52 protein-coding genes, 4 tRNA genes and 1 pseudogene (1 of these 57 only partly in view) are annotated in these 55,971 nt (G+C 73.1%); 33 read left to right on the forward strand and 24 right to left on the reverse strand.

The genetic code is table 11. The features are described 5' to 3' along the window. Positions 1-211: 211 nt before the first annotated feature. Together AB0Q99_RS22530 and AB0Q99_RS22535 are read left to right on the forward strand one after the other, a co-directional pair. Positions 212-658: a DUF1772 domain-containing protein gene (locus AB0Q99_RS22530; RefSeq protein WP_363574468.1), complete on the forward strand. Its 447-nt coding sequence runs from the start codon at positions 212-214 to the stop codon at positions 656-658. Between the two features lie 149 nt (positions 659-807). Further along, positions 808-1,212 carry a VOC family protein gene (locus tag AB0Q99_RS22535; RefSeq protein WP_363574470.1) on the forward strand — a complete coding sequence of 135 codons (405 nt, stop codon included), beginning with the start codon at positions 808-810 and terminating at the stop codon, positions 1,210-1,212. A 7-nt stretch (positions 1,213-1,219) separates the two neighbouring features. On the opposite strand, the gene AB0Q99_RS22540 is transcribed toward AB0Q99_RS22535, so the two are convergent. The 3 genes from AB0Q99_RS22540 to AB0Q99_RS22550 form a co-directional block, all read right to left on the reverse strand. Further along, complete coding sequence (locus tag AB0Q99_RS22540) at positions 1,220-1,930, reverse strand: helix-turn-helix transcriptional regulator (protein WP_363574472.1); 711 nt, start codon at positions 1,928-1,930, stop codon at positions 1,220-1,222. A gap of 113 nt (positions 1,931-2,043) precedes the next feature. Further along, the gene (locus AB0Q99_RS22545; protein ID WP_363574474.1) at positions 2,044-2,868 is read right to left on the reverse strand and encodes an isocitrate lyase/phosphoenolpyruvate mutase family protein; all 825 of its coding nucleotides are present in this window, start codon (positions 2,866-2,868) and stop codon (positions 2,044-2,046) included. 56 nt (positions 2,869-2,924) lie between these two features. Next, positions 2,925-4,310: a hypothetical protein gene (locus tag AB0Q99_RS22550; protein WP_363574476.1), complete on the reverse strand. Its 1,386-nt coding sequence runs from the start codon at positions 4,308-4,310 to the stop codon at positions 2,925-2,927. A gap of 64 nt (positions 4,311-4,374) precedes the next feature. On the opposite strand from AB0Q99_RS22550, the gene AB0Q99_RS22555 reads away from it, so the two are divergent. After that, the gene (locus tag AB0Q99_RS22555) at positions 4,375-5,184 is read left to right on the forward strand and encodes a winged helix-turn-helix domain-containing protein (RefSeq protein WP_363574478.1); all 810 of its coding nucleotides are present in this window, start codon (positions 4,375-4,377) and stop codon (positions 5,182-5,184) included. 77 nt (positions 5,185-5,261) lie between these two features. Here AB0Q99_RS22555 and AB0Q99_RS22560 read toward each other — a convergent pair whose 3' ends face one another. The 4 genes from AB0Q99_RS22560 to AB0Q99_RS22575 form a co-directional block, all read right to left on the reverse strand. Further along, the gene (locus tag AB0Q99_RS22560; protein WP_363574480.1) at positions 5,262-5,774 is read right to left on the reverse strand and encodes a DinB family protein; all 513 of its coding nucleotides are present in this window, start codon (positions 5,772-5,774) and stop codon (positions 5,262-5,264) included. 91 nt (positions 5,775-5,865) lie between these two features. Next, positions 5,866-6,663, reverse strand: a complete 798-nt coding sequence (locus AB0Q99_RS22565) for a VOC family protein (protein WP_363574482.1) — start codon at positions 6,661-6,663, stop codon at positions 5,866-5,868. Positions 6,664-6,841: 178 nt separating this feature from the next. Further along, complete coding sequence (locus AB0Q99_RS22570; RefSeq protein ID WP_363574484.1) at positions 6,842-9,310, reverse strand: terpene synthase family protein; 2,469 nt, start codon at positions 9,308-9,310, stop codon at positions 6,842-6,844. 377 nt (positions 9,311-9,687) lie between these two features. Then, complete coding sequence (locus AB0Q99_RS22575; RefSeq protein ID WP_363574486.1) at positions 9,688-9,855, reverse strand: hypothetical protein; 168 nt, start codon at positions 9,853-9,855, stop codon at positions 9,688-9,690. Between the two features lie 262 nt (positions 9,856-10,117). Between AB0Q99_RS22575 and AB0Q99_RS22580 the strand changes: the two genes are divergently transcribed. After that, on the forward strand, positions 10,118-10,762 hold the full coding sequence (locus AB0Q99_RS22580; protein WP_363574488.1) for an HhH-GPD-type base excision DNA repair protein: 645 nt from the start codon (positions 10,118-10,120) through the stop codon (positions 10,760-10,762). A 92-nt stretch (positions 10,763-10,854) separates the two neighbouring features. Here the strand turns inward: AB0Q99_RS22580 and AB0Q99_RS22585 are convergent, their stop codons facing one another. After that, positions 10,855-12,309, reverse strand: a complete 1,455-nt coding sequence (locus AB0Q99_RS22585; RefSeq protein WP_363574685.1) for an MFS transporter — start codon at positions 12,307-12,309, stop codon at positions 10,855-10,857. 199 nt (positions 12,310-12,508) lie between these two features. Here AB0Q99_RS22585 and AB0Q99_RS22590 point away from each other — a divergent pair, with 199 nt between their 5' ends. After that, positions 12,509-13,501: a YafY family protein gene (locus AB0Q99_RS22590; protein WP_363574490.1), complete on the forward strand. Its 993-nt coding sequence runs from the start codon at positions 12,509-12,511 to the stop codon at positions 13,499-13,501. 41 nt (positions 13,502-13,542) lie between these two features. On the opposite strand, the gene AB0Q99_RS22595 is transcribed toward AB0Q99_RS22590, so the two are convergent. Then, a complete protein-coding gene (locus AB0Q99_RS22595; RefSeq protein WP_363574492.1) occupies positions 13,543-14,457 on the reverse strand; it encodes a hypothetical protein in 915 nt (304 codons plus the stop codon). A gap of 6 nt (positions 14,458-14,463) precedes the next feature. Beyond that, entirely contained in the window at positions 14,464-14,982 is a 519-nt protein-coding gene (locus AB0Q99_RS22600; RefSeq protein ID WP_363574494.1) for a YbhB/YbcL family Raf kinase inhibitor-like protein, read from the reverse strand. 85 nt (positions 14,983-15,067) lie between these two features. Here AB0Q99_RS22600 and AB0Q99_RS22605 point away from each other — a divergent pair, with 85 nt between their 5' ends. Both AB0Q99_RS22605 and AB0Q99_RS22610 read left to right on the forward strand, forming a co-directional pair. Continuing rightward, a complete protein-coding gene (locus AB0Q99_RS22605) occupies positions 15,068-15,850 on the forward strand; it encodes a rhomboid family intramembrane serine protease (RefSeq protein ID WP_363574496.1) in 783 nt (260 codons plus the stop codon). A 99-nt stretch (positions 15,851-15,949) separates the two neighbouring features. Beyond that, positions 15,950-17,116 carry a hypothetical protein gene (locus AB0Q99_RS22610; RefSeq protein WP_363574498.1) on the forward strand — a complete coding sequence of 389 codons (1,167 nt, stop codon included), beginning with the start codon at positions 15,950-15,952 and terminating at the stop codon, positions 17,114-17,116. Between the two features lie 3 nt (positions 17,117-17,119). On the opposite strand, the gene AB0Q99_RS22615 is transcribed toward AB0Q99_RS22610, so the two are convergent. Continuing rightward, a complete protein-coding gene (locus tag AB0Q99_RS22615) occupies positions 17,120-18,769 on the reverse strand; it encodes a helicase HerA-like domain-containing protein (RefSeq protein ID WP_363574500.1) in 1,650 nt (549 codons plus the stop codon). A 225-nt stretch (positions 18,770-18,994) separates the two neighbouring features. Here AB0Q99_RS22615 and AB0Q99_RS22620 point away from each other — a divergent pair, with 225 nt between their 5' ends. Next, positions 18,995-19,291 (forward strand): type II toxin-antitoxin system VapB family antitoxin, encoded by a 297-nt coding sequence (locus AB0Q99_RS22620; RefSeq protein WP_030061387.1) that lies wholly within the window; start codon positions 18,995-18,997, stop codon positions 19,289-19,291. A gap of 269 nt (positions 19,292-19,560) precedes the next feature. Then, entirely contained in the window at positions 19,561-20,241 is a 681-nt protein-coding gene (locus tag AB0Q99_RS22625) for a LytR C-terminal domain-containing protein (RefSeq protein WP_363574502.1), read from the forward strand. Positions 20,242-20,299: 58 nt separating this feature from the next. On the opposite strand, the gene upp is transcribed toward AB0Q99_RS22625, so the two are convergent. Further along, positions 20,300-20,935, reverse strand: a complete 636-nt coding sequence (gene upp / locus AB0Q99_RS22630) for a uracil phosphoribosyltransferase (protein ID WP_363574504.1) — start codon at positions 20,933-20,935, stop codon at positions 20,300-20,302. A gap of 163 nt (positions 20,936-21,098) precedes the next feature. On the opposite strand from upp, the gene AB0Q99_RS22635 reads away from it, so the two are divergent. The 8 genes from AB0Q99_RS22635 to AB0Q99_RS22670 all read left to right on the forward strand — a co-directional run bounded on the left by AB0Q99_RS22635 (position 21,099) and on the right by AB0Q99_RS22670 (position 26,169). Next, positions 21,099-21,335 (forward strand): hypothetical protein, encoded by a 237-nt coding sequence (locus tag AB0Q99_RS22635; protein WP_363574506.1) that lies wholly within the window; start codon positions 21,099-21,101, stop codon positions 21,333-21,335. A gap of 280 nt (positions 21,336-21,615) precedes the next feature. Then, positions 21,616-22,173: a tRNA adenosine deaminase-associated protein gene (locus AB0Q99_RS22640; protein WP_363574508.1), complete on the forward strand. Its 558-nt coding sequence runs from the start codon at positions 21,616-21,618 to the stop codon at positions 22,171-22,173. Positions 22,174-22,295: 122 nt separating this feature from the next. After that, positions 22,296-22,727, forward strand: a complete 432-nt coding sequence (tadA, locus tag AB0Q99_RS22645; protein WP_363574687.1) for a tRNA adenosine(34) deaminase TadA — start codon at positions 22,296-22,298, stop codon at positions 22,725-22,727. A gap of 115 nt (positions 22,728-22,842) precedes the next feature. Further along, a tRNA-Ser gene (locus AB0Q99_RS22650) sits at positions 22,843-22,932 on the forward strand. Positions 22,933-23,381: 449 nt separating this feature from the next. Next, the gene (locus AB0Q99_RS22655; RefSeq protein ID WP_363574510.1) at positions 23,382-23,546 is read left to right on the forward strand and encodes a hypothetical protein; all 165 of its coding nucleotides are present in this window, start codon (positions 23,382-23,384) and stop codon (positions 23,544-23,546) included. A gap of 112 nt (positions 23,547-23,658) precedes the next feature. Continuing rightward, complete coding sequence (locus tag AB0Q99_RS22660; protein ID WP_363574512.1) at positions 23,659-23,952, forward strand: Dabb family protein; 294 nt, start codon at positions 23,659-23,661, stop codon at positions 23,950-23,952. A 354-nt stretch (positions 23,953-24,306) separates the two neighbouring features. Further along, positions 24,307-25,089, forward strand: coding sequence for an RNA polymerase sigma factor SigF (locus tag AB0Q99_RS22665; RefSeq protein WP_363574689.1), 783 nt, complete (start codon positions 24,307-24,309; stop codon positions 25,087-25,089). A 144-nt stretch (positions 25,090-25,233) separates the two neighbouring features. After that, positions 25,234-26,169 carry an RNA polymerase sigma factor SigF gene (locus tag AB0Q99_RS22670; RefSeq protein WP_363574514.1) on the forward strand — a complete coding sequence of 312 codons (936 nt, stop codon included), beginning with the start codon at positions 25,234-25,236 and terminating at the stop codon, positions 26,167-26,169. A gap of 64 nt (positions 26,170-26,233) precedes the next feature. Here the strand turns inward: AB0Q99_RS22670 and AB0Q99_RS22675 are convergent, their stop codons facing one another. After that, positions 26,234-27,121: a tyrosine-protein phosphatase gene (locus tag AB0Q99_RS22675; protein WP_363574516.1), complete on the reverse strand. Its 888-nt coding sequence runs from the start codon at positions 27,119-27,121 to the stop codon at positions 26,234-26,236. Positions 27,122-27,536: 415 nt separating this feature from the next. Here AB0Q99_RS22675 and AB0Q99_RS22680 point away from each other — a divergent pair, with 415 nt between their 5' ends. The 8 genes and pseudogenes from AB0Q99_RS22680 (at position 27,537) to AB0Q99_RS22715 (ending at position 37,880) form a co-directional block, all read left to right on the forward strand. Continuing rightward, on the forward strand, positions 27,537-29,870 hold the full coding sequence (locus AB0Q99_RS22680; RefSeq protein ID WP_363574518.1) for a hypothetical protein: 2,334 nt from the start codon (positions 27,537-27,539) through the stop codon (positions 29,868-29,870). A 112-nt stretch (positions 29,871-29,982) separates the two neighbouring features. Then, positions 29,983-31,497, forward strand: a complete 1,515-nt coding sequence (gene pelF, locus AB0Q99_RS22685; protein ID WP_363574520.1) for a GT4 family glycosyltransferase PelF — start codon at positions 29,983-29,985, stop codon at positions 31,495-31,497. 147 nt (positions 31,498-31,644) lie between these two features. Then, positions 31,645-33,171: a hypothetical protein gene (locus AB0Q99_RS22690; RefSeq protein WP_363574522.1), complete on the forward strand. Its 1,527-nt coding sequence runs from the start codon at positions 31,645-31,647 to the stop codon at positions 33,169-33,171. 164 nt (positions 33,172-33,335) lie between these two features. Beyond that, the gene (locus tag AB0Q99_RS22695) at positions 33,336-34,328 is read left to right on the forward strand and encodes an SDR family NAD(P)-dependent oxidoreductase (RefSeq protein ID WP_363574524.1); all 993 of its coding nucleotides are present in this window, start codon (positions 33,336-33,338) and stop codon (positions 34,326-34,328) included. Positions 34,329-34,401: 73 nt separating this feature from the next. Continuing rightward, positions 34,402-35,103, forward strand: a pseudogene (locus tag AB0Q99_RS22700) (sugar phosphate nucleotidyltransferase); the annotation flags it as partial. A 125-nt stretch (positions 35,104-35,228) separates the two neighbouring features. After that, positions 35,229-36,146 carry an NAD(P)-dependent oxidoreductase gene (locus AB0Q99_RS22705; protein ID WP_363574526.1) on the forward strand — a complete coding sequence of 306 codons (918 nt, stop codon included), beginning with the start codon at positions 35,229-35,231 and terminating at the stop codon, positions 36,144-36,146. Then, positions 36,143-36,838 carry a spherulation-specific family 4 protein gene (locus tag AB0Q99_RS22710; protein ID WP_363574528.1) on the forward strand — a complete coding sequence of 232 codons (696 nt, stop codon included), beginning with the start codon at positions 36,143-36,145 and terminating at the stop codon, positions 36,836-36,838. Before AB0Q99_RS22705 ends, AB0Q99_RS22710 begins: the two co-directional genes overlap by 4 nt. 22 nt (positions 36,839-36,860) lie before the next feature. Beyond that, entirely contained in the window at positions 36,861-37,880 is a 1,020-nt protein-coding gene (locus AB0Q99_RS22715; protein ID WP_363574530.1) for an endo alpha-1,4 polygalactosaminidase, read from the forward strand. 54 nt (positions 37,881-37,934) lie between these two features. On the opposite strand, the gene AB0Q99_RS22720 is transcribed toward AB0Q99_RS22715, so the two are convergent. After that, positions 37,935-38,141 carry a hypothetical protein gene (locus AB0Q99_RS22720; RefSeq protein WP_363574532.1) on the reverse strand — a complete coding sequence of 69 codons (207 nt, stop codon included), beginning with the start codon at positions 38,139-38,141 and terminating at the stop codon, positions 37,935-37,937. Between the two features lie 155 nt (positions 38,142-38,296). Here AB0Q99_RS22720 and AB0Q99_RS22725 point away from each other — a divergent pair, with 155 nt between their 5' ends. After that, complete coding sequence (locus AB0Q99_RS22725; RefSeq protein WP_363574534.1) at positions 38,297-39,253, forward strand: aldo/keto reductase; 957 nt, start codon at positions 38,297-38,299, stop codon at positions 39,251-39,253. Between the two features lie 69 nt (positions 39,254-39,322). Here AB0Q99_RS22725 and AB0Q99_RS22730 read toward each other — a convergent pair whose 3' ends face one another. From AB0Q99_RS22730 to AB0Q99_RS22755, 6 genes are all read right to left on the reverse strand, one after another. Further along, positions 39,323-40,297, reverse strand: a complete 975-nt coding sequence (locus tag AB0Q99_RS22730) for a C40 family peptidase (protein ID WP_363574536.1) — start codon at positions 40,295-40,297, stop codon at positions 39,323-39,325. Next, the gene (locus AB0Q99_RS22735) at positions 40,294-41,577 is read right to left on the reverse strand and encodes an SPFH domain-containing protein (RefSeq protein WP_363574538.1); all 1,284 of its coding nucleotides are present in this window, start codon (positions 41,575-41,577) and stop codon (positions 40,294-40,296) included. Before AB0Q99_RS22735 ends, AB0Q99_RS22730 begins: the two co-directional genes overlap by 4 nt. A gap of 194 nt (positions 41,578-41,771) precedes the next feature. Further along, positions 41,772-44,213, reverse strand: coding sequence for an Ig-like domain-containing protein (locus AB0Q99_RS22740; protein ID WP_363574540.1), 2,442 nt, complete (start codon positions 44,211-44,213; stop codon positions 41,772-41,774). 858 nt (positions 44,214-45,071) lie between these two features. Further along, a tRNA-Arg gene (locus AB0Q99_RS22745) sits at positions 45,072-45,147 on the reverse strand. A 31-nt stretch (positions 45,148-45,178) separates the two neighbouring features. Beyond that, positions 45,179-45,254 (reverse strand) — tRNA-Arg (locus tag AB0Q99_RS22750). A 246-nt stretch (positions 45,255-45,500) separates the two neighbouring features. After that, a tRNA-Ser gene (locus AB0Q99_RS22755) sits at positions 45,501-45,594 on the reverse strand. Between the two features lie 177 nt (positions 45,595-45,771). On the opposite strand from AB0Q99_RS22755, the gene AB0Q99_RS22760 reads away from it, so the two are divergent. After that, a complete protein-coding gene (locus AB0Q99_RS22760; protein WP_363574542.1) occupies positions 45,772-49,443 on the forward strand; it encodes a PAS domain-containing protein in 3,672 nt (1,223 codons plus the stop codon). 118 nt (positions 49,444-49,561) lie between these two features. Here AB0Q99_RS22760 and AB0Q99_RS22765 read toward each other — a convergent pair whose 3' ends face one another. The 4 genes from AB0Q99_RS22765 to AB0Q99_RS22780 form a co-directional block, all read right to left on the reverse strand. Next, positions 49,562-51,223, reverse strand: coding sequence for a long-chain fatty acid--CoA ligase (locus AB0Q99_RS22765; protein WP_363574544.1), 1,662 nt, complete (start codon positions 51,221-51,223; stop codon positions 49,562-49,564). A 136-nt stretch (positions 51,224-51,359) separates the two neighbouring features. Further along, on the reverse strand, positions 51,360-51,602 hold the full coding sequence (locus AB0Q99_RS22770; RefSeq protein WP_363574546.1) for a hypothetical protein: 243 nt from the start codon (positions 51,600-51,602) through the stop codon (positions 51,360-51,362). Then, positions 51,602-51,829 carry a hypothetical protein gene (locus AB0Q99_RS22775; protein ID WP_363574547.1) on the reverse strand — a complete coding sequence of 76 codons (228 nt, stop codon included), beginning with the start codon at positions 51,827-51,829 and terminating at the stop codon, positions 51,602-51,604. The genes AB0Q99_RS22770 and AB0Q99_RS22775 overlap by 1 nt, the downstream gene beginning before the upstream one ends. Before the next feature lie 85 nt (positions 51,830-51,914). Beyond that, positions 51,915-52,334, reverse strand: coding sequence for an ATP-binding protein (locus tag AB0Q99_RS22780; RefSeq protein ID WP_363574549.1), 420 nt, complete (start codon positions 52,332-52,334; stop codon positions 51,915-51,917). Between the two features lie 293 nt (positions 52,335-52,627). Between AB0Q99_RS22780 and AB0Q99_RS22785 the strand changes: the two genes are divergently transcribed. From AB0Q99_RS22785 to AB0Q99_RS22810, 6 genes are all read left to right on the forward strand, one after another. Continuing rightward, positions 52,628-53,521 (forward strand): helix-turn-helix transcriptional regulator, encoded by an 894-nt coding sequence (locus AB0Q99_RS22785; protein WP_363574551.1) that lies wholly within the window; start codon positions 52,628-52,630, stop codon positions 53,519-53,521. Between the two features lie 3 nt (positions 53,522-53,524). After that, the gene (locus tag AB0Q99_RS22790) at positions 53,525-53,722 is read left to right on the forward strand and encodes a DUF397 domain-containing protein (RefSeq protein ID WP_363574553.1); all 198 of its coding nucleotides are present in this window, start codon (positions 53,525-53,527) and stop codon (positions 53,720-53,722) included. A 174-nt stretch (positions 53,723-53,896) separates the two neighbouring features. Further along, positions 53,897-54,295: a hypothetical protein gene (locus AB0Q99_RS22795; protein ID WP_363574555.1), complete on the forward strand. Its 399-nt coding sequence runs from the start codon at positions 53,897-53,899 to the stop codon at positions 54,293-54,295. A 127-nt stretch (positions 54,296-54,422) separates the two neighbouring features. Further along, complete coding sequence (locus AB0Q99_RS22800; RefSeq protein ID WP_363574557.1) at positions 54,423-54,752, forward strand: hypothetical protein; 330 nt, start codon at positions 54,423-54,425, stop codon at positions 54,750-54,752. Continuing rightward, the gene (gene tgmB, locus AB0Q99_RS22805; protein ID WP_363574559.1) at positions 54,753-55,724 is read left to right on the forward strand and encodes an ATP-grasp ribosomal peptide maturase; all 972 of its coding nucleotides are present in this window, start codon (positions 54,753-54,755) and stop codon (positions 55,722-55,724) included. It abuts the gene before it with no gap. Next, positions 55,721-55,971, forward strand: the start of a protein-coding gene (locus AB0Q99_RS22810; RefSeq protein WP_363574561.1) for a methyltransferase domain-containing protein. 925 nt of this gene lie beyond the right edge of the window; only the first 251 of its 1,176 coding nucleotides appear in the window; it begins with the start codon at positions 55,721-55,723; its stop codon lies off the right edge, out of view. The genes tgmB and AB0Q99_RS22810 overlap by 4 nt, the downstream gene beginning before the upstream one ends.

A 55,971-nucleotide genomic window follows, 5' to 3' on the forward strand; every position in this document is an offset into this window, starting at 1 on the left:
CCCGCCGCGCCCGCGACCTCGGCACCCTGCTGCGCAAGGTCCGCGAACTGCTGGCCGGCGGCTGCACCGCCGAGGAGGCGCTCTGGGCCAACGCACCGGTGCGGGCGCTTCCTGGCCTAGCAACGCTAGACATTCGAGCATCGACAGATCTAGCATTGCGCCAGAATCTAGCGGCGCTAGAAGGCACCGCACCGGATCCTCGGGAGGGAACATGCAGAACGCACTCGCCGTCGTCACGGTCGTCGTCGTCGGCCTGCTGGTGGGCGTGGAGTTCGCGGTGGCGGTCTTCGTCAACCCGATCGTCGACGGCCTGCCGCACAACGGCGGCCTCGCGGCCCGCAGCGCGGGAGCCCGGCTGCTCGGGCGGGTGATGCCCTTCTGGTACATCGGGTCGGTGGTCCTCGGTGTCGCCTGGTCCGCGGCGACCTGGGGCGACGCCGGGGCGGGGCTGGTCGCCGCGGCCGCCGGGCTGCTCGTCCTCAGCGTGGTGATGTCCGTCGCCCTACTCGTGCCGATCAACTCCCGGGCGGCGCACTGGACTCCGGAGAACGCCCCGGCGGACTGGCGGGAGCAGCTCGGCCGCTGGGACCGCCTCCACTACCTGCGGGTGGCCGTCATCGTCAGCGCGTTCGTCCTGCTCGTCGTCGCCCTCGCGTGAGGACCGCCGGAGGCCCCGAGCCGCGCCCCGAGCCCCGAGCCGGACCCCACACCAGGCACCAGGCACCAGGAAGCCTCGGGAGACCTCCGGGGGCGACGACGTCCGATTCGTTCAAGACCCGACGGGCACGCCCTGCCTAGCGTGGGGGCATGACCAGCACACCCGCACCACAGTTCGCCTTCATCGGCCTCGCCGTCTCCGACGTGGCAGCCTCGGTCGCCTTCTACCGGCGGCTCGGGATCGAGTTCCCCGAGGGCGTCGAGCAGGAGCCGCACGTCGAGGCCGAGTTGCCCGGTGGGCTGCTCCTGGTGCTCGACGCCGAGTCCACCATCCGCTCGTTCCACCCGGCCTGGCAGCCGCCGACCGGCGGCGGGCGTACCGCGCTGGCGTTCCGCTGCCAGAGCCCCGCGCACGTGGACGCGCTGTACGAGGAGCTGACCGGCGCCGGATATTACGGGGAGCTGAAGCCGTGGGACGCCTTCTGGGGCCAGCGGTACGCCGTGGTGCACGACCCGGACGGCAACGGGGTCGACCTGCTCGCCCCCCTTTCCTGATCGACCGTCAATTCGTCAGTAGCGCGGTCACCGTCATGCCAGCCAACTCCCGCACGTCGCGCGCCAGATGGGCCTGGTCGGCATAGCCGGCCCGAACCGCCGTCTCGGCGAGCGGGACGCCGGAGCGGGCCAGGGCGAGGGCGCGCTGCATGCGCAGGATCCGGGCGAGCGTCTTGGGGGCGTAACCGAAGGCGGTCAGCGAGCGGCGGTGCAGTTGGCGCGCGCCGAGGCCGACCGCCTCGGCCGTCTCCGCGACCGGACGACCGGCGGCGAGCGCGGCGGCCACGGCCCGGATCCGCGGGTCCTCGGGCTGCGCCTCGGCCGCCAGGCGCAGCGCCAGGGCCTCCAGTGCGGCGGCCGGGTCGGGGTCCGCGTCGATCCGTTCGGTGAGGCGCCGCACCTCGGCGCCGGGCCGCAGGTCGGACAGGTCGACCCGGCGGTCGCGCAGCTCGTGCGCGGGGACACCGAGCAGGGCGGGCGCGGAACCGGGGCGGAAGCGCACGCCGGTCCACGGGCCCGACAGGCCCGGTCCGGGGCGGAAGGCCCGGGTGTCCGGGCCGGCGACGAGCAGCCGCCCCGGCGTCCAGAGCAGGTCCATGCAGCCGTCGGGCAGCACGGGCCCGTCCGGGTCGCCGCCCGGACGCCGGACGGCGGCCCGCTTCGTCCAGACGATCGCACCGGGCACCCGGGACGCGCGCTCCACGTACTCGGAGGACATGGGGCGAAGGCTACGCGCCCGCGCCGGGGAGCGCCCGGGCTGCCGGAGCCGCCGGGGCCGCCGGGGCCTCCGGGGCCGCCGGGCTGCCGGGCTGCCGGGGCTGCCCCGCCGGATCAGCGCTCGTTGAGCGCCTGCACCTCCGCGTACCCCGGCACCGGCCCGACCGGCTCGCCCGCGGCCACGGCGGCGGCCGTCGCCACCGCCGCCGCGAGCGCGGAGCGGTACAGCAGCGACCCGAGACTGACCCGGGCCACCCCGAGCGAGGCCAGCTCGGCGAGGTCCGGGCCGGCCGGCGTCCAGAGGATGTTCAGCGGGACGGCGACAGCGCCGACCACCCGGGCGATCGCCGCCGGATCGGCCAGCCCGGGGACGAACACACCGTCCGCGCCTGCCCGTCGGTACGCCTCCAGGCGCCGGAGGGTCTCCGTCTCGGTCTCGTTCTCCGTCTCGGCCTCCGGCTCGGGGGCGCCCTGCGCGCACCAGTAGGTGTCTGTACGAGCGTTCACGAACAGCTCCGGCACAGCCGCCTTCACCGCCGCGACCTTCGCCGCGTGGACGGCGACCGGTGCCAGCGTGCCGTCCGCCCGGCCGTCCTCCAGATTGATCCCGACCGCCCCGGCCTTCGCCAACTCGACGGCCAGCGCGGCGACTTCGTCCGGATCGTCACTGAAGCCGGACTCCGCGTCGACGCTGAGCAGGAAGCCGCCGGGCCCGAGCCGCCGGGCCAGCCGTACGGTCTCCGCGCGGGTGGCGGCCGCGCCGTCGGGCAGTCCCGCCGCGGCCGCGACGCCCAGGCTGGTGGTGCCGATCGCGGCGTGGCCCGCCTCGGCGAGGGCGACGGCCGAGGCGTGGTCCCAGGCGTTGGGGAGCAGCAGCGGCCGGCCGGGGCGGTGGTGCAGGGCGGCGAAGGGGGTCATGGTGGGGTCTCCGTGGTTCATCTGTCCTCCGTGGTTCGTCTCGTACCGGCCGCACGGGCTCATCCGCGGTCCCGCGCTCATGCGCCACCGGCTCCGGCTCCGGCTCCGGCTCCGGCTCCGGCTCCGGCTCCGGCTCCAGAAGCGGAACACCGCAGGTCCCCCACCGAGTCCGCGTAGTACCCGGAGCCCGCGACGTGGTGGACGATCCGCCGGAAGCTCCAGCCCGTACCCGGCGAGTCGTCCAGGTGCGCGTCCGGCAGCGCGGCCACCCGGCGGGACCAGATCCCGGCCAGCCGGGTGAGGCGGCTGCGCGCCTCGTCCACGTCGGCCGCGGTGAACGGGGCGAGGTCGGCCGGGGTGGTGACGCCGGAGGCGTGCCAGTGGTCGGGCTCGGTGGGCTCGCCGGACAGTCGGGCCTCCCACTCGGCCAAGTGGTCGAGGAGATGGTCGGTGACGCGGCGGACCGCCTTGTGCGGCGTGTAGGTCCGCCCGTCGGCGTTGGCGATCGGACGGCCGTCCCAGGCGGTCCAGGTGGCCGCCAGCGTGAGCACGTGGTCGACCATCTCCGGTACCAGCACGGCGAGTTCAGCCGTTCCGGCGCCGCTCCCGACCGGCGCGCCGGAGTCCACCGACCCCGCGCTGACTGACTCCGGGTCCACCGGATCCGAGTCCAGGTCCGCGGGATCGGAGGCCCCGTACAGGATGCCCTCCGCGATGACCAGCGCGTGCGAGCGCCCCGGGCAGATCCGGGGCGGCGCGCCGAAGCTGAGCGCCACACCCTCGGGCGCCTGCGCCTGCGCGGCCCCGACGTCCAGCACCACGTGCGTGCCCACCGGTACGGCCACCCCGCCGACCTCGGTCGCCCGGACGGCGAGGCGGCGCATCACCCGCAGCGGCGGGTCCTCGCGCAGCGCGCCGGCCGGTCCGTCCCCGTTCCGTCGGGCGTGCTCGACCAGTGCGGCGGTGGCGTCGCAGGCCTGGACGAGCAGGCCGATCCGGTTGGCGGCCGTCTCCTCGTCCGGGTCACCCATCGCGGGCAGCAGCCGGGCCACCGCCGCGTCCGCCTCCGGGTCGTCCGGCGCGTCCGCGAAGTACGGCCGGGCGACCGTCGCGACATCCCGCGCCACGGCCTCCGGGTCCGCCAGGCCGAGCGCCGCCGCCAGCACCCGGACCACCCGCAGCCGTGTGTCGGGGTCGAAGCCGCCTGCGGCGGCGACCCGCAGCGCGGCCGGGTCCAGCCGCTCCAGGTCGGCCAGCACCAGCGCCCGACGCCGGGCGTGCGACCCACCCGAGCTGAAACGGGCGACGGTGGCCCGCAGCCAGGCCACTCCGGCGGGCCCGCCGGGGGCGACGGGCGCCGCGGGCAGCGGGACCAGCGCCGGGTCGGCCAGGGCCGCCGTGACGTCGCCGTAGCGGGAGAAGGTCATGGGTGCGGGGCCGGAGATCACCGTCGGTTCGCTCATGCCGCCATCGTGGCCCCGGGTCGTTTCGGCCCCGCCCGAACTGTGCCGGAGCGACCATGGAGCCATGCCCCCGCAACCGCCTCCCACCCCTCCCCCGACTCCCGGCACGACCGGCCCGACCCGTCCGACCGGCCCGCCCCGCCCGACCCGCCCGGCGCGGCACACCGATCACGGCGGCGCGGCGCTCGCCGCCCTCGCCGCCCTGTTCGCCGACCCCACCCGCGCCGCCTTCTGCTCCGCGCTGCTCGACGGCCGCGCCTGGACCTCCGGCGAACTGGCCCGGCACGCACGCGTCGCGCCGTCCACGGCCAGCGAGCAGCTGTCCCGGCTGATCGCGGGCGGCCTGCTGGCCGAGGAGCGACAGGGCCGGCACCGCTACGTCCGGCTGGCCACGCCCGCCGTGGCCACCCTGATCGAGGACCTGACCTCCTTCGCCGAGACCGGCGGCAACGGCCCGTCCACGCCCCGCACCCTGGGCGAGGCGACCCGGTTGAGCGCCGAGGCCCGCGCCCGGACCTGCTACGACCACCTGGCCGGGCGCCTCGGCGTGGCCGTCGCCGACGCCCTGCTCGCCCGCGGCCTGGTCGCCGACGAGGCCGGGCTCGCCGTCACCGAGCGCGGCCGGGACTGGCTGGCCGCGCAGGCGATCGAGCTGCCGCCGCGCGCGGGCCGACGCGGCGGACGCCCGGTGGTGCGGAGCTGCCTGGACTGGACGGAACGCCGCAGCCACCTCGGCGGGGCACTGGGCGCGGCGCTCTGCCGGACCGCCCTGGACCGCGCCTGGGTGGACCGGATCGGCTCCGGCCGGGCCCTGCGGGTCACCCCGGACGGCGGGCGGGCGCTGCGCGAGCTGCTCGGCGTGGAGATCCCCTGACGGCCCCCTGACGGCCCTCAGCAGCCCCGAGCCCTCCATGCTTGCGGCCGCCCGCCCCTCACCCCTCCGACCTGCCCTCACCCCATCGACTTCGCCCCGTCCAGCGACTCCCGGATGATGTCCGCGTGCCCGGCGTGCTGCGAGGTCTCGGCGATCAGGTGCAGCAGCACCCGCCGGGCCGACCAGGTCGCACCCGGCTCGAACCACGGCGCCGGGGGCAGCGGGTGGGCCAGATCGAGGTCGGGCAGGGTCCGGACCAGCTCGTCCGTCCCGCGCGCCACCCGCTCGTACTCGGCGAGCAGCCCGGCCAGCGTCTCGCCCTCGGCCATCCGGAACTGGGCCGCCCACGCCTCGGCGGCGCCGGCCCCGCCCGGGTCCCCGTCCCCGGCCCGCATCGCCTCCGCGCCGCCGGTCATGAACCGCGCCCAGCGCGCCTCGACCGCCGCCACGTGCTTGATCAGGCCGCCGAGGCAGAGCGCGCTGACCGTGGTCCGCTCGGCCGCCTGCGCGTCGGTGAGGTCACGGACGGTGCGCCGCAGCAGGTCGCGGTGCTTGTCCAGCGTCTCGACGAGCTCCTCGCGCTCGCTCATCGGACGCACCCCGACAACAGGACACCGCGCGGGCCCTCCTCCGCCGACGGCGCACCGCCCCGCACGCGCTCCCCCGACGGCCGCGCCCCCATCAGACCTCCACCGTGTTCGGCTGCTCGCCGACCGTCCGTCCGAGGTCGATCAGCCCGAAGGCCGCGCCCTGCGGGTCGCCGACCGCCGCGAACCGGCCGAACGGGCTGTCCATCGGCCCGAAGTACACCGTGCCGCCGCGCGCCGTCAGCCGCGCGATCGCGGCGTCGGTGTCGTCCACGGCGAAGTAGACGCTGATGTACGAGGGGGCCTCGGGCGGCAGGAAGTCGCCCTCCGCTCCCATCCGGCCCAGCACCGGCCGGTCGCCGACCTGGAACATCCGGTAGTCGAACTGCTCGGAGTCCATCTTCCGCACGCCGTACGGGAAGACCGCCGGGAAGAAGACGTCCGCCTTCCCGGGTTCGCGGGTCACCAGTTCGGCCCAGCTGTACGCGCCGGGCTCGCCCTGCTTCTCGAAGCCCTCGTGGCGCCCGGCCTGCCAGACACCGAACACCACGCCGCCCGGGTCCTTGGCGATCACCATCGTGCCGAAGTCTCCGACCTGCATCGGCCCCATGACCACCTCGCCGCCGTTGGCCCGGATCCGCGCGGCGGTGGCGCCCGCGTCCGGCGAGGCGAGGTACAGGCACCAGGCGGACCGCACCTGCTCACCGGACATCGGCGGGACGACCGCGGCGACCGCCTTGCCGTCCGAGTACGCCTGCGTGTAGTTCCCGAACTCCGACGAGCTCTCGCCGAAGGTCCAGCCCAGCACATCGCCGTAGAAGGCCTTCGCGCCCTCCACGTCGGTGAACATCGCGTCGGCCCAACAGGGTGTGCCCTCAGGTAGCGCAGCCATCTCTCTGCCCTCGTGTCCGGCGAAGTGCGCGCGCCGGAAGGCGCACGCCGACCCCCGATTCGCCAGCCTAGCCACGACGCGGCGCACCCGCGCGGGATGGCCCGCACGGGTGCGCCGGATGCTCACCTGCCGTCGCGACCACCCCGGCTGGTCCGGGCGCCCCGGCCGCTGTGCCCGCTCAGTGCTCCGGCACCGCCGCGCTCAGCGGCGGCCGCAGCGAGGCCGTGCCGAGCCCGGTCGGACCGAGCGGCACGGCCGGCACGGAGGACACCGACGGGGCGGAGGACACCGACGGCACCGACGGCACGACGGGCGTCGACGCCGCGGCAGCCCGCCGGGCCTCCGCCGCAGCCGCCAGGTCCCGCTCCGCCCCGAAGTGCCGCCGCAGGTCCTCCTCGCCGTACCGGCGGCAGCCCTCGTGCCAGTTCAGGATGCCCGCGAGCCAGTTCTCCAGCTCCACCACGTAGCCGTCGAGCACCTCGCGCACCTCCCCGTCCAGCCCGAAGTCCTGGTACATGACCGGGAGTTCCTTCTGCGCGACGTGCTGGAACTGGCCCAGGCGCGAGTGCATCAGGTCGTCGACGATCCGGACCGCCGCCGGGTAGTCGCAGTCGAAGAAGTTCTGCACCACCAGGACGATGTTGTGCAGCTCGCCCTCGTACTCGATCTCCTTCTGGTACGAGAAGACGTCGTTCATCATGGCCGCGTAGTCCATGGCGGAGTTCTCCAGCGCGCGCATCGAGCCGTGCCGGTACACCTCCGGCGGCACCACCTGGCCGTGGCCGAGCCGGCACAGGCTCGCGGTGAGGTCGGCACCGAAGGTGTCGCGGCGCATCTCCAGGTAGTCCACCGGGTCGGGGATCCGGTTCTGGATCAGGTTGGCGAGCTCCCAGACCCAGCTCGCCGTCATGGACTCGACGGACGTGCGGAACCGGCTCCTGGCGTCGACGGTCATCGGTCCGGCGGTGCGCTCCCAGAGATCGGCGAGGCCGCGTTCCAGCGCGTTGGCCGGCTCGGGCGCGGGGCTGCCGTCCACCGGCATGAACAGCCCGAGCCGCTCGGTGGCGCGCTTCGCGCCGGCCAGGTCGCGGGTGCGCCCGAAGACCGCCGGATAGTAGTCGTCGGCCCAGGTGCCCCACGCCAACCAGGCGGAGCTGACGTCGAGTTGGTCGGCGGTGGCGTCCGGGTGGATGCCGGCCGCGCAGAGCGCGAGGTCGTAGTCGCGCATCGACTCGGCGTCCCAGACGCCGGAGCCGGGGATCGCCGGGTCCGCCGCCAACAGACCCATCCGCCCGGCCCACTCGACCACGCGCTCCCGGGCGCCGTCCAGGTACGGGCTCAACGTGAGGGTGAACGGCAGCTCGAACTCCGGGAGCCGGGACGGACCGACGGCCTGGAACGGCACGTGCCCGTGCGAGCGCGCCCGCCGCTCGGCCGGGCCGGCCGCGCCCTTCGCCGCGCCCTCGGCCGCACCGACACCGGCCCCGACGCCCCCGGCCCCCATGGCCCCGCTGCGCAGGATGTCCAGCGCCGAGGTACCGATCCCGCCGATCGCGTACTGGTCCCACCGGTTACCGGCGCCCGGCACCCCCGACAGCCCCGGCAGCGCACCGCCCGACCCCGGCGCCACCTCCCCGCCCGAACCGGCCGACGCCCCGCCGCCGTTCATGTAGCGGCTGGAACGCATGTGCCACTCGTGCCCACCGGACTGCCAGTCCTGCAGGCCCTTGACGTACGCCATGACCTTCGCGCGGCCCACCGGGTCGAGCCCGGTCTCCGCGAACAGCACCGGCAGTTCGGTGAACACGGTGTTCTCGAACTGCTGGAGCCGCGAGGTGAGCAGGTCGTTGACCGCCTCGGCGGCCTCCTGGGTGCTGCACTCCAGGAAGCGCTCCAGCACCAGGACGCCGTTGCTCAGCTCACCCTCGTCCTCCACCTCGCGCTGGTACGAGAAGATGTCGTTGCGCAGGTGCACGCCGTCGGAGAAGGCGTCCATCAGCACCCGCAGCGCGCGCGAGCCCGAGACCTCCTTCGGCACCTCGGCGTCGGCGGCGTACTCGACCAGTTGCGCGGACCACGGCGCGCCGCCGACCTTGCGGCGCATCTCGATGTACTCGACCGGGTTGGCCACCCGGCCCGCGTCGATGTTGGAGAGCTCCCAGAGCGACTCGTCGAGCAGGTTGCGGGTGCTCTCGGCGAACCGGGCCCGCCAGTCCTCGCCCATCGCCGGCACGGTGCGCCGCCAGAGGTCGGCCAGGCCCGCCTCGACCGGGTTCTCCGGTTCGGGCACCGGGGCACTCGGGTCGGCCGGCATGAACAGCGGCAGCCGGTCCAGGTGCGCCTTGCCCGCCTCCCGGTCGTTGGTGCGCTTGTACATGTCGAGGAAGTGGTCGTCGAAGAAGAAGACCCAGACGTACCAGTCGGTGACCAGCGACAGCACCTCGGCGGCGGCGTCCGGGTGGGTGTAGGCGCAGAGCAGTCCGTAGTCGTGGGCGTCCAGGTCGGCCTGTTCCCAGATGCCGGAACCCTCCAGCATGCCCATCTCCCGGGCCCAGCCGGTGGAATGGGCCCGCGCCTCGTCCAGGTGGGGGTTGAGACGTGCCGGGTGCGGCACGTAGAAGGACGGCAGTTCGAACGGCTGGGTCACGGCGGGCGAGCCTTTCTGGACGCGTCGATTGGACCAAGAATGACCCGCGACCCGGAGGCCGCACCGGCACAACAGAAACAGTCATATGAAATGACCAGGCCACTCGAACCTCAGCTCGAACTCCCGCCCGGACGACCACCCGGACGACCACCCGGACGACCACCCGGACGACCACCCGGCCCCGGATCGTACGGACGGCCCGAGCCCCACCGCCCCTCCCGCCCCACCAGAACCACCCACCCGGCCGAGCGCACTCCATCCCCGCACGCGCCCCGATCCACCCCATCCCCCCCGCACCGCCCCCGGGCGCCAACTCCGCGCCGACGGAAGACGATCGACCAACGCCCACCCGACACCCCTGACGCGCCCGCCACCGCTCAGGCCGCCACCCCCAGGGCCGGCGACGCCGCCGCCGGAGCGAGGTAGACGAGCGGGAAGGCGACGTGGGCCCAGGCCCAGGCCCAGGCCCGGGCCCGGGCGCGGGCGACGGTGACGACGGCGCCGAGGACGGTACCGACGGTGTGGGCGGTGCGGGCGACGGACATCGAAGTGCTCCCCATTCGAGGGCTGTTCGGTTCGACACCCCTCCGACCCGGCACCCCCGACGGATGTGACGGGCACGGGCAAAAAATATTCCGCGCCGCGCCCCGGAAGCCCCAACAACCGCTCCGCCAACGAACAAAGCAGGTGCGGCAAGGCCTGGAACACCAAGACTTCCCCCGGTACGGGCGTGTTGACCGCCTCCCCCCTGGTTGCGTCCACCAGACTGGGCGCCGACCCGACGTCAACTCCGAGGAGGGCAAGCCCATGAACGTCACCGTGCGGCTCGCACAGCAGCCCGAGGCCGACGAACTGCTCGGACGGAGTGCGCTCGCCGCGCTCGTCGGCATGCTGCTGGACCAACAGGTGCCGATGGAGTGGGCGTTCACCGGCCCGCTGACCATCGCGCAGCGCCTCGACCGGGACGACCTGGACGCCCACGAGATCGCCACCTACAACCCGGAGGAGTTCGTCGCGCTCCTCTCCGCGAAACCCGCCGTCCACCGCTATCCGGCGGCGATGGCCAAACGGGTGCAGCAGCTCTGCCAGTTCCTCGTGGCGCAGTACGACGGCGACGCCGCCGCGCTGTGGAAGAACGTCCGCACCGGCAAGGAACTGCTCAGCCGGCTCAACGCCCTGCCCGGCTTCGGCAAGCAGAAGTCGCAGATCTTCCTCGCCCTGCTCGGGAAGCAGTACGGCGTCCGGCCCGAGGGCTGGCGCGAGGCCGCCGGCGCGTACGGCGAGGAGGGGGCGCACCGCTCGGTCGCCGACATCACCGGGCCCGAATCCCTCACCCTGGTGCGGGAGTTCAAGCAGGAGGTGAAGCGCGCCGCGAAGGAGGCCAAGGCCGCCGCCAAGCCCCGCACCACCACCCGGACGACGGCCGCGCCCGCCCCGACCGGCGTGCGCTGAGAACCGCTCGTCCCGCCCCGCCCCGTCGCCCACCGGTGTGCGACGGGGGCCCCGGCCGCGCCGCGCGACCGGGGCCCCACCTGGTGCTTCCGTCAGACCAGGACGGAGTCCCGCTGCCGCTCCCGCGCCCCACCGTCCTCGGCGCCATCCGCACCGGCACCGGCACCGGCGCCCGCCCCGCGCCGCCGCGGCAGCGCGAACATCAGCAGGAACACCACCAGCAGCACCCCCGCGACCCACCACAGCGCGTGCACGAAGGCCCCGCCGAAGGCCGTCCCGACCGCCTCCGGAGCGACCACGTCGTCCATCGCCCCGAAGAAGGCCACCGAGACCAGCCCGAGCCCGAGCGCGTTCCCCACCTGCTGCACGGTGTTGATCAGCCCCGAGGCCGAACCCGCGTGCCGGCGCGGCACCTCCGCCAGCACCGCGTCCGTGATCGGCGCGACGATCAGCCCCATCCCGAGGCCCATCACCACCAGCGGCAGCGCCATCTGCCAGGGCGAGATCGAGGTCCCGAACCGGTCGGCCTCCCAGATGTAGGTGAGCACGCCCGCCGCCATCACCAGCGCGCCCGCCTGCAACACCTTGCGCCCGAACCGCGGCACCAGCTTCTGCACCGAGAGCCCGGCCGCCGTGGAGACCGCGATCGAGAACGGGATGCCGGTCGTGCCGGCCTTGAGCGGGCTCCAGCCCAGGCCCACCTGCATGTAGAGCGTCCAGACCAGGAAGAAGATGCCGAGCGCCACGCCGAAGGCCAGCTGCACGCAGATCCCGGCCGCGAAGGACTTCACCCGGAACAGCGCCAGCTCCACCAGCGGCGAGCCGTCCCGCCGCGTCTTGACCTTCTCGTACGCCACGAACAGGGCGAACACCGGCAGGCTGCCGGCCATCGACAGGTACCCCCAGAGCGGCCAGCCGGCCTCCCGCCCGTGCGTCAGGGGGTAGATCAGCATCAGCAGGCCCAGGCTGGCCAGGAGCACGCCCACCAGGTCGAGCTTCAGCGCCTGGTCGGCCTTCGACTCGTCGATGAAGCGGCGGCCGAGCAGCAGCCCGGCGACGCCGACCGGCAGGTTGATCAGGAAGATCGGCCGCCAGGCCAGGCCGAACGCGTCCCACTCGGTCAGCAGCGCACCGATCATCGGACCGGAGACGGCGCCCAGTCCGACCACCGCGCCGAACATGCCGAACACCTTGCCGCGCTCCTCCGCCGGGAAGGTCGCGTGGATGATCGACAGCACCTGCGGCACCATCAGGGCCGCCGTCCCGCCCTGCAGCAGCCGGGTCGCGACCAGCATCTCCGGCCCGGAGGCCAGCCCGCAGAGCGCGGACGCCACGGTGAAGCCGCCGATCCCGATCAGGAACAGCCGCTTGCGGCCGTGGATGTCGCCCAGCCGCCCGCCGGTGATCAGCCCGATCGCGAAGGCCAGCGCGTACCCGCCGGTGACCCACTGCACGGCGCTGAAGGACGCGCCGGTGTCCGCCTGGATGCTGGGGATGGCGATGTTGACGATGGTGACGTCCACCAGGTCCATGAAGGAGGCCACCATCACGATCGCCAGCGCGATCCACCTCCGCCGGTCCGCTGTCCCCGGGTCCGTTGTCCCCAGACCGGCTGTCCCCCGGTCGGCTCCCGCCGCGTTCATTCCGTACTCCTCGACGTCTCGCTCTGACCGCTTCTCGACGTCCGCGACGGTAACGGCCATGTAGGTCAGCTCCTGTCCCAGTTCCTCCGGCATGCTGGACGGCATGACCGACACCCCCGCCCGGCTGCTGAACCTGCTGTCCCTGCTCCAGACCCCGCGCGAGTGGCCCGGCAGCGAACTCGCCGAGCGGCTCGGCGTCAGCCCCCGGACGATCCGGCGCGACATCGACCGGCTGCGCGACCTCGGCTACCCGGTGCAGGCCACCATGGGCGCGGTCGGCGGCTACCGGCTGGTCGCGGGCACGGCGATGCCGCCGCTGCTGCTGGACGACGAGGAGGCGGTGGCCATCGCGGTCGGGCTGCGGGCGGGCGCCGGACACGCGGTGGTCGGCATCGAGGAGGCCTCGGTCCGGGCCCTCGGCAAACTGCTCCAGGTGCTGCCGGGCCGGCTCCGGCAACGGGTCGGCACGCTCAACGCCGCGACCGTGCCGCTGCTCACCGGGGACGGCCCGACCGTCGACCCGGAGGACCTCACCCTGCTCGCCGGCGCCGTCACCAACCACGAACGCCTGCGCTTCGCGTACCGCGCCTACGACGGCACCGGCACCCGGCGACTCGTCGAACCCGAGCGGCTGGTCTCGGTCGGCCGCCGCTGGTACCTGGTCGGCTACGACCTGGACCGCACGGACTGGCGGCTGTTCCGGGTCGACCGGCTGAGCGAGCCCTTCGCCACCGGCGCCCGCTTCACCCCGCGCCCGCTCCCCGCCGAGGACGCCGCCGCGTACGTCGCGAGCAAGCTGCGCCGCCCGTCACCGGGCGGCACCGCCGTCGTCACCGTGGTCGCCACCGTGCACGCCCCCGCCGAACTGGTCCGGCAGCGCTTCCACCCGGGCGACTCCGAGATCGAGCCGGTCGGCGAGCACAGCTGCCGGCTGCGCTCCCGCTCCGACTCCCTGGACTGGACGGCGATGCGGCTGCTGTCGCTGGACCGCGCCTTCGAGGTGCACGAGCCGCCGCAGCTGCGCGAGCACCTCCGGCGGCTCGCCGAACGCGCCGCCCGCGCGGCGGGCCCGGTGGAGCCGGCGGATCGGGCCTGACCTCGGACTCCGCCCTCGGAGCCCGCCCTCGGAGCCCGCCCTCAGACCTCGACCCGGTACCAGCCGTCGCCCGACCGGAACCACAGCACGCCGTCCCGGCCGTAAGCCCGCTCCCGGTCGAGGTCCCCGAGGCCGTCCACCCGCTCCCGGCGGACCTCCCGCCAGCCCTTGCGGCTCTCCCGCTCGCACCGGACCAACTCGCCGCCCCGCTCCAGGAACACGGCCCGGTCCCCGGCGATCGCGAAGCCCATCGGCTGCCGGGCCGGCAGCCGCATGGCGACCGCTCTGCCGTCGCCCCTGCCGTCACCCCTGGCCCCGCCGGGGTCGATCCCGGTGAGGCGGCCGCTGTCCCCGTACCAGGCCAGCCAGGCCCGCCGCCCCTCGGTGGCGGCGGCGAGGCCCTCCGGCGGGGAGTCGCCCAGCGCGTTGAGGTCCGGCCGCCAGACGATCCGCCCGGCGGCGTCCAGCCCGAGCAGGCCACACCGGCCGAGCGGGTTCTCGCCGTAGTTGCCCTCGTCGCCGAAGGCCAGCCAGATCCGGCCGTCCCGGTCGGTGGTCAACGCCTGGATGTCGTCACCGAGTTGCAGTTCCCGGGCGGGCCAGCCGTCCGGCCCGAGAACCAGTCCGTTGCGCTCCCACCCGTCCGCCGACTCCTCGGCCCGGCGGCCGGCCAGCAGCACCCGCCCGCCCGGCAGCAGGCCGAGGAGGTCCGGCGAGACCCCGACCCCGGTCAGCGGCACCCGCCACTCGCCCTGCCGGCCGTGCACCACCACCTCACCGTCGAAGGGCAGTTCGGCGTACGGCCAGGAGCCGGTCGGCGCCACGTACCGCTCCGGCACCACCAGGACGGCCAGCTGCCCGTCCGGCCCGACCGTCCAGGTCAGGGCCCTACGGCCGGCCCGCCACTCCTCCTCGGGCAGCCGCCAGACCTCGACCGGGCGGTCGGACGCCGGCATCAGGCCTCAGACCCCGTACTCGGCGGTCAGCAGCGCGCGGCCGAGGGTGTGGAAGGTGAGGTGGAAGCCGATCTGCGCCGCCGGGGTGTCGGCGGTGACGTCCAGTTTCTCCACGTCCAGGGCGTGCACGGCGAAGACGTAGCGGTGCGGGGCGCCGGGCGGCGGGGCGGCACCGTCGTACTTGGTGCCCGGGAAGTCGTTGCGGCCGTGGAAGGAGGCCGCGCCCGGCAGGCTGTCGTCCGAGGAGCCGGCGCCGCGCGGCAGTTCGGCGGTGTCGGCGGGCAGGCCGAGGGCCAGCCAGTGCCACCAGCCGGAGCCGGTGGGCGCGTCCGGGTCATAGCAGGTGACGGCGATGCTCCGGGTGCCCTCCGGCAGTCCGGACCAGGCCAGCTGCGGCGAGAGGTTGCCGCCGGCGTGGATGAACTCCCTTGCCAGCGTGCCGCCTTCGGTGATGTCACGACTGCTCAGTTCGAAGGACGGCACCTGCGGCAGGAACTCGTACGGCAGCGGCGGACGCTTGCTCATGGGCTGGTCACCTCTCGCGATCGGAACGACACCGGTCACTGTAATGGGGTGCACGTCCGATCCGGCGCCCCCTAGAGTCGGAGTCATGGCCTCGAACGACCGCAGCCGCGCGGCGACCGCGCTCGACCCCGTCCGGATGATCGCCGACGCCCGCCGGGCGCTCTTCACCATGGTCGGCGTCCTGGCGGCGATCTGGCTGATCCAGCTGGTGAACTGGATGGACGACTACGACCTCGGCCGGCGGTTCGGGGTCGTCCCGCAGGACCCGAGCCGGCTGCCGAACATCGTCACCGCGCCGTTCCTGCACTGGAACTGGGCCCATCTGGAGGCCAACTCCGGCCCGCTGTTCGTCTTCGGCTTCCTGGCGGCCTACCGCGGCGTGAAGAAGTTCCTCGGCCTCACCCTGCTGGTCGCGCTGACCAGCGAGCTGACCGCCTGGGTCTTCGACGACCCGCACTCGGTCGGTGCCGGAGCCAGCGGCGTGGTGTTCGGCTACTTCGGCTACGTGGTGCTGCGCGGGGTCTTCGACCGGAACCTGGTCGACACCCTGATCGGCGTCGTCCTCGGCGCCTCGTTCGCCTACATGGTCACCAGCGCGCTGCCGGGCGTCGCCCCGGGGATCAGCTGGTCCGCGCACCTCGGCGGTCTGCTCGGTGGCCTGGCCGGCGCCTGGATCTTCCGCAGCCGCGCCCCGCGCCCGGCCGCCGACCCCGGAGCCGTCGCCAAGGCCGTCGCCGAACCGGCCGCCGTCGCCAAGACCACCGTTGCCGAGACCGCCGTCGCCAGGCCCACCACCGAACCGACCGGCACCGCCCCGAACAGCCCCAACGCCGCCCTGCTCAAGGAACTGGACGACCTCGGCCTCTGACCCGCCCGCCCCCACCCGACCGGCCCCTCCGGTATAGACCAATCCCACCCCGGCGGCTAGCGTGAACGGCGCACCAGCCCCCAGCCCCGGAGCCGCACCGTGGAGTCGTCCGTCCTCGCCTTCGCCACCGACCTGCTCGACGAGGGCGCCGACACCTTCTTCGGCAACCTCACCGACCGCGCCGGGGTCGGCGGCGTCACCCTCGCCTCGGTCTACCACGAGGCCCGCGACGTCTTCCCGCACAACCCCCGCCGGGTGATCCGCTACCTGGAGCCCGGCGCGGCGTACTTCCGCCCCGACCCGGCCGCCTGGCGGGGCCGCCGCCTGGCGCCCACGCCGTCCACCGCCATCGGCGACCGCGACCCCTTCGCCGAGGCCGCCGACGAAGCCCGCCGCCGAGGACTGAAGCTGCACGCCTGGACGGTGTTCTGCCACAACGACCGGCTCGGCTTCACCCACCCCGACTGCGCCCCGGCCAACGCCTTCGGCGACCGCCACCTCACCGAGCTCTGCCCGGCGAACCCGGAGGTCCGCGAGTACGCGCTGACCCTGGTCGCCGAGCTGGCCCGGTACGGCGTGGACGCCGTCCGCGCCGAGTCGCTGCACTTCCACGGGCTGCGCCACGGCTACCACCACGAGCGCTACTTCGAGGAGCTGGGCCCGACCGCCGAGGCCCTGCTCGGGGTCTGCTTCTGCCCGCACTGCCGCGCCGCCGCCGAAGCCGCCGGGGTCCCCGCCGAGGAGGCGGCCGAGGCCGTCCGCACCGAGCTGCGCCGCCGGCTGGCCGACGAGTCCGCCGCCACCGAGCCCGCCGACCTGAGCGCCCTCGCCGACGGCGCCTTCGCCGCGTACGTGGACGCCTCCGCCGCCACCGTCACCTCGCTGGCCGCCGACCTGTCCGAACAGGCCCGCCGCCACGGCATGCGGCTGAGCTTCATGGACGGCGGCGGCCCCGGCAAGGGCTGGCTGTCCGGGATCGACCTGCCCGCCCTCGCGAAGGCCGCCGACCAGATCGAGACGCTCGGCTACGCGCGGACCCCGGAGGCCGTCCGGGAGAAGATCGCCGCCTTCGCCCTGCACGGCGTCCACCCGCAGGACATGGCGGTGATCCTGCGCCCGATGTCCTCCGACTGCGACGGCCCGGCGAACCTCGCCGCCAAGATCGCCACCCTGCGCGAACTCGGCGTCCCCGAGGTCGAGTTCTACCATTACGGCCTGATGCGCCTGTCCTCCCTGGACCGGATCGGCGCCGCCCTCTCCGGCTGAGCCTCAGCGCCGCCGCTTGGACGTCCCGAACAGGCTGCGGGAGATCTCCTGGCCGAGCTGCCGCCCGGCCGAGCGCGCGAAGGACTTCACCGTCGGGTTGCTCAGCAGCGCCCCGAGCAGTCCGGCCGCGCCCTCCTCCCGCGCCGCCCGGGACCCCCGCCGCGCCGGGGCCGGCTCCGTTCCCGGCCCCGGTTCCGACGGACCCGCGTCCGACGACCCCTCCGACCGCGCGGCATCCGTCGGCACCGCCGCCGGCCGGGCGGCCCGCGCCGCCAGCTTCTCGTACGCCGACTCCCGGTCGACCGCGTCCCGGTAGCGCGCCGTCAGCGGCGAGGCATCCACGGCCGCCCGCAGCGCCCCCGCCTCGATCGGCCCCATCAGCGACTGCGGCGCCCGCAGCCTGGTCGCCGCGACCGGCGTCGGCGCGCCCTTCTCGGACAGGACGGTCACCACCGCCTCGCCGGTGCCGAGCGAGGTCAGCACCTCGCCGAGGTCGTACGAGGATCGCGGGAAGGTCGAGACGGTGGCCTTGAGCGCCTTGGCGTCGTCCGGGGTGAAGGCGCGCAGCGCGTGCTGCACCCGGTTGCCCAACTGCGCCAGCACGTCGGACGGCACGTCCCGCGGCGTCTGGGTCACGAAGAAGATACCGACGCCCTTGGACCGGATCAGCCGCACGGTCTGGGTGATCGCCTCCAGGAAGGCCTTGGAGGCGCCCTTGAACAGCAGGTGCGCCTCGTCGAAGAAGAACACCAGCTTGGGCTTGTCGAGGTCGCCGACCTCGGGCAGCTCCTGGTAGAGGTCGGCCAGCAGCCACATCAGGAAGGTGGAGAACAGTCGCGGCCGGTCCTGCACCGCGGGCAGCTCCAGCACCGAAACCACGCCCCGGCCTCCCCCGCCGCCTCCTCCCTCCTCCGGGCCGGCGGTGTCCCCGGGCGTGGTCCGCAGCAGTTCGGCGGTGTCGAACTCGGGCTCGCCGAAGAACGCCCCGGCGCCCTCGTTCTCCAGGACGGTGAGCGCGCGCAGGATCACCCCGGCGGTGGCCGCCGAGAGCCCGCCGATGGTCCTCAGCTCCTCCTTGCCCTCGGGCGAGGCGAGGAAGGCGATCACCGCGGTCAGGTCCTTGAGGTCGTAGAGCTCCAGGCCCTTGCCGTCGGCGTAGTGGAACACCAGGCTGAGCGAGGACTCCTGGGTCTCGTTCAGGTCGAGGACCTTGGACAGCAGCAGCGGCCCGAAGCTGGTGACGGTGGCCCGGATCGGGATGCCCTCGCCCTGCCCGCCGAGCGCGTAGAACTCGGCGGGGCAGCCCCGTGCCGTCCACCGCTGCCCGACCTCGGCGGCCCGGGCGGCGGTGCGCTCGCTCGGCGTGCCGGGCGCGGCGACGCCGGAGACGTCCCCCTTGATGTCGGCCAGGAACACCGGCACGCCCTGTCCGGAGAGCTGTTCGGCGATCAGCTGGAGGGTCTTGGTCTTGCCGGTGCCGGTGGCCCCGGCGACCAGCCCGTGCCGGTTGAGCACGCCCAGCGGGATGCGCACCGGGGCGTCCGGGTACGCGGTGCCGTCCAGCAGCACCGCGCCGAGGTCGAGGGCGGGCCCGGTGAAGGCGTACCCGTCGGCGATCTCCCGGACGGCCTGCGGGGTGGGGGCGGAGGACATCGGTGCACACTCCTGGGCGGATCGGAACGCTTCGGAACGCTCGGGAACGCTTGGGAACGCATCGGAACGGATCGGGCACCGGAACCGGAACCACATCGGTCGCCGGGCGATGTTCGCGACATTTCCCATCAAACAACCGCATTCGTCCACGCGCAGTTCACACCGACGCGCGTGGCGGCGTCGCGGCTGCTGCGCCATTCGCCGCCCAAACGGTAGGCTTTCCGTGTGATCTTCAAGCGCATCGGCAATGGGCGGCCGTACCCGGATCACGGCCGGACGAGCACCCGACAGTGGGCTGACGTCGCCCCACGTCCGGTGCGGCTCGACCAGCTGGTGACCACCAAGGGCCAACTCGACCTCGAAACCCTGCTGGCCGAGGACTCGACCTTCTACGGGGACCTCTTCGCCCACGTGGTGAAGTGGCACGGCGACCTCTACCTGGAGGACGGGCTGCACCGGGCCGTACGGGCCGCGCTGCAGCAGCGCCAGGTGCTGCACGCCCGCGTCCTCGAAATGGAGTGACGGACCGCCCGCACCGGGCGCGTCGCACCCACCGCGGACTTCCGGACCGCCCCCTCGCCACCCCGGCGGCGGGCGGTCCACGCGTACCCCGGTACCCCCTTTCGGGTGCCGGGGTACTCCAGATGATGATCGTTTAGTACCTTCGCAGCTGTACGGCACTACGCTGCTGACTACGGCCGCGACCAGGGGATCCGCCCGCACCGGGGGTTCTCCCCTGCCCGGCCGACCCGTCCTTCCGAACCCGCCCCGGTACGAGGGGGAGACAAACCATGAGCATGTTGACTCCCCAAGGCCTCAAGGGGAAGCAGTACCGCATCACCGGCAACTCCTACCCCCGGCTGGGCCGGCCCCCGAAGAAGAGCCGCAAGGTGATCGCCGCGCTCGCCGGCCTGCTCACCCTGGCCCTGATCGCCCTCGGCGGCGTGCAGCTCTACGACATCTTCACGGGGAAGAACAAGAACTCCTCCGCCCAGGCCTGCGCGACCCCGTCCGGCAAGCCGCTGGCCGCGCCGACCGCGGGCGCCACCCCGGGCGCCACCGGCGCGCCCGCCGCGGCCCAGGGCGACCCGCACACCATCCCGCAGGCCACCGCGGTCACGGTGAACATCTACAACGCCACCACCAAGGCCGGCCTGGCCGGGCGGACCGCCGAGGAGTTCAAGAAGCGCGGCTTCCTGATCGGCAAGGTCGGCAACGCCCCCGCCGAGCTGGACAAGAAGGTGCCCGGCACCGCCCAGGTGATCGCCGGCCCGACCGGCGCCGGGGCCGGCACCCTGGTCGGCTCGCAGATCGCCGGGGCCACCGTCACCGCGGACGCCCGCACCGACGCCACCGTGGACTTCGTGATCGGCGACAGCTACAACGCCCTGCTGGACGAGACCCAGGCGGCCGCCGCCCTCGCCCTGGCCACCAAGCCCTCCCCCACCCCGACCGCTAGCGGCAGCTGCTGAAACGGAAGGGCCCTCCGGCAGTGCGCCGGAGGGCCCTCGGTCGTTCGCTGTCGGGGTCTCAGCCCGCGGTGCCGTACAGCCGGTCGCCCGCGTCGCCGAGGCCGGGGACGATGTAGCCGTTCTCGTTCAGCCGCTCGTCCAGCGCGGCGGTGACCACGGTGACCGGCAGGTCCGCCAGCTCCCGCCGCATCACCTCGACGCCCTCCGGGGCGGCCAGCAGCACCACGGCGGTGACGTCGGTGGCGCCGCGCTCGATCAGCATCTTGATCGCGGCGACCAGGGTGCCGCCGGTGGCCAGCATCGGGTCGAGCACGTAGACCTGGCGGCCGGAGAGGTCGTCCGGCATCCGGGTCGCGTAGGTGGAGGCCTCCAGGGTCTCCTCGTTGCGGACCATGCCGAGGAAGCCCACCTCGGCGGTCGGCAGCAGGCGGGTCATCCCGTCCAGCATGCCGAGGCCGGCCCGCAGGATCGGCACCACCAGCGGGCGCGGGTAGCTGAGACGGGTGCCGAGCGTGACCGCCACGGGCGTGGTGATCTCCACCTCCTCGGTCCGGACGTCCCGGGTGGCCTCGTAGGCGAGGAGGGTCACCAGCTCGTCGGTCAGGCGACGGAAGGTCGGCGAGTCGGTGCGCTCGTCGCGCAGGGTGGAGAGCTTGTGGGCGACCAGGGGGTGGTCGACGACGTGGAGACGCATGTACCGAGGTTAGCCCGGGTCTGGACGCCTGTACGACACGCCGGGCCCGACCCGGGCGCCGGACCGGGTGACCCTACCGTGACACGCCGTGACACGGGGTGGATGTCCGGACGGAAGCGTCTGCTGTGGTATCAACCGGGCCGTTCTGGGAATGTCACGTCTTATGACGAGCAACCCGAAGGCCGGGGGCGGCTCGGCGGCCGAGCCCGGCGGCGGGGCGGGCCGGAGCCCGGGCCCGCCGGACGACCCCCCGGAGACCGAGGCGGAGCGCCGGAAGCGGCGGGCCGTCTTCCTGCGCGAGCTCACCGAGGCGCGCGAACTGCGGGAGCGGGTCCAGCCGCGACGGACCAAGGAGCGGCGGATGCGCGAGGCGATGCGGATGCGAACCTTCCGGATCTGATGGGCCTCCGACCGGGTCCGTGGCGGGCCGCGGCGCGCCGGCGGTCGGCCTCGACGGGCGCTCGGAGCAAATTTCGACCGCCTTCGGACCGTCCCGGCGCGAGTTCGCCCTCCGCCGCCCGGACCTTCCGACACGACCTGCAAAGACGCGCTGCAGAACACCCCCCGCGAGAGCGGGCTTTCTGTCACGATTCCGATGGGACGGTCCGAACAGCGGACCGCCTCTGGCGCGGGGGCGGCCAGATTTCCGCGTTGCCCGAGCGCGCCGACAGCCGAGACCGATGATCTTGGGAGTGTCCCTGGTGGCGTACTTCGCTGCAGTGCTTGCTCGCTCCGAGGACGGGTGGGACGTGAGCGAGACCGAGCTCGACGACGTCGAAACTCTGGCCGATCTGACCGACCTGGCCCGCGACTCCGCGCAGGACGACGACAGCGTCCTGATCTTCATCGAACAGGAGGACTCCTGGTTCGCCATCGTCCGCGTGGACGGTGAGGACGACCCCCGGATCTTCGTGTCGGACGGCGCCGCCGCCGCCCGCAGCTCCTACGGCTCCGTCCTCACCGACGAGCTGGTCGACCAGGCCGGCGAGAGCGAGTTCGGCGACCTGGACCACCTGCTGGACGAGGACGGGGAGGCGCCGGAGCAGGACGACGAGGACGCCGATCCGCACGGCGGCGTCCCGGTCGGCCCGCTCGGCGACGCCCACCTGCTCACCGAGTTCGGCCTGGCCTCCGACGCGCTGCTCGCGCTCAGCGGCGAGGGCGCGGTGCCGGGTGACGCCCTGGAGGAGATCGCCGAGGCCATGGGCTGCGGCGAGGTCCTGGAGGCCGTCCGGTAGCGGCCGGATACCCGACACTGGATGCCATGCAGCCCGCATCCACCGCGCAGACCGTCCCGTACGTCCCCCCGCTGCCCGCCCCCGTCCGCCCCGACCCGGTCCGCGACCGCTGGGCGGCGCCGATGCGCCTCGCCATGGCCGAGGCCGCGCTGGCGCCGGCCACCGGGGACGTGCCGGTCGGGGCGCTCGTCCTGGACCCGGACGGCGAGGTGATCGGACGCGGCCACAACGAGCGCGAGGCGGTGGGCGACCCGACCGCGCACGCCGAGGTGGTGGCGATCCGGCAGGCGGCCGCGAAGGTCGGGGAGTGGCGGCTCTCCGGCTGCACCCTGGTCGTCACGCTGGAGCCGTGCACGATGTGCGCCGGCGCCATCGTGCTCTCCCGGATCGACCGGGTGGTCTACGGCGCCCTCGACGAGAAGGCCGGCGCGGCCGGCTCGCTCTTCGACGTGATGCGCGACCGCCGGCTCAACCACCGCCCCGAGGTGATCTGGGGCGTCCTCGCCGAGGAGTGCGGCGAGCAGCTGCGGGCGTTCTTCGACACCCACCGCTGACACCTACCACTGACACCCACCGCTGCCCCCGCCGCTGCCCCGGCCCGCCCCCGCCCGGACGGCCGTCCCGATACGGATTTCGTTCCCGAGCCACCCGTCCGGTAGAGTTCCCCTCGGTAGCGTGTCCGAGCGGCCAAAGGAGCACGCCTCGAAAGCGTGTGTGGGGGCAACTCCACCGTGGGTTCGAATCCCACCGCTACCGCCAGAAAGCCCGAGAGCCCGTCCGATCCGGACGGGCCTTCGGCGTTTCCGCGCACCCTCGGACACGGAAGGGGCTCCGTACACCGGGCCGATGACCACCGGTGCCCGGTCCGTACGGAGCCTGGAGGGGGAGCGGCTCGGGGGGACTGACCGCTCCCCCGGGCGGAGGTCCCACCACCGGTGCCGCGTCGGGGGAAGTCGCGGCGGCCGGTCCCACAGCGGGGAGCTCCGGATCCACGCACCGGGGATTCCTGCCAGATCCTCGGTACGTCATCCATCCTGCCGCCCGGCCCACGGACGGGCACCCGGAGAAAGGCCCCACTCACGAGGACCTTCGTCCCGCCGGCCGAACGCGTCGCACACTTGATAGCCCGTCCGGGTGGATAAGCTGCCCCCTGCAGGCCGCTCGGGGACCGGACGACGGCGGCCCACAGCTGGGAGGCAGGTCACCCGATGGCGCAGGCGAAGAAGATCGGCATGATCCTCCTGCTCGTCTTCGTGCTCTACTCGATCATCACGTCGCCGGCCCGGTCCGCCCAACTCGTCCAGCTGGGGTTCGAGGGCATCTCGAACGCGGCCAAGGCGGTCGGCACCTTCATGACCGGCCTGATCAAGTAGCCCGTCCCGGACCGGCGGCCCGCGCCCGGGCGGCGGCCGGCCGTCCGCCGGCACCGGCGCACCGGCTACGGTGGGCGGGACCCTCCACCCCCGTCCGCGAGGAGCGGCAATCGTGATCCGGCACCTGGTCCTGTTCAAGCTCAACGAAGGCGTCAGCAAGGACGACGAGCGCGCGCTCGCCGGCGCCAAGGCGTTCTCCGAACTCGGCGCGGTCATTCCCGAGCTGCGCGAGTGGGAGTGCGGCTGGAACACCACCGAGCGGGACATCGCCCACGACTACGCCATCAACAGCCTGGTCGAGGACCGCGACGCCCTGCAGGCCTACCTGACCCACCCGGCCCACCAGGCCGCGGCGGGCCGGTGGCGCGAGTTCGCGACCTGGGTGATCGCCGACATCGAGGTCTGAGCCCCCGTCCGTCCGGAGCCCGACCCGGGCCTTTCCCCCGGACGGACCGCAGCGCCCCCGTCCGGCCTCCGGGCGGGGCGCCCTGCTCCGTCCCGGAACGACCCTTGCGACACCTCACCGGCGGGACCGGCGAAGGCCGAATGCCCCACCAACACACCTCCGCCGGGTGCTTGCCCGACCTGCGCCCACCTTGTGATGCTATGACCGGTTTTGCCGGACATGGCGAGGTGGTGAACCAGCCGCGACACCCGATCCGCAGGGCCCGCCATTGTCGACTTTGGGAGGGGTGACGTGTCCGTGGACGAGTTGCTGGCTGCGATCATCAGCCCGGCCGGCGAGCTCCGCCCGGACGGGCTGCGCGGCCCCGGCGGCCGGCCCGCCGTGGACGTCCGGACGCTGACCCGGGTGCTGTTCGAGCGGCTCGCCGAGCTGCCCCCGGACGCCCCCGAGCGGGAACGGGTGCGGGCCGCCCTGATCGAGGTGAACATCCCGCTGGTCCGCTACGCGGCCACCCGCTTCCGCAGCCGCAGCGAGCCGATGGAGGACGTCGTCCAGGTCGGCACCATCGGCCTGATCAACGCGATCGACCGCTTCGACCCCAGCCGCGGCGTCCAGTTCCCCACCTACGCGCTGCCGACCATCCTGGGCGAGATCAAGCGCTACTTCCGGGACAACGTCCGCACCATGCACGTCCCGCGCCGGCTCCAGGAGCTGTGGGTCCAGGTCAGCGGCGCCATGGAGGAGCTGACCGTGCTGCACGGACGGGTGCCCAAGGTGCCCGAGATCGCCGCCAGCCTGCGGATCCCCGAGGAGGACGTCCGGGCCTGCCTGGACGCCGGGCGCGCCTACAACGCGGCCTCCCTGGAGGCCGCCCAGGAGCACGAGGGCGGGCTCGCCCTGCTCGACCGGCTCGGCTACGAGGACTCCGCGCTGGCCGAGGTCGAGCACCGCGACATGGTCCGCCACCTGCTGGTCCAACTCCCCGAGCGGGAGCGCCGGATCGTGATGCTGCGGTTCTTCGCCAACCTCACCCAGTCCCAGATCAGCACCGAGCTGGGGATGTCCCAGATGCACGTGTCGCGGCTGCTCTCGCGGATCCTCACCAGGCTTCGGACCGGCAACTCTTGGGAAGAGTGAGATTGCAGCGCGTTACCCCCACGTGACATCTTGCGACGTTCGGGTTTGCCGTGCACCGTGTTCCGGTATGGAGGGGGGAGGGCCCCGCCGGGAACCTCCGCGCACGGGCCCCCGTTCCACTGTCAGTCACGAGGGGGTGGGTGCATGTCCGGAGAGTTGGGCACTGCGGAGATCCACGCTGGTCCGGCCCGCGGCACGGCCGTCGCCGAGGACCTGGTCCCGCGGCAGCGGGTCGAACAGGTCGAGCCACCCGGCCCCGACGCGGCACCGGAGACGCCGCCCGGCTCCGGCCCGGCGCCCGAGACGCCGCCCGGCTCCGGGCTGGACACCCGGACGCTCTCCCGCTCGCTGTTCCTGCGGCTGGCCGCGCTGGAGCCCGGCAGCGACGAGCACACCTACGTCCGCGACACCCTGATCGAGCTCAACCTGCCGCTGGTCCGGTACGCCTCGGCGCGTTTCCGCAGCCGCAACGAGCCGATGGAGGACATCGTCCAGGTCGGCACCATCGGCCTGATCAAGGCGATCGACCGCTTCGACCCGGAGCGGGGGGTGGAGTTCCCCACCTTCGCGATGCCCACCGTGGTCGGCGAGATCAAGCGCTTCTTCCGGGACACCAGCTGGTCGGTCCGGGTGCCGCGGCGGCTCCAGGAGCTGCGGCTGGCGCTCACCAAGGCCGGCGACGAGCTGTCCCAGCGGCTGGACCGCTCCCCCACCGTCGCCGAGCTGGCCGCCTGCCTGGGCGTCAGCGAGGAGGACGTGGTCGAGGGCCTCGCGGTCGGCAACGCGTACACCGCCAGCTCGCTCGACTCCGGCTCCGGCGAGGAGGACAGCGACGGGCCGCTGGCCGACCGGCTGGGCTACGAGGACCTCGCGCTGGAGGGCGTCGAGTACCGGGAGTCGCTGAAGCCGCTGCTGGCCAAGCTGCCGCCGCGGGAGCGCCGGATCATCATGCTGCGCTTCTTCGGCAACCTCACCCAGTCGCAGATCGGCGAGGAGATCGGGATCTCGCAGATGCACGTCTCCCGGCTGCTCACCCGGACGCTCACCCAGCTCCGCGAGGGGCTGATCAGCGAGGGCTGATCGGCGGAGGACCAACGCGGGCCGACCGGTGAGGACCCGATCGGCCCGGGCCCGCATCGCCCCGTCAACCCCCGCTGCCGTCCAGCAGGTTGACGCGCAATCCGGTCCGCACCTCGTCGTCCAGCCCGAGCCCCTCCCGCCAGAACGGGTCGAACCCGCCCCAGCCGGCCTCGACCTCCTCGAAGGCCGCCTCCAGGTAGTCGCGGTCGGCCCGGAAGACCGGCAGGAGCAGCTCGGGCTCGGTCATCAGGCCGCGGGCGGCGAGGTCGGCCAGGACCAGGTCGACGACCGGGGCCGAGCGCTCGTTGGTGAGCAGGTAGTCGGCGAGGACGGTCTCGCGGTCCACTCCGAGGGCGGTCAGCAGGAGCGCGGCCGCCCAGCCCGTGCGGTCCTTGCCGGCCGAGCAGTGGAACAGCAGCGGCGGCCCCTCCGGGGCGGCCAGCAGCCGCAGCAGGGCGGCGAAGCGCTCGCGCGCCACCGCGTCGGTGACGAACCAGCGGTAGAGGCCGGTCATCAGCGCGCCCGCCCGGCCCTCGCCGAGCAGGGCGCGCTGCCGTTGCGGGCTGCTGTCGCCCAGCGCGCCCCTGATCATCAGGTAGATGTCGAAGTCCGCGGACAGCAAGGGGAGGTGATGCGTCATGACGCCGTCGGGCAGCCGGTCCGGGCCGGCCTCGCGGACCTCGTCCGCACTGCGCAGGTCCACCACCCGGCGCAGCCCCAACTCGCCGAGCGGGCCCAGGTCTTCGGCGGTGACACGGTTCAGGCCATCGCTGCGCAGGGCCACTCCGTGCCGCAGCATCCGCCCGTCGGCCGCCCGGTAACCGCCCAGATCACGGGCGTTGACCGCACCTCGCAGACCGAGACTGCGCCCGACCAGCTCCGTTCCGTCCGGTTCCGGCGCCCATTTCCGGGTGCCCGCGTTTCTCCCGGACTCCGTCTGCTGATCGGTCACGCGGACGCCTCCATTGCATATTCGGACTGTCACATGGCACAGCGGTGCCCGATATTGCATGAACCTGCCCAATGGACCCGCGAGATGTGCAAGAGTGTCATGCGCAACGCCGACAGTGTAGGTGTCCCGCCCACCCCACTGGGCCACACCGTCGGTAACCACGCGTAGCGCTCAGCTTCCGGTTTTTCATTTTCAATTCATTATTTGCGCCACCGGTACAGTTCCGGTCACAATCAGCGCCTTCATGGCATCGCCATGAACGTTGGTAACAGGTTCGCTGCACTCTCGCCCATTTGGTCCCTCGCACGGCCGACCCTCGACCAGGATGGGCCCCGGGCAGCCTGCTGCCCGCGAACAGCTACACGGGCTGGCGAGCGCCGAGCAGCGCGGCGCCTGCCCCTAGGGGAGGATCACCATGGGTCGAGCGACCCGAAGAGTCGCCGCGTGCGCGGCGGCAGTTCTGCTGGCCGGTGGCCTGCAGTCCACCCTGGCGTTCGGCGACACCACGCCGCCGAGGATCGACCTCACCATCCTGGTCGTCGACGACGGTGGCCCCTCGGTCGCCGCCATCACCGCCGAGCTCAAGAGCCAGGGCACTCCGTACAAGGTCGTCAGCCTCAATGACCCCAACCGTCCCGTCATCAACAGCGCTTTCCTGAGCGACACGCTGAACGGGCAGCCCCGGGGGAAGTTCCAGGGCATCGTGCTGCCCAACGAAAACCCCTTCCCCAACAGTGCCGCCGAGATGACGGCCATCGCGAGCTACGAAGCCGCTTTCAACGTCCGACAGATCGACGCGTACACGTGGGCCAGTCCGGCGGTGGGGCTGAACTACGCGCAGAATCCCGGATTCGTCGGCACCCTCGACGGATTCCAGGGCGCCACCACCGCGGCCGGAACTTCGGGCCCGTTCGGGTACCTCAAGGGCAGTGTCCCGTTCGAGGACAACGACCCGAACGTCAGCGAGAGCTACGGCTACCTCGCCACCCCGCTCGCGAGCCTCCCGGCCGGCGCCTCCTTCGTCCCGCTGGTGGACGCGGCGATCCCGAGCACGACCTCGCGCGGGTCGCTGGTCGGTGAGTACACCCACGACGGCCGCAAGGAGCTGGTCGTCACCTTCGTCTACAACCAGTACCAGCAGCAGTACCGCCTGCTGGCCCGCGGCATGGTCGACTGGATCACCCAGGGTGTCCACCTCGGCTACGACCGCAACTACTTCGCGGCGCACGTGGACGACGTCTTCCTGGCCGACGACCGCTGGGACACCACGCTGAAGTGCACCCCCGGTGACGTCACCTGCCCGCCCGGCACCCCGGACACGGCCAACCCGATCCGGATGACCCAGGCCGACGCGCAGTACCTCAAGCAGTGGCAGACCGCCAACAACTTCACCCTGGACATGGTGTTCAACGGTGGCGGCAGCGAGGACTGGAAGGCCGATCACGAGACGACCGTGGACCCCACGGCCACCCAGATGATCACCGACCAGAACAGCTACCGCTGGGTCAACCACACCTACACCCACCCGTACCTGGGCTGCGTCCAGAACGTCACCGTGGTGCCGTGGGTCTGCACCAAGAACGCCGCCGGCGGCACGGTCTGGACCGACCAGAACACCATCTCCACCCAGATCAAGAACAACTTCGACTGGGCCACCGCGAACGGCCTGAAGGTCGACCCGCAGGTCCTGGTCACCGGCGAGCACTCCGGTCTGCTGACCGCCCCGCAGGAGACCACCGACAACCCGTACCTGGCCCCGGCGCTGGCCGCCAACGGCATCAAGTTCACCGGCAGCGACGCCTCCCGCGAGCCCGCCCAGCGGGCCGTCGGCTCGTCCACGCTGACCGTGCCGCGGTACCCGATGAACGTCTTCTACAACGCCGGTACGGCGAAGGAGGAGGCCGACGAGTACAACTGGATCTACACCAGCAAGGCCAACGGCGGCAGCGGCGTCTGCGAGAACAACGCCAACTCGACCTGCCTGCCGGCGCCGCTGGACGTCAACACCGGCTTCCAGTCGTACATCGTGCCGCTGGAGGCCCGGATCGACCTCGGCCACGTGCTGAACAACGACCCGCGGCCGCACTTCATCCACCAGTCGAACCTGGCCGAGGACAAGATCCTCTACCCGGTGCTGGAGAAGATCCTCGGCACCTACCGCTCGCTGTACGCCGACAGCGCCCCGATCGTGAACCTCGGCGAGCGGGAGATCGGCCAGGAGTTCCAGAAGCGCGCGGCCTGGAACGCGGCCCTCGCCGCCGGCCAGGTCACCGCGTACCGGGTCGGCAACACCGTCACGGTCAGCGCGCCGGCCGGTGTTCAGGTCCAGGCCACCATGCCGACCGGAACTGCTCAGAAGCTGGTCATCGGATCGACCGCGTTCGGTTCGGCCTACGCCGGTAACCTCTCCGGCTGGGTGTCCCCGGGCACCCTGCAGAGCAGCGTCACCCTGAACCTGCCGTCCGCTCCGGTCGCTCCGGCCGCCGTCGCGCCGAGCGTCGCGGCCAAGTCCGTCGCGGCCCCGGCCCCGGCGGACAAGAAGGTCGTCCCGCAGGGCGTCGCCACCCCGGTCCCGGTGGGCCCGAGCGACACCACCCGCAAGCCGGCGCCGTCCCTGGTGCCCGGAAGCGGGACCCCGGTGCCCGGCAAGGGCGTGGTCGCTGGTAACAAGGTCACGGCGAACAACGGCAAGGCCTCTGGGGGGACGGCCACGCCGAGCAGCACCACCGGACGCTCCGGCAACCGGTAACCCGAACCACCCGCTGGCGGGGTCGGACCGGGCGAACCGGCCCGACCCCGCCACGGCTCCCGTTCCGGCCATCCAGGCCGGAACCGACGCAAGAACAGGAGGGGGGACAGGAATGCGCGTCACCCTGCTCACCGAGGGGACGTATCCGCACCAGCACGGCGGCGTGAGTGTCTGGTGCGACCAGCTCGTTCAAGGCATGCCGGACGTCGACTTCGACGTCATCGCCGTCACCGGGACCGGCCACGAAGCACTGGCCTGGGAGTTGCCCGCCAACGTACGGTCGGTCACGACCGCTCCGCTCTGGGGACCGGCCGCCGAGGCCGGACCGCCCCGCGGCAAGGAGATGCGGCGCTTCCTCAACGCGTACGAGCGCTTCCTGCACTCCATCCTCGACCCGGTCTACACCACGCACTTCGGCACCGAGCTGTACGGCTTCGCCGACCTCGCCCGGCGCGGGCTGCTCAGCCCCGCGCTGCGCAGCGAGCGCGCGCTCCGTACGCTCCAGCACGTGTGGACCCGGGACTACCTGCCCACCGCCGTCTCCCGGCCCACCCTGCACGACGCCCTGAACGCGACCGACCTGCTGGAGCACGCCCTGCGGCCGCTCTCGGTCGAGCCGCCGAAGGACGGCGTCGCGCACGCGGCCAGCGGCGGCCTCGCCACCCTGCCCGGGCTGATCGCGGCCCAGCAGTACGGCGTACCGTTCCTGCTCACCGAGCACGGCATCTACCTGCGCGAGCGCTACCTCGGCTACCGCACCGGTCCGTACCGCTGGCCGGTCAAGGCGCTCCTGCTCGGCTTCTACCGGATGCTCGCCGAGGAGAGCTACCGGGTGGCCGCGCTGGTCACCCCCGGCAACCGGTACAACCGGCGCTGGGAGGAGCGCGGCGGCACCCCGTCCACGCACATCCGCACCGTCTACAACGGGGTGGACCCGGCGGCCTTCCCGCCGGCCGGCCCCGAACCCGAGACCCCGACCCTCAGCTGGGCCGGCCGGGTCGACCCGATCAAGGACCTGGAGACGCTGATCCGGGCCTTCGCCATCGTCCACCGTGAGATCCCCGAGGCGCGGCTGCGGCTCTTCGGGGGCACTCCCAAGGGCGGCGAGGCGTACCGGGACGGTTGCATAGCCCTGGCCGCCGAGCTCGGCGTTGCCGAGTCGGTGGCCTTCGAGGGCCGCGTCGCCGACATCACCGACGCGTACGCGGCGGGCAACGTGGTCATGCTCTCCAGCATCAGCGAGGGCTTCCCGTTCACCCTGATCGAGGCGATGTCCTGCGGGCGGGCCACCGTCTCCACCGACGTCGGCGGCGTCCGCGAGGCCGTGGGTGACACCGGCCTGGTCGTCCCGCCGCGCGAGCCCGAGCCGATGGCGGCCGCCGCGATCGAGCTGCTGCGCGACGCCGAACGGCGCGCCCGGCTCGGCGAGGGAGCCCGGCTGCGGGTCATCGAGCAGTTCACCCTCCGCCAGAACATCGACGGCTTCCGCGGCATCTACACCGAGCTCCTGGGCACCGCCCGCTGGATGCCCGGCGGCATGGTGGCCGTCACCGACCAGGTCCCCAGCCCCGACTGGGACCAGCAGCTGGCCGCCGCCCGGCCCGAGCCGAGCGAGGTCGGTGCGTGAACGCGGGAAGCAAGACCGTCAAGAGGTGCGTGTCCCGCGAAGCGGCCGCCGAGCTCAGCGAGGTGGCAGCGTGAACGCGCGAAGCAAGCGAACAGTCAAGAGGTGCGTGTCCCGCGAAGCGGCCGCCGAGCTCAGCGAGGTGGCAGCGTGAGCGGCCCCCTGAGACTGGTACCCGACGAGGGCGGCGCCGAGCGGACGATGCAGCTGCGCACGCTGCCGCTCAAGCTCCGTCGTCCCGCCGCACCGGAGCCCGAGCCCCGGCCCGAGGAGCAGCTCGGTCTCTCCGCGGACCCGCTGGACGAACTCGCCGAGCGGCTGCGGGACATCTGCGCCGACGCCGTCCACCCGTACGAGATCGCGGCCTTCCTGGAGGCCGACGGCCTCTCGGACGAGCAGGCCGCCCTGCTGTACGGCCGCCCCGACGCGTTCACCGTCGCCGAAGAGCTGTTCGAGAAGGTCCAGCGCCGCTACCCCGGCCCGAGCTCGGAGTTCGCCAACCCCTGGCGGGCCGACCCGTGGCGCTGCGTGGTGCGCGGCCTGGTGTTCGCCCTGCCCGGCCTGGGCTACCTGCTCGGCGCCAACCTGTTCGCGACCACCCGGATGCGGTTCGGCCTGCCCTCGGGCATGCTCGCGCTGTCGATCGCGACGCTGGTCAGCTGGGGCTTCAACCAGGCACTGGCGCACCGCGCGTACCGCTGGCTGGGCCGGCTGCGCCGCCGCGAGGCCGCGGTCTGCCTGGCCGTCGGCGCGCCGCTCGGCGCGCTGATCGCGGCCGCCGCCGCGTACGTGGTGGGCGGACCGCTCGGGGCGCTGTGCTTCGCCGCCGGGCAGTCCTGCTACCTGGGCGCGGCGACCGTGCTGCTGGTGCTCGGGCGGGAGAAGTTCCTGCTGCTGTCGCTGGCGCCGGCCTCGATCGGGGCGGGCGTCGTGCTGGCGGCGGACGTCCCGCAGGTGGTGCGCACGGTCGTGCTGCTCACCTCGGTGCTGCTGGCCTTCGGGCTGGCCGTCCGGGAGCTGCTGGCCTGCGTGCGCGGTGGCGAACGCGATTCCGTGGAGCTGAAGCTGCCGATCCGCCAGGAGGTCCCGCACCTGCTGTTCGGCCTGGCCTGCGGCGCGCTCACGCTGATCGCCGGTCTGGGCACGACCATCCACCAGGCGGTGGAGACCGGCGGCCACGCCCCGCAGGGGACGTCGACCACCCCGACCGGCCCGGCCATGATCGCGCTGACGCTCAGCCTCGGCCTCGCCGAGTGGCTGCTCTTCCGCTACCGGGCGCTCGCGGTGGCGGCGCTGCGCACCAGCCACACCACCGGCCAGTTCACCCGCCGCACCGGCGGGATCCTGCTCGGCTGCCTGTTCATCTACCTCACCACCGTGGCCGCGCTGGACGCCGCCGCGACCGTGCTGTGGCCGGGCGCACCGACGCTCGGCGTGCCGCAGCTCGGCGCGATGCTGCTCCTGGGCGGCTCGCTCTGGCTGGCGCTGCTGCTGAACGCCTTCGGGTTCAGCTGGAGCACCGCCCTCATCTGTCTGGCCGCCGCGGGTGCCGAGAGCGCCGGGCTGCTGACCGGTGCGGACCCGATCGTCCTGCAGCTGCTCGGCTGCGGGACGGCCGCCGCCGTCCTCACCGCCATCGCCGGGCCCGCGCTCGGCCGCACCACCCAGCACCGCTGAACCACCCGAACCACGTCAGAACCACGTCAGAACCACGTCGAATATCCCGCACGCCCCATTCGCGTGCACCGCCGTACCCGTTCCACCCGAAACACCAAACCAGGCCACCGGCGGCCGACCACCACAGAGCGGCCGCCCCGGCAGATCGAGAAAGCGAACTTCGCATGAGCAGCGTCGCGGTTACCGGAGCCGAGGGCTTCATCGGCTCCCACCTCGTCGAGACCCTGGTCGCCGACGGGCACCACGTCCGCGCGATGGTCCAGTACAACTCCTTCTCCTCCTTCGGGTGGCTGGAGACCCTGTCCGAGGAGGTGCTGGACTCGGTCGAGATCGTCCTCGGCGACGTCCGGGACCCGGGCTCGGTCAACGGCCTGGTCAAGGGCACCGAGGCGGTCTACCACCTGGCCGCCCTGATCGCGATCCCGTACTCCTACCGCGCGCCCCACTCCTACGTGGACACCAACGTCACCGGCACCCTGAACGTGCTGGAGGCCGTGCGCCACCTGGAGATCCCCCGTCTGGTGCACACCTCCACCAGCGAGACCTACGGCACCGCGCAGACCGTGCCGATCACCGAGGACCACCCGATCAACACCCAGTCCCCGTACGCCGCCTCCAAGGCCGGCGGGGACCGGCTGGCCGACAGCTACCACGCCAGCTTCGAGACCCCGGTCGTCACGCTGCGCCCGTTCAACACCTTCGGCCCGCGCCAGTCGATGCGCGCCGTCATCCCGACCGTGATCGCCCAGGTCGCGGCCGGCCAGACCGAGATCACCCTCGGCGACCTGCGCCCGACCCGTGACTTCACGTTCGTCAAGGACACCGCCAACGCCTTCCGCACGGTGGGCACCGCGCCCGCCGAGTCGGTGGTCGGCCGGACCTTCAACGCCGGCACCGGCGGCGAGATCTCGGTCGGCGACCTGGTCACCCTGGTCGGCAAGCTGATGGGCGTCGACCTGGTGGTCAAGGAGGACGAGCAGCGCATCCGTCCGACCAACTCCGAGGTCATGCGCCTGGTCGCGGACGCGACGCGGCTGCGCGAGGCCACCGGCTGGGCCCCGCAGTTCAGCCTGGAGCAGGGCCTGGAGCAGACCATCGAGTTCTTCCGCGACCCGGCGAACCTGGCCCGCTACAAGACCGACATCTACAACGTCTGACCGCCTTCGCCACCATGCTCGTCCTGGTAACCAAGGTTCGTGTCCTGCACATCCTTTCCGTGGGGGAAACACCATGCATGCAGTGATCCTGGCCGGCGGCAAGGGCGTCCGTCTCCGCCCGTACACCACCGCGCTCCCCAAGCCGCTCGTTCCGATCGGCGACCAGCACGCGATCCTGGAGATCGTGATGCGCCAGCTCGCCGCCGCGGGCTTCCAGTCCGTCACCCTGGCCATCGGCCACCTCGGGCACATCATCCGCGCCTACGTCGGCAACGGCTCCCAGTGGGGCCTGCGGGTCGGCTACGCCGTCGAGGACAGCCCGCTCGGCACCATGGGCCCGCTGCTCACCATGCAGGACCGCCTGCCCGAGCACTTCCTGGTGATGAACGGCGACATCCTGACCGACCTGGACTTCGGCGGGGTGCTCAAGCACCACGAGGCGTCCGGCGCTCCGCTGACCATCGCCACCTACGCCCGCCAGGTCAAGATCGACTTCGGCGTGCTGACCACCGACTCCGGCACCATCACCGGCTTCCAGGAGAAGCCCAGCATCGACTACCGGGTCTCGATGGGCGTGTACGGCGTCTCGCGCTCGGCGCTCGCCAAGTACACCCCGGGCCTGCCGCTGGGCTTCGACGAGCTGGTGCTGGACCTGCTGGCCGCCAAGACCCCGCCGGCCGCGTACGAGTTCGGCGGCTACTGGCTCGACATCGGCCGCCCGGACGACTACGACCGGGCCAACGCCGAGTTCTCCAGCATCCGCCCGGTCCTGATGCCCTTCGAGTCGGCCGACGTCACGCCGGTCGTCGCGGAGCTGCCGGTCCCGGCCGCCCGCACCGCCCCGGAGGACACCGTCGACGAGCCCGCCGCCGCGGGCGCCGAGAGCGACGGACGGGCCGCGTGAGAATTCTGCTTCTCGGCGGCGACGGCTTCCTCGGCCGTCACGCCACCGCCGTCCTGCGGTCGCTGCCCGGTGCCACCGTGCTGACCGCCGGCCGACGGCCCGCCCACGACCTGCGGCTCGACCTGGCCACCGCCCAGGCCGGCCCGCTCGGTGAGGAACTGGCCGCGCTGGCCCCCGACGCGGTGGTCAACTTCGCCGGCGCGGTGGCCGGCAGCGCGGTCAAGCTCGCCGAGGTGAACGCGCGCGGCCCGGCGGTGCTCTGCGAGGCGCTGCAGCTCGGCGCCCCGAAGGCCCGTCTGGTGCACATCGGTTCGGCCGGCGAGTACGGCGTCTGCGCGCAGGGCAGCTCGCTGTCCGAGGACGCCGACGCCCGCCCGGTCGGCGTGTACGGCGCGACCAAGCTGGCCGGCTCCCTCGCGGTGGCCGGCTCGCCGCTGGACGCCGTGGTGCTCCGGGTGTTCAACCCGGTCGGCCCCGGCGCCCCGGCGGGCTCGCTGCCCGGCCGGCTCGCCGGCGAGCTGCGCCGGGTGGCGCCCGAGGGTGCCGACGGCGTGATCACGGTCGGCGACCTCTCCGCCTACCGCGACTTCGTCGACGCCCGGGACATCGCCGAGGCCGTCGGCCTGGCGGTCGCGGCCGACCGTCCGCTCCCCCGGGTGCTCAACCTCGCCTCCGGGCAGGCCAAGCAGGTCCGGGCGATCGCCGACGGGCTGATCGCCGCGGCCGGCTTCGTCGGCCGGATCGACGAGAGCGGGGCCGGCTCCGAGCGCTCGGCCGCGGTCTCCTGGCAGCAGGCCGACGTCTCGGCCGCCGCCCGGGAGCTCGGCTGGCACCCGAAGACGGACCTCGCCGACACCCTGCGCGACCTGTGGCTCAGCTCCGCCGAGCCCACGCCGACCCCGGTGGTCGCATGACCACCGGGCACCTCCCCGACGGCCGCCTGCTGGTGCCGCTGTACGTCCACCCCGCGGTGGACCCGGCGGCCTGGCGGGCGGTCGCCGCCGCCGCCCCCGACCGGATCGCCGCCGTCGTGCTCAACCTCGCCGACGGTCCGGGCGAGGTCCCGGACAACGTCTTCGCCGAGGCGGCCGACGAACTGCGCGCGGCTGGGCTGCCGTTGGTCGGGTACACCGACACCGACTACGGCCGCAGGCCTCACGCGGCCGTGGTGGCGGACATTTTGACGTATCGTCAGCGACATGGCATCACCGGCGTCTACTTCGACCAAGTGACCACCCACCCGGGCGCGTTGGCGCACTACCGGCGGCTGGCCACGGCGGCCCGCGCGGCCGGCTGCGGCACCGTGATCTTCGGCCACGGCGAGCACCCGGACCCGGGTTACGCCGAGGTCGGCCTGGCCGATCTGCTGGTCACCTTCGAGGGGGACTGGGACACCTACCGCGCGATGACCCAACCGCTGTGGACCGGCCGGCACGCGACCTCCCGCTTCTGCCACCTGGTCTACGACGTCCCGCCCGAGCACGCGCAGGACGCCACCGCCCTGATCGCCGCCCGCCGGGCCGGCGTCGGTTGCGCCGTCCCCGGCGCCGGGGAGAACCCCTGGCGCACCCTGCCGTACGGCCTGACCGCCGCTGAACTGACCTGACCCGATCCGGAGTTCGACTACCGTGAACCGCCGTAACAGGCTCCTGCCGGCCGCCCTGGCCCTCGCCACCGCCACCGCCCTGCTGGTCACCTCGTGCAGCAGCTCCGGTTCGGAGGACGACGACGACTCGGCCGACGGCTCCCCCAGCGCCCCGCCCACGGCCACCGCCCCGAGCACGCCGGGCACCACAGATCCGGGCACTCCCGACGGCACCCCGGCCCCCGCTTCGCCCACCGGCCCCGCCACGAGTACGGCCCCGGGCACGCCGAGCGGCACCACTCCCCCGGGCACCACCCCGCCCGGCACCACCCCGCCGGGCAGCACCACCCCGGTGCCGGCCGGCGCCCGCTGGCAGCCCACCCCGGGCCTGACCTGGCAGTGGCAGCTCGGCGGCACCGTGGACCAGTCGGTGGACGTCCCGGTCTACGACATCGACGGCTTCGAGAACGACGCCTCGGTGGTGGCCGCGCTGCACGCCAAGGGCCGCAAGGTGATCTGCTACATCAACGCCGGCTCCTGGGAGAACTTCCGCCCCGACGCCACCGCCTTCGCCAAGGCCCTGCAGGGCTCGGACACCGGCTGGAAGGGCGAGAAGTGGTTCGACATCCGCAAGCTCGACCAGCTGAAGCCGCTGATGGCGGCCCGCTTCGACATGTGCAAGAGCAAGGGCTTCGACGCCATCGAGCCGGACACCATCGAGGCCTACAACCAGAACAGCGGCTTCCCGCTGACCCCTGACGACCAGCTGAAGTACAACCGGATGCTGGCGCAGCTCGCGCACGACCGAGGCCTGGCCATCGGCCTGAAGAACGACCTGGACCAGATCCCCGCGCTGCTGCCGGACTTCGACTTCGCGGTCAACGAGGAGTGCTCGCAGTTCGACGAGTGCGACCGCGTCGCGCCCTTCATCAAGGCGGGCAAGGCGGTCTTCCATGTCGAGTACAAGCTCGACACGGACCGGTTCTGCGCCAAGGCCAAGTCGCTGGGCTTCAGTTCGATGCAGAAGAAGCTCGACCTGAACGCCTGGCGCAAGCCCTGTTGAGGTGTTCCGCTTCCGTCGCGCGGGTGACCCGGACGAGGGCCACCCGCGCGATGGTCACTTGACCGCCAGCCAGATGACGGCACCCAGGACGGCCAGCGCGACGACGGCGATCAGCGCGATCACGCCGGTCCGGCTGCCGCCGCCGCTGCTGCGGCCGTAGGTGGTGGAAACGTTGCCCGGCTCCTGGCGTGCCGGGGTCTCGTCGACGAACGCCCGGAACATCTGAGTGCTGCCGGCGGGGTCGTAGTCGTTGTCAGCCATGGCAGGGACTCTAACGAATCGGCCCACCTCAGGCACAGCCCGGACCCCCTTCCCCGGCCGGCCCACCGCCCCGCCGCACGACGGCGGTACGACGGGCCCGTGAACACCGCGCGGAACACGGAATGCCGCACCGCGGGATCGGGTTGACTGCGATCATGACCGGAACCCACAGCCGGGTGAGCCTCGGCACCTCCGACCTGTCCGTCTTCCCGCTCTCCCTCGGCGGCAACGTCTTCGGCTGGACGGCCGACGAGCAGCAGTCCTTCGCGGTCCTGGACGCCTACGCCGCGGCCGGCGGCAACTTCGTCGACACCGCCGACGTCTACTCGGTCTGGGCCCCGGGCAACACCGGCGGCGAGTCCGAGACCGTCCTCGGCAACTGGCTGCGCAGCCGCGGCAACCGCGACGACGTCGTGATAGCCACCAAGGTCGGCATGCACCCCGAGGCGAGCGGCCTCCGCGCCGCCACCATCAAGGCCTCGGCCGAGGCCTCGCTGCGCCGCCTCGGTGTGGAGCGGATCGACCTCTACTACACCCACCGGGACGACGACACCCCGGTCGAGGAGTTCGTCACCGCCCTGGACGAGCTGGTCCGCGCGGGCAAGGTCCGCGCGGTCGCCGCCTCCAACATCGGTGCCGAGCGGCTGGCCGAGGCCCTGACCTTCGCCGAGCGCGAGGGCCTGGCGAAGTACGTCGCCGTCCAGCCGCACTACAACCTGGTCTCCCGCGACACCTTCGAGGGCCCGCTGGCCGACGTGGTCGCCGCGCACGGCCTGGCCACCGTGCCGTACTACGCGCTCGCCTCCGGCTTCCTGACGGGCAAGTACCGTCCGGGCGGCCCGGACGTGGCCAGCGCCCGCGCCGAGGGCGCCGCCCGCTACCTCGCCGAGCCGCGCGGCCCCAAGGTGCTGGAGGCGCTGGACAGCGTCGCCGCCGAGCACGGGGTCGAGCTCGCCTCCGTCGCGCTGGCCTGGCTCGCCGCCCGTCCGACGGTCGCCGCCCCGATCGCCAGCGCCCGGAGCGTCGAGCAGCTCCCGCCGCTGCTGGCCGGCGCCACGCTGGAGCTCACGCCGGAGCAGACCGCCCTCCTGGACGCCGCCTCCCTGGCCTGAGCACCGCCACCGGACACCACCGGGCCCCGGCAGCAGCGCGCTGTCGGGGCCCGGTGGTGTCCGCGGGGGCTACGGCCGCCCGAAGTGGGTCGGGTAGTAGCCCGGGGCGAGGGTCGAGACCCGGACGGTCTTGCCCGGCCGGGGCGCCTCCACGAACGTGCCGCCGCCCAGGTAGATCCCCACGTGGTGGATCCCCGAGGCACGGCCGCTGTCCGACCAGAACACCAGGTCGCCCCGGCGCAGCTGCCCGGCGCTGATCGGCGTGGTCGCCGCGTACTGGTCGTCGGCCACCCGCGGCAGGCCTATCCCCGCACGCCGGTAGGCCTGCTGCACCAGCCCCGAGCAGTCGTAGCCGGACGGGCCGTCGCCGCCCCAGACGTACGGCTTGCCGAGCTGGGCGAGCGCGTAGTCGACGGCCGCCTCCTTGCTCCCGGAGGCCGGCGCTGGGTCCGAGGACGGCCGGCTCACCGGCCGGGCGGGGGCCGGGGCCGGACCTCCGCCGGACTGCCCGGTGCGGTTCAGGTAGACGTCGTAGTGGCTGGTCCAGCGCCACTCGCCGCTGCCGTTCTCGAACCAGTACTTCGACCCGTCCCACCCCTGGCGCGGCCTGTAGGCGGAGGCCGGTCCGTTGGAGACGGCCTCGGATCCGGCGGAACCGTCGGCCCGGCCCGCACGGCCGGCGTAGACGTCGTAGTGGCTGGTCCAGCGCCACTCACCGGCGCCGTTCTTGAACCAGTACTTCGACCCGTCCCACCCCTGCTTCCCGGCCGCGGCGTGCGCGGACCCGGCACCGGCCGTCAGCCCGACCACGCCGGCGCCCGCCAGCACGGTGGTCGCCAGGCAGGTGCTCCGCACGGCGCGGTGTATTCGGCTGCCGCCGGCCGCCGCCGCGGAGCGGGCGGTGCGCGGCCGGGGCGCGCAGTTCGGGCAACCGCAGCCGGCGATCGCGGGGATGCTGCCGAGGCGCTCCTCGAAGCCGATCAGGCCGGGATCCTCGTCGAGGCCGGGATCGGGTTCGGCGTACGCGCCGGTGGCTATCCTCATGCGGGTCGTCCTTCCTTCCGCCCGGCACGGACGGCCGGGGACGGTACCGAGGCGGCCACTCCGGCCGGGGCGACGAAGGCGACCAGCAGCTGCTCCATCAGCGCGCTGCGGGCGGCCTCGTCCAGTTCGTGCGCGGTCGCGCGCTCCAGACGCCGGACGGCCAGCGCCGCCGCCTCCACCGCGTCGTCCACCAGCACCGTCCGCAGACCCGCGTCCAGGTCGGCCAGCCGGCGGCGGCGCATCGACTCGGCGACCTCGGGCGCGTAGTCCAGCCCCAACGGCTGCGCCGAGTAGACCTCCAGGCCCGCCGGGGCGACCTCGGCGGCCAGCGCCCTGGTCAGCTCGTCGGCGAACCACTGCCCGTCGCGCAGCGCGGGACCGGGCGCCGCGTTGCTGTCGCAGGGCAGCGTGGACGCGGTGCGGGTGAGCACCGCCTGGACCTGCTCGCGCAGGTAGCCCTCGTGGTCCTCGATCGCCAGCAGCGCCCGCGCGGTGTCCTTGACCCGCCAGACGATCAGCAGCCGGACCACGATCGGCGTGCCGGTCCGGTCGACCACCTTCACCGGCTCGCTGCGCCAGTGCCGCAGCCGCACGTCCACCCGGCGGCGGCGCAGCAGCGGGTTGACCCAGACCAGGCCGGTCCGGCGGACGGTGCCCCGGTAGCGGCCCCAGCGGGTCAGCACCCGGGTCTCGCCGCCCGCGTTGGCCAGCAGTCCGGCGAGCGCGACCACCACCAGCAGGCCGGCTGCGCTGACCCCGGCGATCGACGCGGCGTCCACCTCCGCCCGCCCGCTCGCCCGGGCCGCGGGGCTGCGCAGGTCGGCCAGCGCGTCCCAGCGCGGGATGACGCCGGTGCGCAGCAGCAGGAACAGCACCCCGGCCAGCCCGAGCAGCACCACCAGCAGGGCGGTCCAGCCGGGCAGCGTGGCGGCGCCGTGCTCGCGCAGCGCCTGGTCGGCGCGCGGCGGCCGCCGGGAGGTGGTGGCGGCGGTGGCCCCGGCCGAGGCGGCGTCCAGCAGCTCGACGTGCTCCGGGGCGGCCGACTCCAGCGGGTACCGCAGGTCCGCCGGGGCGGCGGACGAGGGCCCGGGGACGACCGCCAGCGGGGTGGTCGCCGGTCCGCCGTCGCCCGGACCGACCGGCTTGGCGGACTTCGCCGTTCCGACCGCCGTGACCCTGGCCAGCGGGCTGGCGCCGGAGGCGGAACGTTCCGGCAGTGCCGGCGGGAGCGTCTGGAACAGGGTGTCGGGTCGCTGGGAAGAGTCGCGGGTGACGTCCATGCACGGATCCTCTGAGTCGGTGTGTCGCGCAACGGGCGGCCCGGATCTGACGGGCAGTGCCAGGGTCAGGCTAAGTTCATACGTCATCAAATGCGACATTTGAGTCGAGGTGTGTCGACATTTGCTGACGAATCGTCCATAGCCGACCTGACGCGCAGGCACATGAACGGATGGTCGGGACGGTTCGGCGCCGGTCAGCGCCGTCGAGCACCGGACCCGCGGGCGAACACCCGACGGGTGATCAGCCCGAGCCCGGCGAGCAGAAGCAGGATCCCGGCGAGCGCGCTGCGTCGGCCGGCCTCCCCGGACCGCGCCGCCGCACTCTGCGAGCTCTCGACCGGCGGCACGGCCAACGGGCGGGCCGTGCCCTTGGCGGACACGGTGGATTCGACGGGATCGGCGGGATCGGCGGTCTCGGCGGTCTCGGCGGTCCCGGTGGTCCCGGTGGGGGTGTCCGCCGGGCCGGCCGACGACGGCCCGGCGGTCGGGGCGGCGGCGGCAGCGCGGAACGCGGTGACGGCAGAGGTCGGTGTCGAGGTCGGACTCGGACTCGGGATCGCAGTCGGAGAAGCGGTCGCGGCGGGCGGGGCACCGGGACTCGGCTTCGCGGACACCGACGGAACGACGATCGGCAGCACCCCCGCCGGAACCGGCACCGACACCCCGGGCACCACCACAACGGACGGGCTCGGACTCGCCGAGGCCGAAGCCGCGGCCGTGGCCGTGGCCGTCAGGCTGGCCACGGTCGAAGCCGACGCCGACGTGCTCGACACCACCGGGCTCCGCGTGGCCGACGCCGACACAGCCGCCGACGCCGACGTGCTCGACACCACCGGGCTCCGCGTGGCCGACGCCGACCGGCTCACCGTCGGGCTCGGGCCGACCGGGCTCGGCGCCGCCGCCGCGGCGGCGACCCGCACCCGCACCGGATCCGCCGACGTCGCGTTCCCCGCCTGGTCGGTGGCCGTGACGGTCAGCCACTGCTCCCCGTCCGTCAGGTCCCGGTTGGCGGTGCAGGTCCAGCTCCCGTCGAACGCCGCCGTCGCCCCGCACAGCACGGTCCGCTGCTCGGTGCCCGCGCTCGGCCCGGCCGTGACCAGCACCTTCGAGCCCGGTTCTGCCCGCCCGGCAAGCTTCGGTCGGCGGACCTTCAGGCTCTCCCCCGGGGCCGGCGAGCGGAGCACCGGCCGGTCCGGTGCGACGGTGTCGACCACCAGCGTGACCGGCTGCCCGGCCGTCCGGTTCCCCGCCGCATCGACCGCGACCGGGAGGAGCTGGTGCTTCCCCTCCGCCAGGTTCTCCACCGGCAGGCAGGACCACCGCCCGTCCGTCCGCACCGCCGTGCTGCACAGCTCGCCGGCGGCCGGGCGGTCGGTGACCGAGACGGTGCTGCCCGCGTCGCCGGTGCCGGTGAGCTGCAGCCCGGGGTCGTTGGTGTAGGCGGGGGTGGTGAGCGCGGGGGCGGTCGGCGGCGCGGTCTTCACCACGACCTTGACCGGCTCGCCGCGCAGCACCACGCCGCCGCTGGTGGTCTCCACCGGGGTGAGGCCGTGCGTGCCCGGGGCGAGCGCCGCGCCGGGGCGGCAGGACCAGTCGCCGTCCCGCCCGACCTTGGACCGGCAGAGCGCGGTGTCGCGTTCCCTGATCTCGACCGTGGCGCCGGCCACCGCGCCCTCGCCGCTGATCTCCGGGCGGGCGTCGGCGAGGACGGTGCCGTCGACCGGCTCGGCGATCTCGGGCCTGGCGGCTCCGACGGTCAGCTTGATCCGCTGGTCGGAGACCTGCCCGGAGTCGGCGTAGCCGCCGGAGGAGACCAACTGGCCGGTGTCCCGGCCGATCCGCAGCCGGGCCCAGGTCTCGCCCGAGGCTGCGCCGGGCGGGACGGTCCACTCCAGGGTCGCGGTGTCGGCGCCGGGCGGGACCTCGGTCTGCACCCGCTCGGCGGGCTCGAACCGGCCGGTGTGCCCGAAGTCGATCCAGCCGGCCAGGGTGGCGGGCTGGTCGCCCACCTCGACCGGAACGGTCAGCCGGTAATAGCGGCCGATCGCGGCCTCGGCGGGGAAGCTGATCGACGGGTCGGCGCCCTGGTACTCGCCACGGCCGGGCTGCAGCGCGGGCGGCGGGCCGGCGAAGGCGCCGCGCAGCGAGGCGCCGTGGTCGAGCCGGACCAGCGGCTCGTCGCCCGCGGCCCCGGCGGAGCGGTTCCCGGCGTGCCGCGACGGGGCGGCGTCGACGCCGAGGAAGAGGTCGGAGACCACGTGCGAGGCGTTGCCGTAGCCCTGCGGCGCGGTGCCGAGGCCCTCGTCGACGGTGACGGTGTAGGCCTGGCGCAGGACGGGCGGGGCGGTGGTGCTGCCGGCCCGGGCGGTGGAGCGCTGCTCGACCCGGAACACCGCGGTGCGGAAGGTCCCGGCGAGCTCCAGGGAGCCTTCGGCGGCGGAGCCGGGCGCGCCGTCGGAGGTGCCGTCGCGTCCCGCGGGGGCGAGGGCGTTGCCGTCGACCGTCCAGCCGGGCCAGTCGGTGCGGTTGACCAGGGTGGGGGCCGCGGGCGAGCCGCCGGTGAGGGTGAGCCGGGCCGAGGTGCCGGTGGTGCCGGATTTCCCGGTGGCGATCGCGGCGAGGCCGCTGAGGTGCAACCGGGGATTGCGGACCGGACGGGAGAATGTCAGCCGGAGCGTTCCCGCGGTGCGCCAGGAACCGTCCGTCTGCGGACGGTCCGGAGTGATGGTGAAAGCCTGCGCGGGATCTCCCGGGCGCATTCCGTCCGCATATCGGGTGGCTGTACGCCCCCCTCCGGGCCGTTCCGCCAATTCTCCCGATCCGGCGGTGACACCCGTACCGGGCGAGGCGTCGAAATCGAGCCGGACGGAAAGTCCTGAGGGCAGCACCGCGCGGTGTTCCCCCGACCAGGCGTCAGGGGATTGTTGGGCCACCGAGAACGGGGCGGTCCAACCGGTCAGCAGCCCGGCCGTGAGGACGGCCAGGGCGGCAGCGGTGCGGGGGGACTGTCGGCTCATCCGGCTCTCCTTCGCGGTCGGCTGCCGGGGGCGGGCAGTCTGGTCACAAGATCCGACAAAAAAGGAATCACGACCCCGGACCCGGCCCTAGCGCGACACCTGCGCTCTCGACCGCGTCCCACCCATTCGGCCGTCATCCGAGCGGCAGGACGGGATGTACCCGAAACGGCTGCATTTCATCCGTAAGGAGGCAATCGACACCACCCGAACGGACGCGGGAATGGGAAATCCCGGACGATCCGGCGGACACCAGCGTCCGGGACCTGACCATTCATCGGAGCACTCTGTTCGAATCGCCCGACCCTCGCCCACCACCCGGGGCGCGGGGGCCGCCGGCCCGTCCGAGCGTCCGGCGGGACCGGGCGAGGGCCGGCGGGCACGCCGGCGTTGATCAAGAGCGCCGAGCAGTCGGCCCGGGAGGCCCGGGGGAGCCCGGAAACGGGAGAAGCCCCCGGCCGGTGGCCGGGGGCTTCTCGATGGTGCGCTCAGCAGGATTCGAACCTGCAACCTCTTGATCCGTAGTCAAGTGCTCTATCCGTTGAGCTATGAGCGCAAGGAACGGGCAAACCCGATCTTGCGGTGGTTGGTGCGCTCAGCAGGATTCGAACCTGCAACCTCTTGATCCGTAGTCAAGTGCTCTATCCGTTGAGCTATGAGCGCCCGCCCCGGTGAACCGTGCCCCCGGGGCGTTGCGGGGACAACATTACATGACCTGCGACGTGGGGCGAAATCGATTGCCCCCGGGCCGGTCCGGGCCGGGTTCCGGGGCGGTTCCTGCCCGGTCCGCTGCGGTGGCGGCGCCCGGGCGGGAACGGGGACGGGGGCAGGACGCGGGATCGGAACCCGAGGCGGACCCGGACATGCGAAGAGCCCCCGCCGACGTGATCGTCGACGGGGGCTCCCGACTGGCGGAGGCTGAGGGATTTGAACCCTCGATCAGGAATAACCCCGAAACCGCATTAGCAGTGCGGCGCCATAGACCGGACTAGGCGAAGCCTCCCCACATGGACCGCATCCGCGCGAGCGGACCCGTTCCGTGTGTCAGTGATGATGCCACAACCCTGGGGCCCGGCACCAACCACCGCCAACGTTACTAGGCGGGTCGTCCCCGCCGCAAAGAAGAATGAGATACTGCCGTCTCCGGAGGAGCTGCCCCGAGCCGAGGAGACCTGTCGACGTGAGCAGCAGGCCGATCCGAGGCGCTGCTCGCCTCGCCGCCATACTCGACGCCCTGCCCGACGCGTTGTTGCTGGTGAACAGCAACGGCACCGTCGTGGACGCCAACAGTGCGGCCGTCCAGGCACTGCAGGCGCCGGGCACCTCGCTCGTCGGCATGGGCGTGCTGGGCCTGCTCCCCGAGTTCGACCCCAGCCGGATCCCCGGCTCGATGCGCCCGGCCACCCGCGACGGCGACGCCCCCGACCGCCCGGTCCGGATGACCGCCCACCGCACCGACGGCACCACCTTCCCGGTCGAGGTCTCCGGCAACGACTTCGCCGACGACAACGACGGCGGCCGCGGCTACGCGCTCTCCCCCCTCGTCCCGTACGACCCGTACCGCGAGGGCTCCCGCTCGCCGTCCTCCTCCGACCTGCTCCTGCTGCTGGTCCGCGACCTCTCCGGCCGGCTCGGCGTCGAGGCCGAGCTGCGCCGCCAGCACAAGCAGACCGAGATGATCCTGCGCGCCGCCGCCGAGGGCGTGCTCGGGGTGGACCTCGAAGGCCGCTGCGTGCTGGTCAACCCGGCCGCCGCGCACATCCTGGAGTACCGGGCGAGCGAGCTGGGCGGGCGCGAGCTGCACCCGCTGATCCAGCACTCCCGGGCCGACGGCACCCCGCTGACGCTGGAGGAGTCCGCGCTGCTGGACACGCTGACCTCCGGGCGCAAGCACCGGGTGCGCGGCACCGTGCTGTGGCGCAAGGACGGCCGTCCGGTCACCGTCGATCTCACCACCGCCCCGGTCCGGGACGGCGACCAGCTGGTCGGCGCGGTGATGACCTTCACCGACCGCAGCCGCGAACTCGCCCTGGTCGCCCGCAACGAGCACCTCACCGCCGTCCTGGAGAACGAGCTGGGCAACGCGCTGACCGCGCTGAACCAGCGGCTGGACACGCTCGCCGCCGACCCGGCCGGGCAGCTCTGGCCGGAGGCCAACTGGACGCTGCGCCGGCTCGCCGCCGAGTGCCGCCGGTTCGGAAAGCTGATCGAAGGGGTCCTCGACCACCAGCGCTCCGAGGCCGGCGAGAGCGGCGCGGCGGACGCCAAGGACGGCAAGGACGGCAAGGAGTCCAGGGACTCCGACGACGCCGGGGACGCCAAGGCCAGCCAGAGCGGCAAGGGACGGCGGAAGTCCGCCGCCCGGGTGCCGGTCGCCCTGGACGAAGTGGTCCGCCGGGCCGTCGAGGAGGCCGGCGAGCTGGTCGGCCCGGGCCGGGTCCGCTTCTCGGTGCACGCCGCCGCGGTCGAGGTGATCGCCGACGAGCGGCGGCTCGCCCAGGCCCTGGCCCACCTGGTCGCCGACGTCAGCGGCACCGGCCTCGATCTGGACCCGCCCGTCGTCCCGTCCCCCGGCCTGGCCGTGCCCGGTCTGGCCGGCGGCGCGGCTCCCGCGCTGCCGCCCGCCCCCGAGGTGCCGACCGTCGTCCTGGCCGCCGCCCAGCGCGGCGAGGTCGCCCGGATCGAGATCCGCGGCCCCGGCGTCGGCGGCAGCCCCGTCCACCTGCCGATAGCCCGCTCGGTGGTCGAGCGGCACGGCGGCGTGCTCCAGCCGCACGAGCTGCCCGGCCGGGCCGGCACCACCTACGTCGTCGAACTGCCGCTGGACCCGGCCGCCGCGAAGGCCGCCGCCGAACGCGCCACCACGGAGGGCCGCTCCGACCGGCCCAAGGAGAGCGACAGCGCCGTCCTGCCCGAGCTGCCGGGCATCCCGCAGCTGCCCAGCAGCGGCGACACCGCCGACACCGCCGAGGCCGGCCGACGGCCGGGCAGCGAGGCCCCGGAGCCCGAGCAGGCGCCCGCCGAGGAGCCCGCCGCCGGCGAGCGGCGCGGCCGCCGCGGCCGTCCGGCCGCCGAGACCCCGGAGCCCGCCCCGACCGCCGCACCCGCCCCGACCGCCGCACCCGACGCGTCCGCCGGGCCTGCCTCGCCCGCCGCGCCCGACGTCCCCGCCGAGCAGTGGCCGAACGCCCCCGCCCGGGTCGAGCGGGCCGTCCCCGAGCAGTGGAACGGCACCGGCAACGACCCCGCGTACGGCCGTCAGGGCCTGGCCGGCCCGGGCGGCGCGCAGAGCGACCCGTGGGGCAAGGACGACGGCCGCTCCGGCCCCGCCTACGCCGTGCCCGTCGAGGGCGAGCGGCCGCAGCAGAGCCGGCCCGGCGGTCGTGAGCCGCTGGCGCTCGGCCCGGGCCCCACCGCCTCCCCGGCCGCCGCCCCGGTCACTCCTCCCGCCGCCGCCCCGATCGCCGTCGCGCCCCCGGTCGCCGACGGCACCCCGCCGGGTGGCACCCCGGCCGGCGGGGCCGCCCCGGACGCGGCCCAGGCCACCGGCGAGCCCAAGCCCCGCCGACGCCGTGCCCTGCCCTCCACCGAGGACTCCTCCGGCGGCTTCGCCCTGCCCGGGGCAGGCGACACCCCGATGTACCCCGGCCTGGAACACGCCCTGCCGGCCGGCCCCGCGCCCGCGCTGCCCGAGCCGGCCGCCGCGCCCACCGGACGCCGGCGCCGGCTGGCCGTCCCGCCGGGCCCCGGCCCGGACGCGTCGACGGGCGCCTCCGGTACGGCCGCGGCACCCGGACCGGCCGTGCCCGCCGGGCCGTTCGCTCCGCCCGCGCCCGCCGGGCCTGCCGGCCAGGAGGCGGGTGCCCCCGGCACCGCGCTGGAGCCCGCCCGGCCCGCGCTGCCCGCCGCCGAGGAGCCCCCGGGCCCGCGCCCGGTCGGCACCGGCCTGGGCGAGCTCGCCCCGCCGCGTCCGCTCGGCGCCCCGCCGCTGCCCGCCGTCCCGGCACAGCCGTCCGCCCCCGCCGAGGCCCGGACCGCCCCGCGCCCGATGGCCGAACTCCCGGCCGCCGACGCGCGGCCCGCCGCCGAGCAGCTGCCGACCGCCGGCGGCGAGCTGGCCAACACCCGGCGGCTGCTGGTCTGGCCCGAGCCCGACCCGGCGACCAAGCAGGCCCTGCAGGCGCGCGGCTACCTCCCGGTGATCGTCAGCTCCCGCGAGGAGGTGGACGCCCAGGCCGCCGGCTTCCCCGCCGCCCTCTTCGTCGACCCGCTGACCGGACCGATCACCCGCACCGCGCTGCAGTCGCTGCGCACCGCCGCGCTCAACCGCCGCATCCCGGTGCTGGTCACCGCCGGCCTCGGCCAGGCCACCCGGGACGCCGTGTACGGCCCCGACCCGGCCGTGCTGCTGCGCGCCCTCGCACCCCGCGACGGCGAGCACCACGCCCCGCGGGTACTGCTGGTCGAGGGCGACCCGGACATCGCCGCCGCCATGATCAGCGGCCTGGAACGGCGGGGCATGCACGTCGAGCACGCGGTGGACGAGAACGACGCCGTGGCCCGCGCCAGCAGCGTGCAGCCCAACCTGGTGGTGATGGACCTGCTGCAGATCCGCCGCCGCCGGGTCGGCCTGCTGGACTGGCTGCGCGCCAACGACCGGCTGCACCGCACCCCGCTGGTGGTCTACACCTCGGTCGACCTCGACCCGCGCGAACTGCCCCGGCTGCGCACCGGCGAGACGGTGCTGTTCCTCGCCGAGCGCTCGACCAGCGAGGACGTCCAGGGCCGGATCGTGGACCTGCTCGGACGCATCGGCGCGATGGGCGAGGCGGGCGTCGCCGCCGCGGGCTGAGGCCCGCCGCAGCACGCGGGAACGGCCACACCCACGGGAACGGCCGCAGCACGCGAGGAGGGCCGGCCGCCCCCGTTCCGTACGGGGGTGACCGGCCCTGCCGCGTGCCGTGCGGCTGCTACTCCTTGCCGAGCACCGTGACGTCCAGCTCGTCCGCCGCGTAGTGCGCCCGGATCACCTTCTTGTCGAACTTGCCGACCGAGGTCTTCGGCACCGACTCCACGATCGACCAGCGCTCCGGCAGCTGCCAGGAGGCGATCCGCTCGGCCAGGAAGGCCCGCAGTTCCTTCAGCCCGACGGTCGCACCCGGGCGCAGCACCACGGTGGCCAGCGGGCGCTCGCCCCACTTCTCGTCCGGGACGGCGACCACGGCGGCCTCGGCCACCTCGGGGTGCGCCATCAGCTGGTTCTCCAGCTCGACCGAGGAGATCCACTCGCCGCCGGACTTGATGACGTCCTTGGCCCGGTCGGTGAGGGTCAGGTAGCCGTCGGCGGTGATGGTGCCGACGTCGCCGGTGCGCAGCCAGCCGTCCTCGGAGAACTTGTCGTCCGGGCGGAGCGGGTCCTGCCCGGCGCCGCCGTAGTACGCCCCGGCGATCCACGGGCCGCGCACCTCCAGCTCGCCCGCCGAGACGCCGTCGTGCGGCATCCGCTCGCCGCCCGGGCCGATCAGCCGGGCCTCGACCGAGGCCGGGAAGATGCCCTGGGTGACCCGGTACGGCCACTCCTCCTCGGGGGTGAGGCCGCCCGGGGGCTGGGCGAAGGAGCCCAGCGGCGAGGTCTCGGTCATGCCCCAGGCGTGGATGACCCGGATGCCGTGGCGCTCCTCGAAGCCCTTCATCAGCGACGGCGGACAGGCGCTGCCGCCGATGACCACCATGCGCAGGCTGGAGGTGTCGTAGTCGCCCGCGTCGAGCTCGTCCAGCAGGCCGCTCCAGATGGTGGGGACGGCGGCGCTGACGGTGGGGCGGACGGCCGCGATCATCTCGGCCATCGGCTTGGGCTGGAGGAAACGGTCCGGCATCAGCAGGTTGGCACCGGACATGAAGGCGGCGTGCGGGATGCCCCAGGCGTTCACGTGGAACATCGGGACGACCGGCAGCGCGGTGTCACGCGGGGTGAAGGCGAAGTTGTCGCCGGTGTTGACCTGCAGGCAGTGCAGGTAGACCGAGCGGTGGCTGTAGAGCACGCCCTTCGGGTCGCCGGTGGTGCCGGAGGTGTAGCAGAGCACGGCGGCCTGCCGCTCGTCGATGTCGCTCCGCCACGGGAACGCGGTGGGCCGGCCCGCGATCAGCTCCTCGTAGTCGTGCACCCCGCCCGCGAAGCCGGCCAGCAGCGAACGGTCGCCGGGGCCGCTCACCACGATGTGCTTGAGCGTGGGCGCGAGCTCCGGCAGCACGGCGGCGAGCATCGGGAGGACCGTGCCGTTGACGATGATCACGCGGTCGGCGGCGTGGTCGACGATGAACGACAGCTGCTGGGCGGGCAGCCGCAGGTTGAGCGTGTGCAGCACGGCCCCCATCGCCGGCACCGCGAGGTACGCCTCCAGGTGCTCGGCGTTGTTCCACATCAGGGTGGCGACCCGGTCGTCCCCGGTCACCCCGAGCTCGTCGCGCAGCGCGCACGCCAGCTGCGCGGCACGGGCGCCCACCTCGGCGTACGTACGGACGACCGGCCCGGTGCCGTCCCAAGTGGTCACCGTCGAGCGGCCGTGGATCGTGGACCCGTGCTCCAGGATTCGGGCGACGGTGAGCGGAACGTCCTGCATCGTGCTGAACACGGGTCCTCCTTGACCGGCCTGCGAGCGGCAAGATTGCTACTGGTTGGTAGCGGGATCTCGTCGCCTGATTCTGGCGCGATGCGGCTGCGCTGTCAGCAGACCGGGCTCGAATGAGACCCGTTTCTCTGTCTCGCGTCTACGCGGCGAGATCGTGCTCGGCGCCGGCAGAGTCGCCCTTGGGCCACGGGTCCGGCATCCACACGGGGTGGATCCCGACAACGACCTCGTCCTCGGACTTCCGCACGAGAGCAACGCGTCGGATCAGCTTTCGGATGATCGCGTTGCGTTCCTCGACCAAGAGGGTGTCCCATTCGGCCATGAGGCCAACGACCAGCGGCCGCACGTCTCCGAAGGTCTGGTGCTCGACCACGACGGGCATCAGGCGCCCCCAACAGCAACGGGTCGAATCGCAACGCGGTAGCCCAGCGTCGCCCCCGCCCGCTCGATGACGCCGCCGGCCTGCTCGGCCGTCAGGGCGACGTGCAGGACGTCGCCCGGCTCCAGCTGCACGGCGCTGTCGACGCAGAGCGCCAAGCGCAGGGCCGAATCCGGCGACTGGGCAACCTCAGCGTACGAAACGGTCGTTTCCTCGATCTGCGGAACCACAGCGGTCCCCTTCCTGGTTCGTCTCAGGTGGCCGGGCTGGCAGCGAGGTATGTCGTCACTCGCTGCCAGCCCGCGTGTGCATCTGTCAGGCCGCGGCCGGAGTGGGCGCGAGTGCCCAGACAGCCTTGCCGTACGAGTCGATCTCCTCGACGCCCCACTCGTCTGCGAGCTGATCCACGAGGAACAGCCCACGGCCCGTCGTGGAGTCGAGCTCGGGGCACCGTGCGCACAGCTCGCCCGGCGCGCGATCAGCGACCGCGATGTATACGAATCCCGGTCTCAGTTCGAGGACTACCGTCGGGACGCCGCCGTGCAGGATGGCGTTCGACACCAACTCCGAGAGCAGCAGGCACGCCGTACCGGGGTCGAGGCCGAGCGAGGACAGCAGATCCCGCAGGAAGCGCCGGACAGCACCAACGACCTGCGGGGCCGCGGGCAGGAAGAGGTCGAGCCGGAAGCCGTCCGAATCGTCGTCGGGCGGGCGCACCAAGGGCAGCAGCAGCATGACAGGGTCTCCAGTCTCCTGGGGTAGGCAGGTGCCTGCGCCGTCGTCGTCGGGTCCGTGGCTTGCCCCCGCCGAATCGACGGGTACGCAGGCATCGGCTACCTGCAAGACCCGTCCGGGGTGCACTTCGGGCCGCTTGACGAACAGTCAGCAAGCGGCGCGCGATCCACGGTAGGAGCTACCCCCTCATTAGTGCAACCCTCTCCCGACAGGGGGGGTAGGTTGACCCGGCAGGAAAGTGGCGCCGCGCGGCCCGCGCACGCGACACTGCCGGTACAGGAAGGGGTGGACCCGTGGCACTGCGAGCGCACATCAGCGAGCGCCAACGACGGTACGGCGCCGAGGTGCGCCGGCTACGGCTTGACGCCGACATATCGGTGCAGGTGGCCGCCGCTCACGTTGGCATGCGCGGCCCCCAGCTGAACCACATCGAGGCTGCACGGACCGGCCTCGACGAGCAGAGGCTGCGCAAGTTCGCCGAGCTGTACGGCTGTGACGATGCGGCCTACCTCGACACACTTGCAGCACTGGGCGCGAGCGACGGCAAGGGATGGTGGAGCAGCTATCGACGCAAAGTCCCCACCTTCGCACTCGACCTTGCAGAGCTCGAACACTGGGCTACGCGATATCTCAGCTATGAGACGTTCTTCATCCCCGGGCTTCTGCAGACCGAGCAGTACATGCGCAAGCTGTTCGAGAACGGCGAAACGTCGCTCTCGAAGGAACAACTTGACGACACGGTGCAGTTTCGGCTCGACCGCCAAGCGATCCTCACCGGCTCCGCGGACTTTCATTTCGTGATCCACGAGGCAGCCCTGCTGATGAGCTTCACGGGCGCGGACGCCATGCGCGAACAGCTCGCCCACCTGCTTGAGCTCGGCGAACGTCCCAACGTGACGATTCAGATCTTCCCGTTCAGCGTGAAGGCTACGCTGCCGTTCAGCGGGCCGTTCCTCATCACGGAGCCATCATCGCCAGCACTGTCAACGGTGGTGATCGACCATCCGGGCGAATCGGCTTTCACCGATGCGCCGGAGGCGTTGAGCAAGTACCGAGCCAGGTTTGACGATCTTGGCCGACTGGCACTTCCCTCGGGAAATGCAAAGAAGTCCGCACAACCCAAGTCGGGCCGGGATTCGTGGGGAGTTGTTCAACACATCAAACACAGCTTGGAAATGGAAAGGTAAGTCATGCCGAACCAGTGGCAGAAGTCGACGAGCAGCACGCAGGACGGCGGCAACTCGGTTGAGGTCTCGACGAGCAGCGAGGGCCTGATCGTCATGCGGGAGTCCGAGCGACCGGGCGAGACCATCACGACGACCCAGACGAAGTTTCGACTGTTCGTCGAAGGCGTGAAGCGCGGAGAGTTCGATCACTACTTCGCCTAGCAGGCGCCCGCACAGCCGGCCCCCCTTGACCGAAACAAGGGGGGCCGGTGACACGTCTGCGGGAACCCCCGCATTCGTGACCCCTTCACTCTTGCAGGCTTACTCAGGGTAGGTCTACCGTAACGATACGCGCCGCCGGCGTCGGTGGCCCGATTCGTGAGGCGGTGTACTGCCATGCCCGAAACTTCCCTCCCCCGTACGCCGGGTACGGCATCGAGGGGATACGCGGGCCCCGTCACCGCCTACATCAAGGGGATCACCGAGCACGCAGAGTTCGCCCAACTCCCGGACGCAATGGCGGCATTGCTCTCGTCCGTCAGCACGCTCCCCCTCGAAGCGGGCAACCGAGTGGCGATAGAGCAGGCGCTCGCCCCCTCCCGGGCAACGCACATCGCCGAGCAACTCGATTATCTCGGCCAGGTGTCGTGGTGCGCCTTCGTCGAGCTGGACATCCACCTCGTCCGCATCCGTACGGGGTCGCCGAGTTCACTGCCCAGACTGGCGAGATACCGCGCTGCAGTACTCGAATCGAGCGCGTCGCCCGGCTGCGAGACCGGCGCCGCCACGGCCTAGCTTGCACCCCAACCGCGCCTGAGCTCCGGCGCGGTACAGACTCCCGCCCCTTGTGGGGGCGGGCACTTCCCCTCCCATCTGGGCGGGGATGGCACGTGCACTCCCGTCACTTCCAGAAGGGACAGCAATGCCTACCGCAACCGTCGAACTGCCGGTGTTTGACCGGCCCGAGTCCCGCCTGCCCTTGGGCACGGCGGGACCGACGCCGATGCCCGAGCTCGGCAAGGTGCAGGGACCGGGGTCGGCCCCCTTCGCCTTCCGGTTCCTCTCCCCGGTCACGGGGGCCGGCGGCATCCTGCCGGCGAACATCGAGTACGACCCCGAGTCGCAGACCTGCACGTACGAGGGCATGCCGCCCGGGGTCTACATGACCAGCACGCCGCCCAAGATCTACGGGCCGACGCAGCCCACCGGTCAGATGGACGCGCCCGACGACCCCGGAAGCAGCAACGACTAGATGTCAACTTCCGGTGCTGTCCTCGTAGTTACTGGATCGTTCGACCCCACGGCCGATCTCGTCATCGAGGAACTGACCCGGCGTGCCGTGCCCGTGTTCCGGGCTGACACAGCGTGGTTCCCGTCGAGGCTGACCCTTGCGGCCAGCCTCGACGGGGCCGGCTGGACCGGCACGCTGACGACGGACCGGCGGACGCTCGACCTGTCGAGCGTCCGCTCGGTCTACTACCGCCGCCCGACGGCGCCCGAGTTCCCCAACGACATGCCCGAGGAAGCGCGCGCAGTTGCCGCAGCAGAAGCTCGGCGAGGGTTCGGCGGACTGCTGTCCGCGCTCCCCTGCCCGTGGCTGCCGCCGCCCGGACGGGCCGCCGACGCCGAGTACAAGCCTCTACAACTCCGCGTCGCAGCCGAGTCCGGGCTCAGCGTTCCCCGCACCCTGATCACCAACGATCCGGCCGCAGCCCGATCGTTCGCCGACAAACTCGGCGGGCCGGTGATCTACAAGCCGTTCACGCCGATCAGGGGCACCATCGACGGCACGTCGATGGCCGTCTACGCCAACCTCCTGCAGCCCGACGACCTGCCGCATCCCGACATCGCCACCACGGCTCACCTGTTCCAAGAGTCGGTGCCGAAGGCTCACGAGGTGCGGCTCACCGTTGTTGGTTCGAAGATGTTCGCCGCCGAGATCCACGCTGGCTCTGAGGCAAGCCGCATCGACTGGCGGAGCGACTACGACAGCCTCACCTACAAGTCCTGCGCCGTGCCGGTGGACGTCGCCGCCGGCGTTCGACGCATGCTCGATCAACTCGGCCTCCCGTTCGGCGCGTTCGACTTCATCGTCACACCGTCTGACGAGTGGCGGTTCCTCGAAGTGAACCCGAACGGACAGTGGGGGTTCGTCGAGCAGGCAACGGGACTGCCCATCACGGCCGCAATCTGTGACCACCTCGAAGGGATCAACACCGCGTGACTACCGAGACCCTGCTCGACCCGCAGCAGCTGATCCACGCACGAGTTCAGCTCGCTTCCGAGATCGACCGCGGCAGCGCGGTCCTCTCCTCCCGGACAGCGGAGGCATTCCTGAACACGGCCCGCCACCCGTTCGTGCCGGTGTTCTACCGCAACACGGGCTCCACGTACGTGCCGTGGAGGATCACCGACGGCAATCACGACGAGTGGCTGCGGCAGGTGTACTCAAACCAAGCCCTGGTCACGGA

This window comes from Kitasatospora sp. NPDC086791 (assembly GCF_040685975.1).
Classification (GTDB): domain Bacteria; phylum Actinomycetota; class Actinomycetes; order Streptomycetales; family Streptomycetaceae; genus Kitasatospora.

Excerpts from the sequence above, each read along its gene's own strand:
- AB0Q99_RS22545 (WP_363574474.1), bottom strand. The coding sequence starts at position 2,868 with ATGAACCACGGAGACCCCACCATGACCCCCTTCGCCGCCCTGCACCAC.
- tgmB (WP_363574559.1), top strand. The coding sequence starts at position 54,753 with ATGTCAACTTCCGGTGCTGTCCTCGTAGTTACTGGATCGTTCGACCCC.
- AB0Q99_RS22720 (WP_363574532.1), bottom strand. The coding sequence starts at position 38,141 with ATGGCTGACAACGACTACGACCCCGCCGGCAGCACTCAGATGTTCCGG.
- AB0Q99_RS22555 (WP_363574478.1), top strand. The coding sequence starts at position 4,375 with ATGCCCCCGCAACCGCCTCCCACCCCTCCCCCGACTCCCGGCACGACC.
- AB0Q99_RS22770 (WP_363574546.1), bottom strand. The coding sequence starts at position 51,602 with ATGCCCGTCGTGGTCGAGCACCAGACCTTCGGAGACGTGCGGCCGCTG.
- AB0Q99_RS22530 (WP_363574468.1), top strand. The coding sequence starts at position 212 with ATGCAGAACGCACTCGCCGTCGTCACGGTCGTCGTCGTCGGCCTGCTG.
- AB0Q99_RS22680 (WP_363574518.1), top strand. The coding sequence starts at position 27,537 with ATGGGTCGAGCGACCCGAAGAGTCGCCGCGTGCGCGGCGGCAGTTCTG.
- pelF (WP_363574520.1), top strand. The coding sequence starts at position 29,983 with ATGCGCGTCACCCTGCTCACCGAGGGGACGTATCCGCACCAGCACGGC.
- AB0Q99_RS22595 (WP_363574492.1), bottom strand. The coding sequence starts at position 14,457 with ATGCCGGCGTCCGACCGCCCGGTCGAGGTCTGGCGGCTGCCCGAGGAG.
- AB0Q99_RS22730 (WP_363574536.1), bottom strand. The coding sequence starts at position 40,297 with ATGAGGATAGCCACCGGCGCGTACGCCGAACCCGATCCCGGCCTCGAC.
- AB0Q99_RS22695 (WP_363574524.1), top strand. The coding sequence starts at position 33,336 with ATGAGCAGCGTCGCGGTTACCGGAGCCGAGGGCTTCATCGGCTCCCAC.
- AB0Q99_RS22560 (WP_363574480.1), bottom strand. The coding sequence starts at position 5,774 with ATGAGCGAGCGCGAGGAGCTCGTCGAGACGCTGGACAAGCACCGCGAC.
- AB0Q99_RS22550 (WP_363574476.1), bottom strand. The coding sequence starts at position 4,310 with ATGAGCGAACCGACGGTGATCTCCGGCCCCGCACCCATGACCTTCTCC.
- AB0Q99_RS22625 (WP_363574502.1), top strand. The coding sequence starts at position 19,561 with ATGAGCATGTTGACTCCCCAAGGCCTCAAGGGGAAGCAGTACCGCATC.
- AB0Q99_RS22585 (WP_363574685.1), bottom strand. The coding sequence starts at position 12,309 with ATGGTGGCCTCCTTCATGGACCTGGTGGACGTCACCATCGTCAACATC.
- AB0Q99_RS22735 (WP_363574538.1), bottom strand. The coding sequence starts at position 41,577 with ATGGACGTCACCCGCGACTCTTCCCAGCGACCCGACACCCTGTTCCAG.
- AB0Q99_RS22725 (WP_363574534.1), top strand. The coding sequence starts at position 38,297 with ATGACCGGAACCCACAGCCGGGTGAGCCTCGGCACCTCCGACCTGTCC.
- AB0Q99_RS22655 (WP_363574510.1), top strand. The coding sequence starts at position 23,382 with ATGGCGCAGGCGAAGAAGATCGGCATGATCCTCCTGCTCGTCTTCGTG.
- AB0Q99_RS22600 (WP_363574494.1), bottom strand. The coding sequence starts at position 14,982 with ATGAGCAAGCGTCCGCCGCTGCCGTACGAGTTCCTGCCGCAGGTGCCG.
- AB0Q99_RS22615 (WP_363574500.1), bottom strand. The coding sequence starts at position 18,769 with ATGTCCTCCGCCCCCACCCCGCAGGCCGTCCGGGAGATCGCCGACGGG.
- tadA (WP_363574687.1), top strand. The coding sequence starts at position 22,296 with ATGCGCCTCGCCATGGCCGAGGCCGCGCTGGCGCCGGCCACCGGGGAC.
- AB0Q99_RS22565 (WP_363574482.1), bottom strand. The coding sequence starts at position 6,663 with ATGGCTGCGCTACCTGAGGGCACACCCTGTTGGGCCGACGCGATGTTC.
- AB0Q99_RS22535 (WP_363574470.1), top strand. The coding sequence starts at position 808 with ATGACCAGCACACCCGCACCACAGTTCGCCTTCATCGGCCTCGCCGTC.
- AB0Q99_RS22670 (WP_363574514.1), top strand. The coding sequence starts at position 25,234 with ATGTCCGGAGAGTTGGGCACTGCGGAGATCCACGCTGGTCCGGCCCGC.
- AB0Q99_RS22590 (WP_363574490.1), top strand. The coding sequence starts at position 12,509 with ATGACCGACACCCCCGCCCGGCTGCTGAACCTGCTGTCCCTGCTCCAG.
- AB0Q99_RS22575 (WP_363574486.1), bottom strand. The coding sequence starts at position 9,855 with ATGTCCGTCGCCCGCACCGCCCACACCGTCGGTACCGTCCTCGGCGCC.
- AB0Q99_RS22540 (WP_363574472.1), bottom strand. The coding sequence starts at position 1,930 with ATGTCCTCCGAGTACGTGGAGCGCGCGTCCCGGGTGCCCGGTGCGATC.
- AB0Q99_RS22605 (WP_363574496.1), top strand. The coding sequence starts at position 15,068 with ATGGCCTCGAACGACCGCAGCCGCGCGGCGACCGCGCTCGACCCCGTC.
- AB0Q99_RS22710 (WP_363574528.1), top strand. The coding sequence starts at position 36,143 with ATGACCACCGGGCACCTCCCCGACGGCCGCCTGCTGGTGCCGCTGTAC.
- AB0Q99_RS22800 (WP_363574557.1), top strand. The coding sequence starts at position 54,423 with ATGCCTACCGCAACCGTCGAACTGCCGGTGTTTGACCGGCCCGAGTCC.
- upp (WP_363574504.1), bottom strand. The coding sequence starts at position 20,935 with ATGCGTCTCCACGTCGTCGACCACCCCCTGGTCGCCCACAAGCTCTCC.
- AB0Q99_RS22635 (WP_363574506.1), top strand. The coding sequence starts at position 21,099 with ATGACGAGCAACCCGAAGGCCGGGGGCGGCTCGGCGGCCGAGCCCGGC.
- AB0Q99_RS22795 (WP_363574555.1), top strand. The coding sequence starts at position 53,897 with ATGCCCGAAACTTCCCTCCCCCGTACGCCGGGTACGGCATCGAGGGGA.
- AB0Q99_RS22780 (WP_363574549.1), bottom strand. The coding sequence starts at position 52,334 with ATGCTGCTGCTGCCCTTGGTGCGCCCGCCCGACGACGATTCGGACGGC.
- AB0Q99_RS22640 (WP_363574508.1), top strand. The coding sequence starts at position 21,616 with ATGATCTTGGGAGTGTCCCTGGTGGCGTACTTCGCTGCAGTGCTTGCT.
- AB0Q99_RS22790 (WP_363574553.1), top strand. The coding sequence starts at position 53,525 with ATGCCGAACCAGTGGCAGAAGTCGACGAGCAGCACGCAGGACGGCGGC.
- AB0Q99_RS22580 (WP_363574488.1), top strand. The coding sequence starts at position 10,118 with ATGAACGTCACCGTGCGGCTCGCACAGCAGCCCGAGGCCGACGAACTG.